The organism is Vibrio sp. (genome assembly GCF_047973365.1).
GTDB lineage: Bacteria > Pseudomonadota > Gammaproteobacteria > Enterobacterales > Vibrionaceae > Vibrio.
The window spans coordinates 1-57,671 of sequence record NZ_JBKEBW010000090.1 but is presented as its reverse complement, the minus strand read 5'-3'; the positions used below and the strand labels follow the sequence as shown (position 1 = coordinate 57,671).

The following is a 57,671-nucleotide window of genomic DNA, read 5'->3' as shown; positions in this document are numbered from 1 at the left end:
CATAAGGCCCCTTTTTAATAACTGAAAGCATGTTACAAATGTGCTGTACGGCTACGTACTATCTTTGGCAATTCTGTAATGCTATCTCTATAACTGAACCACAAATAGGTCACAGTAATAGAGAAGAACAAGTAAGAAAGCGCGAACACAAGTGGTGAGGTGATCAGTTCAGCAGATAACCCCCACATTACGCCAACAACCGTCACCGTCAACTTAGAGAGTAATCCGCACACCAGTAAGAAAACCGCTAATTCAGGTACTCGCGTACTTCTAAAAGCAAACCAATAACAACTGCCAACAGCAAGAGCAGCAACAGACATGCCGAGTAGGAAAGAATGAATATGGGCAGCAGAAGCGACACCAGCAGAAAGCGAAGTCATTAATATCAATAATAGTTTCATAACATGCCTACCTCTTTAGTGACAGCAATGAATCCTTTCAGTTTTTAATTATTCTCGCTCATCATTTGTTTATTTCAAGGTCAGAAAATCAACAAAATTTATACTTATTAAACAAATGGTTGAATTGTTAAATGGACGTTAAATCATCATCTTGTTTAACACAGATAATCGCTAGAAATTGCGAGAAAAATAATTACAAAAAAATTATTTATTAACATTTAATTAACTATAAATATTTTCAAATAAAGTATTTCAAAATGTAACTAAGCTATCTCATCTTATACTTCGCCATTATCTTCCAAAGAAAAAAGACAACATATATAAACCATATCAATCAATGGCTACAATACAGAAGGCTTGGCTATTTTTTGCATTCCAAATGCTCGATCTACTCGCCAATTTCGCTTCGCTCTGATACCTTTACACCACTTTCACCTTAGCTTCCAAAAACCATGTTGTCTCAACACAGAATTAACAAAATTGTAGAAATTGGCGATACATTGCACCGTAGCGGCTGAATTTTTAGCGTCAATGCTAACGGGGATTTTTGTAGCATTTTTAGCCATCGTCGCGGGCAAATTACTGCATACTCCATTTATTCGCCGAAAATAGACAGATGATATACTCAAACTACTTGGAGTTGCAGGTAGGCGACAAGTGAGTGAATCCCCATGAGCATAGATAAACTATGTGATTGGGGGTGAACGAACGCAGTCAACACCGCTGCAGCTTCAAGTAGGAAGAGTATATAAATAATGAATAAAGAAAGAGCCCTATTCGAAATCAGCGATCAAGCAGCTTTTGAATAGGGCTCTTTTCCTTTGTGTTTCATTTTACGGCTGAAACTACCTTTACCTTTTTTTGCTTTCTCAACTCGTTGTCTAAATAATTGGCTTGTTACTACCGCTTTTAACGCATTGTCTTTAATTTCACCTCGACCAAATTCAGTATCGATGACTTCATTTGGAAGAGATTTTGATAATTTCATGTTCATCAAACTCTCCTATATAAGTTGTACGTATTTTGCGCCAAACATTCTGAGTGTCAATAAATCAGTTGATAAAATAAGATTCATTTGTGTATTTCGAGTCACTCAAACTTGCTAGAAATGGTGCTTAGTGCAAAAAAATGATTGAAACTTGTTTCACAACTTCGACTCAGTTCAAGATCCGATTGACAAGTTAATTCAATAGCCTAGACTCATGGCTAGCTAGAAAGAAGTTCTTTGTTTACACATTGTTTCGTTGGATTACTCGTAACTCCCCCGTCGTGTCGTACGCAATAGCAATTTATTTTTCCACGCTATCAGCGCCCTAATCGGCTTTAAACAAATATGTTTTAGGATAATTAATATGTCTACACCTGTTACTGGTACCGTTAAATGGTTCAACGAAACAAAAGGTTTTGGTTTCATTAAACAAGAAAACGGTCCTGACGTTTTTGCACATTTCAGCGCAATTCAAAGTGAAGGTTTCCGCACTCTAGCTGAAGGCCAAAAAGTTGAGTTCGTTGTAACTCAAGGTCAAAAAGGCCCACAAGCTGAAAGCATTAAAGTTATCTAATTTTAATAGCTATATTTGCTAGATAGCCAGCGTAATGCTGGCTATTTCGTTTCCGGTGCAGTCTTTGGAAACTTCTCTTCATAGATCTCCATGAAATCTTTTCTTATCAATTGTTCCAAATAGGTTGCTCGCTCGGTCGGGCAAAATATCTTAATGTGCACGACTTGCTCCCCTGCTGCGGTACTGGTGATTTCAACATGTGGATCTGCACCAGGTAAATCAACGCCTGCGTGCTTCTCGATAACGCTGTTGTAGCGACGCGCCACATCCATAAAATGAGCGAAATGCGCTTCAATTCGTTGGTGAATTTGAGGGACTAACGGAAACAAATTCACAAAGTCAGGAACAACGATAGTAATGTCATGAAACACATAACGTTTCATAAAATTAAGGTTCTTTACTGGATGAATAAAGAACATGCTGTTCGGTAGCGTCGCGGTTTTACCAGTGTAATGATAATGAGCCTTTTGTAGAGCAATCTCTTGAATAACCGTTGCCATCATATTGTGTTCAATCACTTCACCACTGATTGAGCCCACTTCAATCCAGTCACCAATTCGAAACGAACGTGAACTGGCACGCTGAATCGATCCAGTAAAACACAAGATAATTTCTTTTGAAGCCACGACAATAGCAACCGCAATCGCAGTAACAGACAGTGCAAATTGACTGATTTCCGATTGCCAAAGCATAAACAGGACTATCACAGTCACTGTAAACGCCCCGTTCTTAGTGCGCGACATCCATTTTCTTTGTTCCTCAGTAATAAAAGCAACGTCACCACGAATATGTGCAAGAACTAATCGGCGCACCAACCATACAACAAGCAAAATTAGCAAGGTTAACAACATCTTGTGCGTAGATAGAAAATCTATCACCGCATTTAATTTATCCATAATTCTTCCTACTACAATGTACTACCGAATAGCTGACTGAAATGGCTTAATGATTAAGCTAACTCAGTTTTTATATAAAAAAAAGCGTTGGCAACCAACATAGCGCCAACGCTTGAATAATTATAACCGACCGAACTGGTTGATAAAGCAGCTTATTGTTTATAGTGTCGCGCTGTATTTTCCGCAAGAGTAACAATAACACTCACCGCTTGCTCCATACCTTCAATCGTAATGAATTCATGAATACCATGGAAATTGTAACCACCCGTAAAAATATTCGGGCATGGCAATCCCATAAAAGATAAACGAGCACCATCTGTACCGCCACGAATTGGTTTGATTAATGGTGCTATACCACACTGTTCCATAGCGACTTTAGCTAGTTCAATAATATGCGGATGTGGTTCAACCATCTCTTTCATGTTGGCGTAGCTGTCATGAACAACAAGCTCAACACTACCTTTCGATAGCTGCTTATTTAACTGGTCAACCTTCTGTTGCATGAATGCCTTGCGGGCAGCTAAGCCATCTCGCTCGAAATCACGAAGTATGTAATCCAACTGCGATTTCGCGACGCTCATACAAGCGGAAGAAAGATGGTAAAAACCTTCATAACCTTCGGTATTCTGCGGTGTTTCTTCTTCAGGCATCATCAGAACAAAACGCGAAGCAATGTGCATAGCGTTCACCATTTTGCCTTTCGCCGTCCCCGGATGAACACTCACACCATGGCAAATAACTTCAGCCGTAGCTGCATGGAAGTTTTCATATTCAAGTTCCCCGACAGGACCTCCGTCAATGGTATAGGCCCACTCAGCGCCAAATTTTGTAACGTCAAAATGGTTAGCACCTCGACCAATTTCTTCATCGGGCGTAAAACCAATACAAATGTCACCATGTGGAATTGACGGGTCGGCAATCAGCATTTCAATTGCGGTGATAATTTCAGCAATGCCTGCTTTGTTATCCGCTCCAAGAAGCGTATTACCGTCAGTCGTTATAAGGTTCTTGCCATGTAACTGATGCAGCTCAGGGTACTGGATAGGAGAGAGAACTTCATCACCTTTACCAAGAGCAATATCCCCACCTTGATAGTTTTCGACAATTTGAGGCACAACATGCTTACCAGAAGCATCTGGAGAGGTATCCATATGAGCAATAAAACCAATAGGAGGAACATGGTAATCAACATTTGATTTTAGTCTCGCCATCACATAGCTATGACTATCAATAGTGACATCACTGAGCCCTAACTCTAGCAACTCTTCATAAAGAGCTTGAGCAAACACTTTTTGCCCAGCAGAGCTTGGACAATGATGATTCTTAGGTTTTGATTGAGTATCGTAAGTGACATAACGTAAAAAACGTTGAATAAGATTTTCCATGACAATTCCGCTTTAATTTCAGTACGTAGCAACAGAAAGCTATTAGCTACAACACGTACCACAATATTTAGTGATACGCAGCTTATTGCATTCAATAGTACGTCTTATTTAAAAGTAAGAATTGTTATAAATCAGTTTTTAGTAACTTTCCTATTCAGCAATGAAATATTAGCCGGCTCCAGTTAATACCCTTTCCGCAGTTCATTCGTTATTGGTCGGGTCTTGGTGTCGTAAATAGAAATGTCTGTTTCATTCACAACATATAGTTGGAATTAACATCACAAACCACTAAAAAAGCGAAAGAGAAATCATTCACAACTTTGCTGTTTAAGAATTAAGCCACTAACTTTAACCATGTCTCCTTTATTTTCCCCCTAGAAAATAGTTAATGCTGACAACGTCAAACTTCTTTAGAGGTTTTACTACATTCATAATGGCTCAAAATAAAAAATCCCCAGTAGGCTCACAACTGGGGATTTTTATTTCCTGACAAAACGCTGGCAAAAACCAAGCATGCATTTAACGTTGAGAGTGCATATTAATCTCATACTTTTTTCATATTATGTGAGTGGTTAAGTAAGTTACCCCCGAATTGAACTACTGCTAACTCAAATAGTTTGCCGCATCCAACCAGAATGCGGCTTTTTTTTGCGACATACAATGCGCTTCACTTACAAAGCATATAACTGGTTAGCGCCGCAGCCTCAACCAATACTGTCGCTCCATCACTAATAAATACTTGATCACTAAACAGGTCGTGCAACGCATGGTTCCAGTTCAGTTCAACGGTTTGAGGCCTAGAGGATTTATTGATAATCACCACCCCTTTATCACCACGGCTAAACACCAATAAATCGTCACTGGCTTCTATTATTACCATCGGTAATCCGTGCATTCGATTATGAAATTCGATTTGCGCCAGAAGTTTAGGTTCCTTCCAAGCATTAAGCCATCGTGGCTGCCCCAACTTATTCTTAATGTGACTGGTGTCCAAATCGGTATAGATCAATGGCACTCCACCATCTCGCCCCAAAATATAACTGTACGCTAAACTCTCCAACGCCTCATCCATAACCAGATTAGTAAACACATCGTTATTGGGAATATCATGAGTGATCGCAAAAGTAATAGCTCGTTCTTTCGATAACGCTTCACCAAAGCAGTACGGGTCTATCAACCATTTCAAACTGCCCGATTTTTGCAGTGCATTAAATACGGTCTGAAAAAGAGGAAAATCATATGCCCCTAGGCTGGTTTCTGCCAAATAAGGCTCCAAAAATAATTGGTATTCTTCTTTTGTTGCGCCACCATCAGTGATGATCTCGCCAAAAATATGGACATCTTTAGTGATCTCGTCTGTCCAGACTTTCTTTAGATGTTCTATCGTCATATGCTTAGCGGCATCGATTCTGAATCCCTTTACTCCTAATGATTTAAGTGCTTTGAGGTAAGCTTGTTGCATTGCTACCACATGTGGACAGTCTCTTAACGTCGGTAAACCTTGATCATGCGGTCCACCTGTGATTCGCCCATTTTGCACTTGCCACTTATCTTTCCAGTCTTTAATCCCAAACGCTTCAACAAAATCTTCTTCTTGAAATAGCGGTTGTGATAAATCACCAAATAGAATTTGCTTTTGATAATAACGCGAGGATTTTTGATACTGCTTCATATCTTCACGACTTGGAAATTGAAGATCAAGCCGCCTTTTCGATTCGTTTGCCATGTGGTTAAACACCACATCGGCATAGACATGAACACCTAAAGCTGTCAAAGCATCGGTCATTTGAATAAAGGATTGAGTATCGCCAAGTTGGTTGTCGATAACTCTGTAATCTTGCGGCTGGTAGCGTTGCCACCATTTTGTTCCTTGATCGCTCTTCGCAGATTTCATGGGAGGGGAAACAAGTACCGCTTTATACCCTGCTTCGAATATCGCTGAAGCGCGCTCAGCCACGAGGGAATAAGGCCAGTCAAATGCGTGCAATATAACGTCAGTTGGCTGATGGTTCATTGAGATACTCCTTGTTACTCAACAAGCCGAATGGAAACGAAAGTGAATGCGCGGCTTGCCCGGGCTAATAGCCCTTTGAACTAAACCGAGTATAAAATATTCAATCTTTTTGAAATCCACCTCAAAGTTATTTGTAACGGTGGAGAATGAAGGCGTAGATTGACCTATTTCACCTAAAAAACATCGCTCAGAAAGAGTATAACTTCAGCGCCCTCTATATTTCAGTGCAATCTCTATAGAAAAGGTCTTCAAATGAAGACCTTTCAAGTACGGGAACTCGTCGGTTACTTTCTTAACGCATTCAATTTGGCTTGAGCCAAACCGTAGATGCTGTCTACCGGATAGCTACCATCTTCTGTCGCAATACCGACTTTCTTACCAGTGAAAATCTCAATTGCTTCAGATACGTGGCTTATCGCCCAGATATTAAACTCACCCTTTTCTACCGCTTTGACGATATCAGGTCTTAGCATCAAATTGTGTCTATTGGCTTGAGGAATGATCACCCCCTGAGAGCTATGACGTCCTTTAATGCAGCACACATCAAAGAAACCTTCAATTTTCTCGTTCACCCCCCCAATAGGTTGAGATTCACCAAACTGGTTCATAGAACCGGTAATCGCAATATCCTGACGGTTAGGTTGCTTAGAAAATGCCGATACAATTGCACAGAACTCAGCCATACTTGCACTGTCTCCGTCCACACCACCATAGGATTGCTCAAAGGTAATCGTCGTGGTCAGCGGCACACGTGCCGTGCGTCCAAATACCGAGTTGAGATAAGCGGAAAGAATCATCACACCTTTAGAGTGAATGCTTCCGCCTAAATCGACACTGCGTTCAATATCGATGATCTCACCATCGCCGTATGACGTTGTCGCGGTAATACGGTTGGGGGCACCAAACATATGATCTTTCGTTGCCAGCACAGATAACGCATTAACCTGACCAATAGCAGCACCGTCTGTTTGAATAAGCGTCGTACCGTTCGAGAAGGTCTCCATCACACTTTCTTGCAAACGGTTAACACGCATTTGCTGGTTGTTTAAAGCTTCTTCAACATGACTCTGACGAATCATGTTTGAATTTGCCTGCTTAGCGACATAGTTTGATTCACGCAACAGGTTAGCAATATGTGCTGAATGAAGAGAAAGCTTGGACTGGTCACCGGCCATTCTTGAACTGTGCTCGATAATGCGAGCTATCGCTTTGCGGTCGCAATGCAAAAGATTGCTGTCATGAACGATACTGGAAATGAAACGTGCGTAATGAAGCTCTGTATCATCAGTACGCTTCATTTCGTCTTCAAAATCCGCGGTTACACGAAATAGCTCACTGAACTCTGGATCATAGTGCGCAAGCAGTTCGTAAGTACGGTAATCACCAAACAGAATAATTTTCACATCCAGTGGAATAGGTTCAGGATCCAATGACACGGTACCCGTTAGCGTCACTTCCTTCTCTAACGATGTGAAGCTGATCTGACGAGAGCGCAACGCACGTTTCAAACCGTCCCATACATAAGGTTGTTCTAGCACTTTTACCGCATCCATCATTAACACGCCGCCATTAGCTTTATGCAAACTGCCGGCACGGATCAAGGAAAAGTCAGTAAATACAGTACCTTTGTAAGTTGCTGTTTCGATGTAACCAAACAAAGAGTGGTAGTTAGGGTTTTCCTCCACTACAATCGGGAAATCATCAGAGCCGCGGCTGACAAGAACGTTCACTTTGTAACGACGCGGCAATTTTTTATCTAAAGCCGCTGTCGCAATATCACCCTGCTCTCCAGCACCTTCCAAAAAGATATCGACATTTTCCACAATGTCTTTTTGTAGGTCTGTCAGGTAACTTTTGATTTCCACATACTGAGAGTAATCTTGTTTAAGTTGCTTAATGAAGTGAGCAACCACATCAAGTGTCACATCATCATTCAGCTTTTTGATTTTTTCAGTGTACGCCTCTTCCCACTCCGTCAAATGGCGAACCATATTACGTAGCGACACCTCCAATTTATCAATCGTCTGACTGAAGTGTTCTTGCTCTTTTTTCGTCAGAGCATCAAAAGTTTCTTCGGTGTGTAACTCTTCACCATTCAAAGCAACAAACTGATATTCACCTTGGTTGGTAATCGTGAGGCTAATACCCTTTTCTTTGGCATCTTTAGTGATGTTTTCCAATTCACTTTGTTGCTTTTGGTCGAGCTGGTTTTTCATCTTCTCTGCACGACCAATATATAGCTCATTATCGAAAGCTAATGGCATACCGTTCATCAGCTTAGTCATTAGCTTTTCGATATCTTGACGAAATGCGCTACCCACACCGCGTGGCAGTTTTAGCACTCGCGGTGTACGAATATCGTCAAAGTTAGCGACATAACACCAGTCATATAAGTTATCACTCTCATATTTATGGCGAGTAAGATAACGCATGATCATCGTACGCTTACCTAACCCGTTGCGACCAATCGCATAGATGTTATAGCCCTTCTCTTTAATCGACATGGCGAACTCAACCGCTTTTTGCGCGCGCTCTTGACCAACGATTTCATCAATTGGGGGTAATTCTTTGGTGGACTTACAAGGCAATTGTTCTAGCTTTGCTACGTGGTAAAGCTGTTCTGCGTTCAGTAGTTGAATAGCCATAGCTCCACTCCTTTGGGTTTATACTTCTTCTTTTGTATATCAAGTCTAGTCATAAAGCTTTGACTTTTTAGTGATTTAGTCCCAGTTACAATGCAAGCGAACAAATAATAAACAATTTTGATAATATTTATTCTTGATAACCATTATCAATTGATGATCTATTGCATTTAAATAAATGCAAATGAGGTCAAAGGTCAACCTATCCCCAAAAACGTGAAGCCACAGGTTTACAGAGCCATAAAATTTAAATAAATATGGTCTAGACTTATGTTGTTTACGTTTGAATGTGCGTGCTTTCACTTAATTTGAAATATTCGCTAGTTTATTACGGACACTTGCGTTATGATTTGCGCGTCCAATCGATTCACGCTCGATAGGTTGTGCGAAGGAAACCTTCCGGTACTAGCGTTTAGCCAGTTATATGTAGAAGCATTTTGTTCAAACGTCACCTAAGTAATAAGCGCCTTCTTTTGGCTAAATAGATTAATTTTTTAAGATTTGGAGACATCATGTCTAACACTACTGGTACCGTTAAATGGTTTAACGAAACTAAAGGTTTTGGTTTCATCGCTCAAGATAACGGCGGCGCAGACGTATTCGTACACTTCCGTGCAATCACTGCAGAAGGTTTCAAAACTCTGAAAGAAGGTCAAAAAGTTTCTTTCACTGTTGAAAACGGTCAAAAAGGCCCACAAGCTGCTAACGTAACTGTTATCTAAGCTTGATTACAATCTTCGGATTGACGTGAAAAGGTCGCTTTATGCGGCCTTTTGTGTTTTTGTTATCTGCTAAATTCGTTACACATTAGAGGAAACCAATGCGTACTTTCGTTCTCAGAGCACGTTCAGCCCCAACCGATAGTCAAAAACTGCAAGCTGAAGTGGGCGGCAAAGCCCATGCTGAAATTCTTGCGCATGGTATTATGAACGCGATTTTCACTGCTCAATCACACCGTGAAGATACTGTCATTCACTTGGTGTTGGAAAGTACTCAAGATTTCTCTCGTACCATTACGATTGATGCCAACACCATCAGCGATGTGGGTGGTTTCCACGAAGCAGCATTAATCGCTCTGCTAGTCAAAGCATTGGATAAATCTTTGGGTATGACCAAAGAACAAATTCGCGAAGTGCAGCCAGGTTTAACGGTACAGACCATTAGCTTTGAGGCCTTGGTAACCAAGCTTGCTGATTCCCATTCTATCTACATGATGGATAAAAAAGGGGAATCGATTCGTACCATCGAAATGGGTTCAAACCCTTGTTTCTTACTTACCGATCATATTCCTATGCCGAAAAAGACCGGCAATTCGCTAAAAAGATTGGGAGTGGAAAAATTAAGCTTAGGGCCAAAAATGCTGTTTGCTTCCCAGTGTATTACGCTTATTCACAATGAACTGGATATACGTGAATAAAGGGAAATGATACTGCAAAGGCTCTCTACTCGAGAGCCTTTGGCTTTATTTCAAATAAAGCAGCGATAAGTATCGTATAAGGTCATATTCAATAGGTGTCAGACCAGTACTACAAATTTAGTGCGATACTTCTCGTTTTAAATCACAATTTTCTATATCCATTGCATTCACTTTTCTACTTGCGTATAAAACGAGCAGTCACAGACTTACCCATGCAAATTTAAAGGTTACCTACCTTAGTTACCAACCATATGTTCACCAACTATATGATAATCAACCATTTGCATTTACTGCAATATTTACACTTAGGTCAATCTCAATAATGCGTAACAACCAACCAGTAACACAAAAAGAAATTCTATTCCCGTCTCACTATAATTTGTTGTCCATTACTCAGCCAAGTAGCCATATCACTTATGCAAGTGAAGAGTTTTGCAAAGTAGCGGGTTACTCCCTAGAAGAAATGGTTGGTCAACCACATAATTTGGTACGACATCCAGATATGCCTGAAGCAGCCTTCGAAAATATGTGGACTCAGCTAAAAAGTGGTCGTTCATGGATGGGGTTGGTAAAAAACCGGGCTAAATCTGGTGAGCATTACTGGGTTGACGCTTTTGCTTCACCAGTTATTGATAATGGCAAGGTCATCGAATACCAATCGGTTCGATTATGTCCCAACAGAGAACATGTCAAAAATGCCGAGAAAGTTTATGCCCAAATAAAAGCTAATAAGACCCCATGGCAACTTAAAATGCCACGCACGCGACTATGGCAAAGAATGTCATTAGGTTTATTTGCTACGGCGATCATTGCCTCTGTCGCTGAACACTTCATCTCAGGTAGTGGTGTACCTGCCATGTTAGTACTCAGTATCGCTAATGCTTATACGCTAACTCGTCGTCTGGAGAAAATCTCCGCTAAGGCTCGTAAAGTGTATAACAACCCTTTGATGGAATTAGTTTATACCAGACATGTCGATGACCTTGCAGAGATAGAGCTTGCACTGAAAAAACGCCAATCAGAACTCAACGCGGTTGTTGGTCGTATTCAGGATTCAAACCAACAGCTCGTGGACGCCGCCAAAATTTCCTCGAACAACTGTAACCATACAGCAGAGAATCTTGATGGGCAGACCAGAGAAACTGAGCAAGTTGCGACGGCAATCACGCAAATGAACTCAACAGCCAATGAAATTGCGAATAATGCACAAGCCGCATCAGCGGTAGCCAATAGTGCACAAACGTCTGCCAATGAGGGAGTAGATTCCGTTGAATATACCGTTAGCGCTATTATTCAATTAGCGAAGCAACTCGATTCCGCTTCTGACGTCATAGAAAAACTTTCCGCTCAAAGCGCAACTATTGGTCAGGTAATTGAAGTCATTCAGAATGTTTCCGAGCAGACGAACCTTTTGGCGCTAAATGCTGCCATCGAAGCAGCACGAGCCGGTGAACAAGGTCGAGGCTTTGCTGTTGTCGCAGACGAGGTTCGAAAACTCGCACAACGCAGCTCAGAGTCGAGTGAAGAAATTCAAAACATTGTTCAGACTATTCAGAGCAGTACACATGAAGCTGTAGATACTATAAAACAAGGTAATGTTTTATCTCAAAACTGTGTCGATAGCGCTAATCAGTCGGGGGACAAACTCAAAGCCCTCTTGGCTCAAATGGCAGATATTACCCAACGAAACGAGCATATTGCCGCAGCAGTCGATGAGATGGCCGACGTAACAGCAAGTATGAGCTCAAGCGTGAAATCTATTCGCGACGGATCAGGTGCGACATTAGTATTAGCTAACGACACCCATCAACAATGTGAAACTTTGGTAACCAATTTAAATTCACAAGGTGGGTTAGTTAAGCAGTTTCGTCGTTTATAAAAAACAATATCGTAAATACACACAAGGCTCCTTTCGGAGCCTTGTGTGTATTTATATCTAACTATAATGTAACTAGCCTTTACGACGTTTATCTACTGCATCGGCAAGTTGACGTAATACTGTTTCAGTATCGTTCCAGCCAATACATGCATCGGTAATTGACTGGCCGTAAGTTGGTGCTTGACCGTCAACGAGATCTTGGCGGCCTTCAACAAGATGTGATTCAATCATCACACCGAAAATTGCGTGTTCACCACTAGCGATTTGCGCACTCACATCATCACTCACCACCAGTTGACGTTGGTATTGTTTAGAGCTGTTTGCGTGGCTGAAGTCAATCATCACTTTTTGACGTAAACCCGATGCCTCTAGCTTATTTTTTACGTCACTAACATGTTCAACACTGTAGTTTGGCTCTTTACCACCACGAAGAATAATATGGCAGTCAGGGTTACCCGCTGTTTCAACAATCGCTGAATGACCAAACTTAGTCACCGATAGGAAGTTATGTGATGCCTCGGCTGAACGAATAGCATCAGCGGCAATCTTAATGTTGCCATCAGTACCGTTTTTGAAACCTACTGGACATGAGATACCAGAAGCCAATTCACGGTGTACTTGTGATTCGGTAGTACGAGCACCGATTGCTCCCCAACTGATCAAATCCGCTACATATTGCGGCGTGATCATATCTAAAAACTCACTCGCCGTCGGCATACCCATGTCTGTCAAATCAAGCAGTAACTTGCGCCCCATGCGTAAACCGTCATTAATCTTGTACGTATCATTAAGGTATGGGTCGTTGATAAGACCTTTCCAACCCACTGTGGTACGCGGTTTTTCAAAGTAAACACGCATAACAACTTCAAGTTGACCACTGAGTTCATCGCGCAGTTTCTTCAAACGTTTGCCATATTCAATCGCAGCTTCGGTATCATGAATAGAACAAGGCCCAACAATAACCAGTAGCCTGTCATCTTCATCGTTTAAAATGTTATGGATCGCTTGGCGTGCTTGAAACGTTGTTGAAGAAGCAACATCAGTCGCTGGAAATTTTTCTAGTACTGCAACTGGGGGTAATAGTTCTTTAATTCGTTTAATATTTACATCATCGGTTTGATACATCGCTTACTTCTTCCTATTTCCTATTTTGCTTCGCTGCAGGGGCTATTGAACAGATAATAGCGAATCCTTTGGCAGTCTCGTTTCCTTAGTCCGTAACTTAATCCACCCAGACCGAATTGTGCAACCATTATTTTTATAAAAATGCAATATAAGGTAAATATTTACACCTTTGCTTATGTGTAATATTTTTTTTACATTCATAACCCAAATAAACGCCGAACTAGCAGTGAAAAACTGTTCTAGAATAGTTTTGAATCTAATGAAGATGTCTGAATGTAACGGACGACACTTAATACATGTTTTAGCGATTGCGCGCTCGCAAATGAGAATACATATCAATTATACTGCGTACTCTAATCCACACACAAGGTGACAGTCATGATGGAAAAAGTCACACAATGGTTATCGGCAGACCCTGATCCTAAAACTCGGGAAGAACTGCAATATCTCATTGACCATAAACAATATGAAGAATTAGAAGATCGCTTTAAATGCCGGCTCGAGTTTGGTACTGCTGGTCTGCGAGGAAAAGTCGGTTGCGGTCCAAACCGCATGAACCGTTTAGTGATTCAACAAACCGCGTTAGGTCTTGGCGAATACCTAGTGAAACAAGTTGACAATGCTAAACAGCGTGGTGTCGTGATTGGCTATGATGGTCGAACTGATTCAAAATCATTTGCTCATGACACTGCTGCGGTACTAACGGCTTTAGGCATTAAGGTTTATTTAACTCATAAGGTCGCCGCAACCCCAATTACAGCATTTGGCGTCAAACACTTCAATGCGGCTGCGGCTGTGGTTGTGACAGCAAGCCACAACCCTCCCGAGTACAATGGATTCAAAGTTTACTGGGAAAACGGCGCACAAATCATTCCACCACACGATTCTGGCATTGCAAAAGAAATTGATATCGCAGCCACTCATATGATCCCACTGATGCCTCATGCTGATGCAGAACGCCAAGGTCTACTAGTTTGGTTACGTGATGATTACTATCAAGCGTATCGCTACACGATTAACAGCAACCCATTGCTTTCAAACCACACCGACCCAAGTAGCATCTCTATTGCTTACACGGCAATGCATGGCGTTGGCGCGAATATGGCGGAAGACTTACTCCATGATGCGGGCTTTAAGAAAGTAATAAGCGTAACTGAACAGCGTGAACCTGATGGTACCTTCCCAACGATTAACTTCCCTAACCCAGAGGAAGCTGGCGCAATGGATATGGTCATTGAGCTTGCCGATGCTATCGAAGCGGAACTGGCTTGTGCCAATGACCCAGATGCAGACCGCTTTGCTGTTGCTGTACGTAAACCCGATGGAAGTTACCAAATGCTCACGGGTGACCAAGTAGGTACTATTTTCGGCAACTACTTACTGAGTAAAACCGATGCAAAATCTCAGTTAGTAGGTAATACCATTGTCTCTTCCAGTCTACTGAGCAAAGTTGCAAAAGCACACGGCGCGAAGTATTACCAAACACTCACGGGTTTTAAATGGTTAACCAATATTGCCATGCAAGAGCAAAGCGACCAACATAAGTTCCTGTTTGCTTATGAAGAAGCACTTGGTTATACCGTGGGTAACGCGGTTTGGGACAAAGACGGTCTGTCTGCGCTGGTCGCATTCGCTCAACTAGCAGCAGAACTATACAGTCAAGGCAAAACCATTTGGGATCAACTTGAAGAGATCTACCGCAAGCATGGCATGTACATTAATGCTCAACGTAGTATTGCGCTTGACCCAGATTCCCCGCCAGTAGGTGAACGTCTACGTGCTATGCCACCGACTAAAATTGCGGGTAAGAAGATCTTAATTAGTGAAGATTTAAAGCACTCAGTTCGCACTGATAGTCATGGCAACAGAGAAACCATCAAGCTACCAAGCAGTGATGTACTGATTTATCACTTAGAAGGTGGCGCTCGCGTCATTGTGCGACCTTCAGGTACAGAACCGAAGTTAAAATGTTACTACGAAGTGGTGGGCAGTTTTGCTAACAATGAGAGCTTTAAAAGTGCTCAGGAACGAGCAGAAGAGCAGATATCACTGCTGATTAGTGAGCATCAAAACAGTTTGAAATAAAAGCCAACATACTGAGGCAAGGCGAGTTCTCTCTTTGCCTCATAAACCCTTCCATGGGGCTCCGCTGAGCCATCCTTGGCTCAGAGGGTTTGCTTATCGATGCCCATTCACTGATCAGAAATTTTTCTAGAGCGGTATTAAAAGCAGCGGAAGCTGATCAGTGAATAGGTGCGCCGTTTTTCGCATTGAACTGGCCAAAGTGCTGTTCCAGAATTTCGGGGGTTAGTTTGCCTTCCGCTTCTAAACGTTTCAGTTCTGCAACTATCGCTTTTTGTTCTTCAATACTTGGTAATGAAACCTCTGGCTCGTTACCTGTTTCTTGAGTCAAATGCTCTAGCTCTTTTTCAAAATCGCTCATTACTGTTACCTAAACTTCAAAGTTCTACATATCAAATACTGGGGAGAAGTTTACCTAACTCCCCAGCAGGATACTAGAGCTTAAAGCTACCAACCATCTTATCCAAACGACCAGAAAGCTCGCGAAGCTCTTGACTTGCGCCGGCAAGCTCTTCAGCCGTACCTGTGGTGACCTCATTGATAGCGTTTATCTCTTCGATATTCATGTTAATAGTATGGACCACAGTCGACTGCTCTTCTGTTGCGGTAGCTACTTGGGTATTTCTGTCAGAGATATCATGAATACGCTCAGAGATACCAATCAACACTTGAACCGCTTCGTCAGAAGAAGACACACCTTCCAGAGTAACGGACTTACCCGCTTCCATAGCTGATACGGCATCTTTTGCATCACCTTGAAGCTGATTGATCATCTTTTGGATCAGCTCGGTAGAGGCTGCGGTACGGCTGGCGAGATTACGAACTTCATCGGCAACCACTGCAAATCCGCGACCTTGTTCACCCGCACGTGCCGCTTCAATCGCCGCGTTTAGCGCCAACAGGTTAGTTTGATCAGAAATATCGCGGATAACATCCAGTATTGAACCGATATCTTGTGTGGTAGAGGCAAGTTGACTCACCACCTGCCCAATATTTTCAATATCATCAGCCAAACGAGCAATGGCATCTTTCGCCTGATTAACCACTTTACGCCCTACCTCGGTATTCGACGTCGCTTGGTTTGCTGTTTCCGCAGCAGTCGCAGCGTTAGTAGCAATCTCGCTGATGGTCGACCCCATTTGGTTAATGGCAGTCACTACCTGAATAGTCTGGTCACGTTGCTGCTGGCTGTTGTCATGCGTAGTATGCGCTTTGGTTGACACCGTTTGCGCCGCTTCTTGCAGTGCATGGCTAGTTGAAGCCACTTTTTTCATCGACTGATGGATCTTTTCTATAAATCCGTTAAAACCAGATGAAAGTTGAGCAATCTCATCGCTACCTTGAATTTCAATTCGTTGTGACAAATCGCCATCGCCCTTACCTAAGTCCGTAAAACGAATAGCAATTTGACGGATCGGGTTAGCAATGCTGCTTGCCAGAATCAATCCCATCGCAATAAAAATTGCCGCAACAATAATAGTCGTGATCAACATACGTTGCGCCACTTCGTTCAAATCAGCGAACACTTCGTTGACCGGTACGGTACCCACAACAAACCAGTCCATAGACTTGACATAAAAACTGGCTACAAACACATCCACGCCTTCGTGTTGAGCTGTAATAAGGTTGAAGCTTGACTTGTTCAGCAGTTTGTTGGTTTGCGCACCAAACAACTGAGTCAACGTTGATTTCGCGTTTGACCTGTCACGGTGGATTTGCACTTCCCCTTTCGCGTTAGTCAGAAATACGTAGCCAGTCTGCTCAATTTTATAGCTGTTCAGCAGCTTAACCATGTCATCCATCGATTTAGAAAGACCAGACAGGGTATCGCCATTCACATCCTGGAAGTTGGCGAACATCTTCACCTCACCTGTCGCTTCCTGAAACATGCTGACCATGGTTGGATTTCCTGAGCTAACAAAACCATAAAACCAACCATCTTGCTGCTTGTTGAGTTCACGCAGAAAGCCATTCTGGTTCCAATAATAGGCTGTTTTACGGTTCGCTACAGACGCATCGTTCAGCTTGAACTGAGTACGAATGTTGTTGAGTTGTTTAACCAACATAGCTTCATCACCAGAATCGACGTCCTTCGTAGCGATGGCTTTTTTAATAAATTCACTGTTGGTGAGCTGCTCTGCTGCCAATAGCAAGTGCGTCACATCACTATCGATTGAGCCACTGATGTGTTGCAGCATCGATGGGAGTTCGATATCCACTAATCGATGCTCTAATACATCTCTTGCCTGACGTTGTGCCATTACCCCAACAATAATTGTTGAAGCGAGAACTGCAAAGGTAATTCCGGTAACTACCTTGGTTTTAATGCTGACATGGCTAAATTTGAGCATCTATTTTTTACCTACTATAGCAATTGGTTATAACGAACGTTGTATCGACTTTAAAGTACAATTCTTTATGGTTAAACATCAATTAATTCATCAAATTTATTAATTCATCAATCCAAGTTTCATTAGATGTATTTATTTCATTGAAAAGGTTTAGAAAAGCCCAATTCGTCGCCATATGATGACCGACACAAAGTACAGTGAGATGTGCTTATTTGCTCAACAAATCATCAGATGAACAAATATCTCGTGGTAAAAGGAACTTTTTCGATTCAAAGCTCACTAACAACAAGATTATCAAGGAGAGTAGGATTTCATGCAGTCAGAAACCTTTCATTCGCTACAGCAATATTTAAATCAACAAGTTATTGGTCAGTCCGCCTTGGTTGAACAACTTCTAGTCGCTCTACTAGCCGACGGGCACATTCTGGTTGAAGGACCTCCCGGTCTCGCCAAAACTCGTGCGGTTAAATCGCTGGCAGACTGTATTGAAGGAGATTTCCACCGTATTCAGTTCACTCCTGATTTACTGCCAGCAGACCTTACAGGTACAGATATCTTCCGCCCTGAAACCGGTGAGTTTACATTCCAAGCTGGACCTATTTTTAACTCTCTTGTTCTTGCGGATGAAATCAACCGCGCTCCAGCGAAAGTTCAGGCAGCGATGCTTGAAGCTATGGCGGAAAAACAGATTACCGCAGGCAGAAAGACCTATCGGTTACCGGAACTGTTTCTTGTGATGGCGACGCAAAACCCAATTGAGCAAGAAGGGACCTATCCGCTACCAGAAGCTCAGCTTGACCGTTTTTTACTGCATTTAAACGTTGATTACCCAAGTGCCGAACATGAACTGGAAATCCTTCGTCTTAACCGTGGTGAAGCCAAAGGTGAAGCAGCACAGACGTTACCCAAAGTCACTCAACAGCAGATCTTTGCCGCACGCCAAGAAGTACTGAATATTCATATGGCGGAAACCATCGAAAAATACTTAGTGCGTTTGGTGATGGCAACCCGCAAGCCTGAACAATATGATGCTAAACTGGCGCAATGGTTAGAGTTGGGAGTTAGCCCAAGAGCAACCATCGCCCTCGACCGATGCGCACGTGCCCGTGCATGGTTACAAGGGCGCGATTACGTAAGCCCGGAAGACGTACAAGCAATGGCTTTTCCAGTACTTCGCCATCGTTTATTGCTCACCTATCAAGCACAGGCCGAGGGGATACACCCTAACCAAGTGATAACTCACTTGCTTGCTTTGGTCGGCAGTGCGTAAGGCAGCATGATGGCTCAGTCTTTAAAACCGTCGTTACCAGCAAATTCAGATGGCGTTCATCTGTGTTTGGAAGAGTTACTGCCCTATAAACAACATACGGTGAAATGGCTACCACCGGCCAAAAGTTTATGGTCGCAACTGTTAGGTCAGCACCAAAGCAAACAACTAGGGCGCGGTATGGATTTCGCGGAAGTTCGGCAATATCAGCCGGGTGATGATATTCGAACCATAGACTGGCGCGTGACCGCCCGAACCGGAAAACCACACACTAAGTTGTTTTCAGAAGAACGGGAAAAGCCCGTGATTCTGTACGTCGATCTCAGTGCTACCATGCAATTTGGTTCGTCTTTGTTGTTGAAGTCAGTGCAAGCCGCTCACATGGCAAGCTTGCTCAGTTGGCTTTCCGTTGCAGAGAGAGATCGAATAGGTGCGGTTATCGACATGGGTTCTCGCCTGATTGAAATAAAACCGACCAGTAGAAACAAAGGCCCGTTACAAATCATCGCCCAACTTGTTGAATGCCAACAGCAGGCGCTCTCGCAAACATTGACACCCAGTTCTATGCAAACTGCATTAATGACATTAAATCGTCTCTGCCCTAAAGGAAGTGAGGTGATAATGATCAGTGATTTTGTTAATTATGAGGATTCGTTTAAACCATTATTCAACCAGTTACGTAAGCATAATCGCGTGAGATTAGTCCATATTTTTGATCCATTAGAGCAAGGTGAGACTCAATTTAGAGGAATTGAGAGAGTCAGTGACGGCAAAAATGCGCGCTGGCTTAACTTTTCGTCCAAATCTGATCGCCTAAGTATCAAAAATGCGTTTGATTATCAGAAATTAGAATTAGAATCATTGTGCCAATCTATGGAAATGGACTACCAATTTCTTTCTAGCGATATATCTTTGCTACAACAACTTTCTGGATAATTTAAAAGATATGCAAGAACCATCAAATTTACTCAATCTTAGCAATTTGCATTTACCTGAAGTACCTTCATGGCTACCACTTTCTTGGGGATGGTGGGCAAGTCTATTAGCTATTGTTGTGATACTGATCAGTATCACATTAATTGTCCGTGCTAAGAAAAAACGTATGGCGCCGAAAAAGACCGCTTTACGTTTGCTTAACCCAGCACTAGGACATCAGACTCCATCATCAGCGATTGAGTTAGTTCGTCAAGCAGCGTTATGTTATTTCCCACGTGAGCAGGTCGCTCACCTAACCGGCTCAGATTGGTATGCATTTTTGGATTCTCAAGTAGGTTCATCTTTTTTTATGAAGAATGAAGAAACTTGGCAGAAGGCTCTGTATCAAAAGCAGAAAGTCGAAAATGCTCAAGATTTGGTAGCAGATTGCTATCAATGGGTAAACACAGCGTTGCCGCCGCAAAAAAGGAGAAATTTGAGCGTTGGCAAACATTGAATTTGTATGGTGGTGGCTGGTCGTATTATTGCCGCTACCTTTAGTTATTAATCGAGTTCTACCACCAGTAAAAGAAAGGGCAGCCATACCGTTGCCCTATTTACCACAACAACATTCTGTCGCACCACCAAAGCAGTGGTTAGCTAAATGTTTAGCCACTCTCGTCTGGCTTTGCCTGATTGCTGCTATATGCAGACCGGTCTGGTATGGTGACCCTGTCACTACATCACCAAAACATCGTGACATGATGTTGGTCGTTGATCTCTCCTACTCAATGAGTCAGGAAGATATGAAATCCAACGGTGATTACATTGATAGGCTATCAGCGGTTAAAAAAGTCCTCAGTGATTTTATCAACAAACGCGAAGGTGACCGCCTGGGTTTGATCTTCTTCGCTGACCATGCGTATTTGCAAACGCCACTGACCTTAGATCGCCAAACCATCAGCCAACAGCTTAACCAAGCCATACGTCGTCTCATTGGTACCAAAACCGCCATCGGTGAAGGTATTGGTTTAGCAACGAAAACCTTTATTGATAGCGACGCACCACAGCGTGTGATGATTTTGCTCAGTGACGGCAGCAATACTTCTGGCGTGCTAGAGCCGATAGAAGCGGCAAAAATTGCCAAGAAATACAACGCAACCATCTACACCGTGGGTGTAGGTGCTGGCGAGATGATGGTGAAAGAGTTCTTCCTCACCCGTAAAGTCAACACAGCTCAGGACTTAGATGAAAAGAGCCTGATGGAAATCGCTAAGATAACTGGCGGTCAGTATTTCCGTGCTCGTGATGAAAAGGAACTTGCTACGATCTATGACACGATCAATGCGCTGGAGCCGATTAGCCAAGCAACACAAACCTGGCGACCACAAAGCGAATGGTTCACTTATCCGTTAGCGATGGCACTGCTTTTATCGGTTATTTTATTCATCGTAAGGAGAAACCATGTCTGATTTCACCCTCCTTGCTCCTCTATGGCTTGTGGCGCTGATACCTTTAGCTGGCATCGTTTTTTGGCTGTCAAAACACAAACAAAGCCAAGGGTTGATTGCCAGCCACATTGCCAGTGCACTTGGCATTGAAAATCGCCATCGTTCCAAAACCGTGGTTTCACTTATAGCGCTAAGTTGGCTGGTCACTGTGATGGCGTTAGCTGGTCCAAGTTTCGAGAAACAAACTCGCCCAAGCTATACCAACAGCAATGCCCGTATTTTGGTGATGGATATGTCGTTGTCACTTTACGCAACGGACATCAAACCTAATCGTTTAACTCAAGCCCGTTATAAAGCACTCGACTTACTTAAAGGGTGGAGCGAAGGCAGCACAGGCTTAGTCGCTTATGCGGGTGATGCGTACACGGTCAGTCCATTGACCAGTGACAGTGCAACCATCGCCAATTTACTGCCTAACTTGTCTCCCGACATCATGCCCTATCAGGGCTCTAATGCCGCATCAGGCATTAAGATGGCTATCGAGATGCTAAAAAACGCAGGACTTGTGCGTGGTGAACTGGTACTTCTCGCTGACGACCTTGATGAACAAGAGCAATCGGATATCGAAAGCGAACTTTCGGGTACGCACTTTAAGCTGGTGATTCTTGGCATCGGCAGTGCAGCAGGGGCACCAATCACATTAAGCGACGGCTCACTTCTGAAAACAGATAACGGACAAACAGTCGTTGCCAAGACTAACTTTGAATCGATGCAATCTTTGACGAAAAAGGTAAATGGAGTCTTCACGCCTTATCAAGCAAACGGTCAAGACGTAGTACGTATCCTTGCGGAACAGCAAGTGCAGCAAGATGTGAGCAAAAAAAACGATAAAAAAACGCTCACTGAGAACGTCAATAACGGCTATTGGCTACTACCACTGCTCATTGTTCCCGCTTTATTGCTTTTCCGCAGAGGAATGATCTTTGTTTTGCTACTGACCACCGGAATCACTGTGACATCACCAGATGCCAACGCGACTTCTTGGCTCAACATTGGTTCCCCTTGGAAAAACCGCAACCAGCAAGCGATGGAAGCTTATCATGCCAAAGATTATCAAAGCGCCAGCGAGCAGTTTACCGATCCGGAATGGCAAGGTGTGGCTCGCTATCAAAACAAGGATTTCAAAGGCGCTATCGAAAGCTTTTCTAAAGTAGAAAACCCCTCATCGAGAACACAATACAATCTTGCCAACGCTTATGCCCAAAATGGTGACTTGGACAAAGCCAAGGAACTCTACCAACATATTTTGCAACAACAACCAGACAACCAAGACGCAAAACACAACTTAAATGTTGTTGAGCAAGCTCTACGCCAGCAACAGCAACAGCAACAGCAACAGCAGTCTCAATCTGGCTCGGATTCGGGTCAATCGCAAAACAACGCATCACAGCAGCCAGATTCTCATTCGCCACAACAAAACGAGGCGCAACAGTCACGGGATCAAAAACAGGCGAACCCTCAAAACGATAAGGCACAAGGCAAACAGAGTAAGGATTCTGCACAAGACAACCAAGATGCAGACCAAAATGCAAAGCATGGCAAAGAATCCACTCAACAAACCGATGCTCAAGCCAATGCTCAAGATAGCAAGCAAAATGACCAATCAGAACAAGGTTCGCAGCCTAATGAAAAACCGACAACAACAACCTCAACGACAACTGAAAACACAGATCCAGAGCTAAGAAAACTGGAGCAGGTAGAAAGCGCTCGGGATCCGAGTCAGCTATTGCGTGCACAATTGATTCTTCAGGCTCAAGGTAAAGAGCCTCCACAAACTGATGGTAAAAAGTGGTAACGATGAACGTACTATATTCTTATTTCGCTAACTTTCCGCGATTTACATACTTATCTCGTTTTGGACGAGTCGCTCTGTGCTTAGCCATCGCTACTATTAGCCTTCATAGTTTTTCCGCTCAGGCGGCATCTTTTTACGCCAGCGTGAGTAAAAACAAAGTCGCCAAAAATGAAGTTTTTCAATTACGTGTCGTTAGCGACGAAAAAGCATCTTCAGACGATATTGATTTCACTGTGCTCAGTAACGACTTCCTTTTGGGACGCCCTAGTTTCGGTTCGTCGGTCAATATCATCAACGGCACTCGCAGCAACAAAAGTGAGTGGACCATATCTCTTGCCGCAACCCACATAGGTATTGTCACCATCCCGAGTTTTGAGCTTAACGGGCAAAAGACTCAACCGATTGCGATTCAGGTCGCTCCAGACGAGCAAACTCCAGCAGTCAAAGATCTGGTTGAAGTGCAGACTCAGCTTTCAACGTCAGAACTCTACCCAAATGAAAGTGCGTTATTGAAAGCTCGCTTGATTATCAAAGCTGATCCACGTCGCCTGCAAAACCCAACGGTTTCGCCACCAGCAGTTTTACCATCAACGGTTGAAGGGTTAGAACTTAAAGCCGCAAGTGAGGCAAACCAATATCAAACAGTGCTAGACGGAGTGGAAGTGACCGTCGTCGATCAGGATTTTCGAATCACAGCAAAAGAGACTGGCACTTACCAACTTCGTGAACCAGTGTTCAAAGGTACGATTGTTTATGGCAGCAACTATGGTGGCGGTACTCGTCTGGTTCCGATCGAAACCAAAGCAAAAAGCTACACGATAGCCGTCAATGCAAAGCCGGCTGACTATCAGGGCATTTGGCTACCAACCAATAAACTGAGTCTGACACAGCAATGGACAGATGCTCAGGGGAATGCGATTTCTGGAGAGAGTTACAAAACGCAGGTAGGCGAATCGATCACGCGAGAAGTGCAGTTGCAAGTGTCAGGCTTAACTCAAGAGCAGTTGCCGAACATTAAAGTGAACTACCCTCCTTCGTTAAGTATTTACGATGAAAAACCACAGTTCACCACTTTGGAAAATGGTGACGTGGTGATGACAGTGAAACAAGTTCTTATCCCACGTCAAAGTGGTGATATTGCGTTACCTGAAGTCTTCGTCGACTGGTGGAACACGGTCAGCAAACAACAACAAGCGAGCAAAATTCCAGGTTTAACTCTGAATGTGACACCAAATGATACTCCACTTGTCGCAACGCCGACGCCGGTGCAGTCAGCAACAAAAGTCGAAACCATCACAGTCAAAGATGCTGGCTTCTGGCCCTATTTAACTGCGTTGTTCGCCACACTTTGGATGATCACGGGTATGTTCGCATGGCGCCTTAAACACTCTCTAGCTGCAAAGCAAACAACAAACTACGCAACCTCTATTTCGAGCGAATATCAAGCTGTTAAAAACGCCCTTTCTGGCTTCGACGCAGGAAACGTTGATGGTATTACCATTACTGCCACCGTAAAAGCATGGCTTGATAACGTTAAACTCAGCGAGGAAGATCATCTCGCTATCAACGAAGCTCTGAATCAGGTTAATCAAGCGCTCTACTCATCAACGCCTCAAGAGATAAAAACAGATCAACTCAAAAAACTGGTTGAACGTATTCAAAAGCAACAAGCCAAGATGCATAAAGTTGAGCCTAAATCTCTTGCCCAGCTATAAGCAACTCTTAGCTTGTCGCTTTCAATCACAAAGAAATCGGTATTGCGCCATCGAAAAGGTGGCACAATACTCATCAATAATTCAAGCAGATTGGCTCGCCACCCATGTTAGAAAAAGAAAACCTGATCAAACTCGCTCGCATACAAATGCCATTTGGCAAATATGCAGGGCGTGTACTTATCGATTTACCGGAAGAATATTTATTGTGGTTCGATAAAAAAGGTTGGCCCGCTGGCGAGCTCGGTCAGCTACTTCAACTGTGTCTGGCACTTAAAATTGAAGGGCTAGATAGTGTAGTGAAGCCGTTGAAACGGATGTGATTTGGCGGAAGAATGGGTTCCATAAGAATCCACGTTCAACTCTAGCTATACAGTTCTGCGCCTAATAATTGAACGATAGAATCAGTAGCTAATCGTCTCTTTGTCACATCTCCTTTTTACAGAGTCACACTTGTTCTTGTTATTAATATGCAATGGGGTGACTCTTATCACGCTTTTGAGTAAAAAACTAATCCTTTAGCATTATGTTTTTAAAAGAAAAAATATTAATTATGTATTTTAAAAACATTAAAGTACCAATGAATGACAACGAAGTCCTATCTATTAATTTGAATCTGTAACATGTGATTTCTATTCTAATTTCGGGCGAAATAGCTATAGGTTTTTCATTCCAAATGGGACCAGTGTTTGGCCTACTTACCCAGAAAGAAAAGCAAAGGTGAATAGGCTTCTTATCATTTTAGCTTGTTATTCAGAATGAATTAATAACCATCACTAAACCAAATATTGCGCTTGAGGCCGAGCGTGGATTAATTCCGAAGATGCGTAATGCTGCCTCACTTCTTTAACCAACAGGCAGGATTGCCAACTTTGGGGAACGCAACAATGTTAATGGATTCAATTTTTAAGCGTGGTGTAAATATAGTAATAGGAGGTGTAGCTATCTTGCTAGCTACATAAGCATTCGCAAAGGATAGAGCTTATTTTAATGAAGTGACTGCATTACAAATAGATAATGTGGAGCAAACCAACATTTCAGACTGGCTAACCGTTTCAGTCAATATTCACAGCAGAAACGTGGCATTTAAAAATCCATTTGAAGGCGGTTCATCTGTATCACTAACACTAAAATGGTCAATAGATAAAGATAAAAACACAACATACCCTCAATCAATGGAGCTCGAAGCAAATACTGACTCTGGCGTTTCAGTAGAACCGATCTCAATTACCCCTGAACAATGTCTGTTTTCGAGTTCAAACCAATCATGTGAGTTTGAAATATCGTTCAACGTTCCAGAGCAAAATAGTGAGACACAAATAAAAATTAACGCTAAAACGACTGAAAGTGGTCAAGATGGATTGTTGAACAATGATACTACGATCAATTTTACGGTCACAAACCACGTTCAGCCTAGTGAGGCGATAACGACATCTGTCACCGTCGATACACAATGTTTTGCTTATAAAGCAGGCGATGTCAACTTAATGGCCAATCTATCCGAAACAAGAATACCTAACGAGCCAGATAGTAGTACTTCAATATCCAACGCTAATCTAAACTATGCTATTGGCCTGATTAATGAATCAGCCACAGAAATTGGCACAGCAGGAACTGGCGATGACGGTAACGCCTCTTTGCTTTATAACATCGATAACCTTACAGCAGGTGATCACTACTTATTTGTCTCCTATGAAGGTGATAGCATCTATAAATCCAGTGCCAATAGCGGAATATTAGGTATTTACTACAATTTTGTAGGCTTCCAGCCACCAATCAATCCCGCTGGTAATAGTATTTTTGGCAATGGTCGTGTCGTGCCAGTAAAAGTCAAAATTGTTGACGCTGATTTGAACCCAGTGACCGAAGCTAAGCCTACTGTTTGGATTTATAAATGGTCAGAAGGTACTGGTCTTGGTGAAGATTATGAACCAGCCACCTCTGTTTCATCTGCTGATACTGACAATATAATGAGATACGACTTTGATGAGCAGCAATATATTTACAATGCTGATTTGAGTGCTTTAACCAATGGTACCTATGCTATTGTGGTAGATCCAAATGACAGCCACGTATGTAATAGTGGTCCCTATCAAGCCATCATTACTATTGCTAAAAAAGGGAAAAAAGGTTGATGAATGCATAAATGAGGTCTTTAATCCCATTGATATGATTCAATTACTATAACGTAGGTATCGAAGGGTTGACTAACATTGTCAGCCCTTTTCAATTTAGCGGTGTTCCATCATCTTTTATTATAAATACTATAGCAATCTCTTATAATCATTAAGTTACGAGATGAACAAAAACCATGGTGACTTTATGACCATTCATATACCAACTGTCTTTTTAATGATCATTGCTACCAGTGGCGCTCTGGGATTCTCTGTTGGTTGGGTGGCGCGAGCAAAGCAAGATAAAGAACTATTGCTGTGGACAGTTGGGTTATTATTACAAACTCTGGTCTACGTTTTATTTTTCCTTCGAGATCAAACTTCAACGCTAATATCGGTTATTTTTGCCAATATTGCTCTTTCTGCCAGTTACTCATGTTTTTTGGCGGCAATTAATGAGTTTCACCAGCGCACGCTGTCACGGTTGTGGTATTTTGCTCCACCGCTGGTTCTCGGTGTGACATTCAGTTTTATGATGGATAGCATTAGTTCACGCATCATAGTTAGCGGATTGATCTTCGCTTCTCAATGCATGTTTATGCTGTTTGCTTTACTTAAATATAAAGCTATTGGCAGAGGGAAATATCTGATGGTTGGTAGCATACTGATGGTGATAGGAGTTTTAGCCATCCGTGTGACAAACGCAATATTCAAACCGGATGATATAACTAGCATGCTGCATCAAACACCAACTCAGGTACTGACATTTTTTACGGTTTTCATTTCGCTGATTCTGAGTTCAAATGGTTTCGTATTAATGATTAAAGAACGAGCAGACGAATGCATCCTTATGATAGCGATGAAGGATCGGCTAACCGGAATATGGAACCGTGTTCGGCTAGAAGAAGAAGTTCAAAAAGAGATCGACAGATCGGAGCGTTATGGCCACCCGGCTTCATTGATCATGTTAGATCTCGATTTTTTCAAAAAGATTAATGATCAGTTCGGCCATCGTGCTGGTGATTTGATACTGAAAGAGTTTTGTCTGGTGGTGAAAAGTTGTATTCGTACAACAGATGTTCTCGCTCGATGGGGTGGAGAAGAATTTGTCGTGTTGTTACCAAACACCGGATTTTCCCAAGCAACAGGTCTGGCTGAGCGGATCAGAGTCACTATAGAGAAACATGAATTTCATCTGGGATTAAGGATAACAGCAAGTTTGGGATTCTCTACCTGCCAACCAGACGACACTTTAGATTCATGGTTAGAACGTGCAGATAAAGCACTATATCGCGCTAAATCTGCGGGGCGAAATTGCGTGAAAAGTGATGTCCTATCGACAAAAGATATACCAAATAAAGTATCACCTCCGGTTCAGCTTGTATGGCATGCGGCTTATAAGTCAGGTAATGACTTGATTGATACTCAGCATAGAACACTGTTCGAACAAGCCAATACCCTTTTTCTGGCTATTATAGAGAGTAGCCCCAAAGCAAAAATATCTTCGCTAGTTGATTCATTGATTTTGGAAATTGAACAGCATTTCAAAGATGAAGAATCCATCTTCCAACGTGCAAAATATCCCAGATGGCAATATCACCAGACGATTCATAGCCATCTGCTTAAAAAAGCCAAGGACCTTAGTCATCGCTATGATTCAGGTGAGATCCGAGAAAGCGATCTGCTGCATTTTTTCCTTTATGAGATGATTTCACAACATGTTCTTATTGAAGACAGCAAATATTTTTCATCTCTGACAGCAGAGTGATTCTCAAAAATCCATATCATTCAGCCTTAAATATCTATTGAGATAGTATTTTTCTAGAAAACACGCATAATCTCGCTATACCACACTCAGAGAAAAAATTACCTATGACTGATTTTCAATATTACTTTCATCAACTGCCTTGTTTTAACTGTAAAAAAACCTCTGTAAGCACTGATCTTGGCTGGTTAACGGCTGCGATGAAAGAGGATGTCCTAGCGCAAGTTGCTGAAATAATCTCGCAAGGCAACGTTGAGCCGGATCTTTCAGTAAACGTGACTTGTACTAAAGACGAAGCACGTGATTACTTATTACTGAATTTTTACGGTTACAACGAAGAAGAGCTAGCAAATCAAGTTGAAACGCAAGATGAGCAAGAAGTAGCCGATGAAATTGCGGATCTAATTGCAGAAAGCAATGGTTCCGTCGTTTTTGAACACGAAATCGCACTGCAAAGTTGCACCGATTGCGACATTGACCAATAGTCACAACCAGTGCAAGAAAGCCACCTCTCACCAATCAAAGCAGAGGTGGCGTTCACGTTTTAGTTCATTAATATACCTTGAGGCAACACTTTATTTTTCCATTTTTAAGCACTGAATCTCTATTTCAGTGACGGACGAACACGCCTTTTATAATTAAATATAAATTCATAATTTTCATATTTATATTTCATCAACACTAAGATGCACTTCATTCGCCAATGCTGACAAACACAAGCAAAGGTGAAATAGCAGTAATTATTAAATTTCATATAGTTAAACAGGCACAATCGCATATTTTTGTTTCCGATTTGTTTCATTTGTTGACATTTAATTATGTCTTTAATATTTTTTTGCGGTAATATCATCCAATAAACAAATGGATCAATAATATAATTTATTTAAACTAACCATATATATTGAATAAGTTTTCATTATTAACACAACTTTATGATTATTTATTCTTGGTGTGGCAATTTAGCTATTTTGAATATCAACACTTATTAACCTTAAATTCGAATGTAAACTACCTCTGTTGGAGTCAGATTGAGTAGTTACCTCAAGTTAGAGACAACGACATATACCCAAACTACTTGGAGTTGCAGGTAGGCGGCAAGTGAGTGAGTCCCCATGAGCATAGATAACTATGCGATTGGGGTGAGTGAACGCAGTCAACACCGCTGCGGCTTCAAGTAGGAAGGGTATAAGTATGGTTCTTACCGCTTTAGTCCTTCTCTCTTCAGGAAAAAATAACAAGGATTTTAAACTATGATGGTAATTCGCCCAGTCACTAGGGACGACAAACAAGCTCTATTGAAACTAGCGTCTAAAACCGGTGTCGGTTTTACCTCGCTACCAAACAATGAAGCGCGATTGGCCGCACGTATTGAGCGTATGATCGACACATGGCAAGGGAAAGCACCTATTCACGATCAAGGCTATCTATTTGTATTGGAAGATACAGAAAGTAAACAAGTGGTTGGTATCAGTGGCATTGAAGTTGCGATTGGTTTAACAGAACCTTGGTATGATTTCCGGGTTGGTACTTTGGTACATGCGTCAAAGGAGCTTAACGTATATAGCCAAATGCCAACGCTTTTCCTGAGCAATGACCATACAGGTTACAGTGAACTGTGTACGCTGTTCTTAGATCCTAATTTTCGCAAAAACCAAAATGGTCACTTGCTGTCGAAAAGTCGCATGCTATTTATGTCTACCTTTGAAGATAAATTTGCCGACAAATTGATCGCAGAGATGCGTGGTGTCTCTGATGAAAAAGGTAACTCACCATTTTGGGAAAGCTTAGGACGTCATTTCTTCTCCATCGATTTCAGTGAAGCAGATTACTTAACAGGTATGGGCCAAAAAGCTTTTATCGCTGAGCTAATGCCTAAGCACCCGATGTATGTTGATTTCTTAACAGACGAAGCAAAAGCCGTTATTGCAGAAGTTCACGAAAATACACGACCTGCACGTAAAATCTTAGAAAGTGAAGGTATGTGCTACGAAGGCTACATCGACATTTTCGATGCGGGTCCCACTCTGGAAGCGTACACCAAAGATCTACGCATCGTTCGTGAAAGTGAAAATCGTAAGGTGTTGATTTCAGATACTTATCATGAAACAGACTCTACGCTACTGGTCGGCAACCTGGATTACCGCAACTACCGTGCAATCATTAGCTGCCAACCTTGTAATGAAACAGAAATCACGCTCTCTCCAACGCAAGCTGAAATTTTAAATGTAGAGAATGGTGATTTGATCCGAGTTGCACCTCTGTTTGCAAAAGAAGAGCCTCGCGAAGAGCTCTGTCAAAGGGTAGACGGATAGGAGTCTAAAAATATGTCAGCTTATGAAGTTAACTTTGACGGTCTTGTCGGTTTAACACACAACTACGCAGGTCTTTCGTTTGGTAACGTTGCATCGACTTCAAACAAAAATGCGGTAGCAAACCCAAAACTGGCGGCGCTGCAAGGTTTAGCAAAAATGAAAAACCTTGCTGATTCAGGTTTCAAGCAAGGAGTACTTCCGCCACAAGAACGCCCATGTGTTGATACGCTTCGCACTTTAGGTTTCTCTGGCACTGATGCACAAGTCATCACTCAAGTTGAGAAAAAAACACCACACCTGCTTGCTAATGTCAGTTCGGCGTCTTCAATGTGGGTTGCAAATGCGGCAACTGTTTCACCTTCTACTGACACTGCGGATGGTAAAGTTCACTTCACAGTGGCAAACCTCAACAACAAGTTCCACCGTTCAATTGAAGAGCACACCACCAGCAATGCGCTAAAAGCCATTTTTGCAGATAACAAGCACTTTGCTCACCACACAGCACTGCCACAACAAATGTTATTCGGCGACGAAGGTGCAGCCAACCACAACCGTCTGTGCCGTAGCTACGGTGACAAAGGTGTTGAAGTGTTTGTCTATGGTCGGCAGGTGTTTGGAGGTCCTTCTTCTAATGAATCTCTTCAAAGACAAAGAGAACCTAAGATCTTCCCTGCTCGTCAAACCCGTGAAGCGAGCGAAGCAGTAGCTCGTCTGCATCAATTAGACGAGTCACAAACCGTTTTCTTACAACAAAACCCGGATGTGATTGACCAAGGTGTATTCCACAACGACGTTATCGCAGTAAGCAACGGTCCAGTGTTGTTCCATCACCAACAAGCATTCATCAATCAAGTAGCTGTGTTTGATGAAATTCGCCGCAAGTTAACTCAATTTGACTGTGAATTTACGCCAATTGAAGTACCAACGGACAAAGTGTCAGTACAAGATGCTGTAGGTACTTACCTGTTCAACAGCCAGCTTCTAAGCAAAGCTGACGGCAACATGGTCATTGTGGTTCCAGAAGAGTCACGTAGCAACCAACGTGTTTGGACATATCTCACTGAGCTAACCCAAAGTGGCGGCCCGATTAACCAAGTGAAAGTATTCGACCTACGCGAAAGTATGTGTAACGGTGGAGGCCCAGCTTGTCTGCGTCTACGTGTTGTTCTTAACGAACAAGAGCTAAATGCAACGAACCCGCAGGCACTGATCAACGATGCTCTGTATGGTTCTTTAACTCATTGGGTGAACAAACACTACCGTGACCGTCTGACTGAAGCTGATTTGGCAGACCCACAATTACTCATCGAAAACCGCACGGCACTGGATGAGCTGACTCAAATCATGCACCTTGGTTCAATCTACCCATTCCAACGCTAAGCAAGGAACTATTGGCAATGGATTTTTTAAAACAGACACTTTCAGGGGAAGCCTTTTCCCCTGTATCAGGTGAAACAGCCACTTTGCGTTGGAACTGTCCGACGCAAGGTATTATCGCTTTCGAACCTATAGAGTTCTCAGATAACCCACAATCAAAAAGTGTGGTTATCTCCGCAGGCATTCACGGTAACGAAACAGCACCTATCGAGATCGTTGCTGAATTAGTGCAAGACTTCCTAGCAGAACGACGTACGCTCGATGTTCGTCTGTTAGTCATTCTTGGCAACCTCGAAGCGATGCGCAGTGGTGACCGCTACTTAGAAGTAGACATGAACCGCCTATTCAGTGGTAAGCATGCCAATTACCAAGCTTGCGAAGAAACACGACGGGCACAGTTTATTGAGCAGCAACTTATTGAATTTTTTGAGCAGAAACCCCATACACAGCGCTTTCACTTTGATCTGCACACCGCAAGAAAACCATCCTTTCATGTACGATTCGGTCTGCTTCCTTATGTGGAGTCTGGCAAATATCAACCTGAAATGATCGAATGGCTACGCAGTGTTGGCTTAGAAGCATTGGTGATCAACCACGCTCCGGCAGCGACGTTTAGCTACTTCAGTAGCAAAACTTGTGGTACACAGAGCTGCACTCTTGAACTGGGTAAAGCCCTGCCCTTTGGTGAAAATGATCTTTCTCAGTTTGTTGGTATCAAACAAGGCTTAATTGCACTCACTACAGGTATTGCATGTCCTGACAATAGCGCAGCAGAAATGCCAGTATATAAAGTCAGCCAAGAGCTCACCAAACTCACGGAAGCATTTAAACTGAACTTTGCAGAAAGCGTTCAAAACTTTACCGCCTTTGATAAGGGAAGCTTACTCGCAACAGACGGCGAGAAAGAGTACCGAGTCGTGCAAAATCAAGAATGGCTGATTTTCCCCAACAGCGGCGTTCGTCCCGGTCTACGAGCGGGTTTGATGTTAACTCAAACTACACTCAATGACTGGGTAGCCTAATTGTATTCAGCCTGTAACTAAGTATTTATAATTCATGAAAAAGCCATTAGCACAGCCTCTGGCTTAGTCACATTTATACCGTTGATATCGTCAGTTAATGCGCGCTTAACTGACTCAGTTCCGTAATAGAGTGATGGCTTAACCAACCTATATCATAGAAAAACTGCGTCATCGGCTGAGCAAAGAAAATAATGCCGATTAGACCCATGGTTGTTAACACAATTGTATATGGCAGCGCCATAAACACCATTCGACCGTAAGACAAACGAATTAACGGTGCTAAAGCCGAAGTGAGTAGAAACAGAAAAGCGGCTTGACCATTTGGTGTGGCAATTGAAGGTAAGTTGGTACCCGTGTTAATAGCAACAGCTAGTAAGTCAAATTGTTCGCGGGATATGATTCCCTGAAGCAACGCTTCTTTAACTTCATGAATATATACCGTACCCACAAACACGTTATCAGACACCATAGACAATAAACCATTGGCTACGTAGAACAAAGCTAGCTGTGTACCGTTATCTTCAATATGAAGAACCGCATCAATAATGGGTTTAAATAGATGCTGATCAATGATCACTGCGACGATTGAGAAAAATACAGCAAGCAAGGCAGTAAATGGTAATGCTTCTTCAAACGCTTTCCCCATCGAATGCTCATCAATAACGCCCGTAAACGCTGTCGCTAAGATGATTACTGACAGGCCAATTAAACCGACCGCAGCCAAGTGAAGCGCAAGCCCAACAATAAGCCATACGGCAATAATGCCTTGGATCCATAGCTTTGCTCTATCTTGATTGGTGCGTGTTTTGCGCTCTTCCTCTTCAAAATCAATGAGGATCTGATGAACACTAGCAGGCAGTTTTGCGCCGTAACCAAACAATTTGAACTTTTCAACCAACACACAAGTCAAGAGACCTAAAATGAAGACAGGAATCGTAACGGGAGACATACGGATTAAAAACTCACCAAAATGCCAACCAGCTTGGTCAGAAATGATTAGGTTCTGAGGTTCTCCAACCATAGTCATAACGCCACCGAGCGCAGTGCCAATGCCGGCGTGCATCAGTAACGAGCGTAAGAATGCACGATAATTTTCCAAGTCATCACGAGTCAACTCAGGAATAGATTCATCTTTAGTATGATCATGCGCAGACTGGAATTGCTGACCTGATGCGACTTTATGATAAATAGAGTAGAAACCCACAGCGACGCTAATGATGACGGCAATAACAGTCAATGCATCTAAAAAGGCCGAAAGAAATGCGGCAGTGGTACAGAAAGCCAGTGACAGCATTACTTTTGAGCGAATTCCCAATAATATTTTGGTGAAAATAAACAACAGTAGATTTTTCATGAAATAGATGCCAGCTACCATGAATATCAGTAGCAGTAACACTTCAATATTGGCAACGAGTTCATGTTTAACTTGAGCACTGCTGGTCATCCCAATGGCGACAGCTTGAAGTGCTAATAATCCACCAGGTTGAAGGGGATAACATTTTAACGCCATAGCTAACGTGAAGATGAATTCGATAACTAGCAGCCAACCCGCGATGAATGGGTTAATGAGAAAAAAAACAATAGGGTTGATGATCAGGAAGGAAATAATCGCCAATTTATACCAATCTGGAGCCTTCCCTAAAAAATTTTTGATGAATGCGTTGCTCAGTGACGTCGGCATCGTTATTACTCTCAATGTTGTTAATACCAATCATACTAATTACCTGGTCAAGTGGACATTGAGTATCGATAAGCAAACCCTCCGAGCCATGGATGGCTCGGCGGAGCTTCATGGACGAATTGATGCGTGTTTGCGTTCGGTACTCATTGTCTAAGACTGAACAGTTTAATCGTGAAATTGGTATAAGTACCTTAATAAGTGAAGCCCTGATTTACAGGGCTTCACAACACTGCAATCGTCAATTAATTATGCGATTTTCGAGTTTTCCATCTGTTGGTCAACCACTCTCATTCGTTCACCATAAATAGGTCGAAGCGCTTCAAGGACATTAATTCGGCTTATCATTCCCACAAACTTTCCATTATCTAATACTGGTAAATAATGAGGTTGATTGATTTTCATTGATTTAGCACGTTCTTCAAGTGATAGAGTATTGAATCTTGTTGCAATACCGGAACTCGTCGTTGGGAACAACTGCTCTCTATCAATACAAAGGTACTCAGCAACATCAACCAATTTGTCATTAACATCAATAGCGATAACATCTCGAGACATGAGATCAACCACTTTTTGATTTTCTGCGGGAATGTAATTCTGACACCACAATTCGACCAACACATCATGCACTGAAAAGATACCAACTAATCTGTTATCAACATCCACGACAGGTGCTGAACTCGCATTACATTCAATCAGTGCATCAATAGCCGTTGGTACTAATGTATTGGCATTAAGTACAAGCGAGTTAGTCGTCATGATGTCTTTCATAGTGATGGTGTTGTTCATAGTAATTTCCTTTACTGACGTAATTTGTGTCGTTTGTGTAATTGACGCAATAGCTGCCGCCTTGAGTTGAGGACGACGAAAAATAGACCAGTTTGCTAAGCCGACGAGCACAGCACCGCCGATGATATTGCCGAAGGTCACCGGAATTAAGTTCGCAGTGATGAAGTGGGCAATATTTAAATCTGCGTAATGAGCCGATGTCGTTCCGACTTGCTGCCAAAATGACTCTGGTGCAAAGTTTTGAATCACAATACCTAAAGGAACCATAAACATGTTGGCGACACAGTGTTCAAAACCACTAGAGACGAACATAGCGACTGGCATGACTGTCATTGCCGCTTTCGTCATGGCGTTAGCAGAACTGAAAGTCAGCCAGATAGCTAAACAAACCAGTAAGTTACATAACACGCCAAGTGAGAATGCTTGTAAGGTAGTATGATGAAGTTTGTGTTGTGCGATATTGAGTGCATTTAATCCCCATTGGCCATTATCTAACTGGTATAAACCCGCAGCCGTAACGATCAATAGTAAGAACATCGCGCCAATGAAGTTACCAAAGTAAACTTTGCCCCAGATCGACAACATTTTTCCGAAACTAATTTGTTTATTGGCCCAGGAGATGCTTGAAAGCACTGAGCTGGTAAACAATTCGCCGCCACAAATAACAATGAGGATCAACCCCATGCTAAATGCCAGTCCACCAGCAAATCGGCTTATCCCCCACCCGGTATTTGCACTTCCTGTTGTGACGGTGATATAGAACAAGAACGCAAGCCCGATAAATGCCCCTGCCATAACCGAAAGACTCAGTGTCATAGCGCTTGTTTTTTTTGCTTTACTTAATGCGAACTTTTCTGCTTCTGCCATCATTTCTGCTGGCGAGAAATAATGTTGATTGATTGAGTCAGTTGAAGACATAAACGCCCCCTAAACTCTTATCCATGTAAACCTCCTTATGTAAAACAGCACCTTATGTGCGGTTCGCATTTAAATTAACGCCTTACATAAAACCAAGTAAAATTGATAATTTTTAAAAACCCCATCAATTATATTGATGTATATTTTCTCGAGAGTAGAATCTGGTTCTAATGCTTATAGATAGGTTCGTGTAGGAACGTCGTCACAGGAAAGTTCATGAAATATTCGCTAAAACAACTCGCTGTTTTTGATGCTATATCGGATAGTGGCAGCGTGAGTATTGCTGCGGAAAAATTAGCCTTAACGCAGTCGGCAACAAGTATGTCTCTTGCCCAACTAGAAAAAATGTTAGGCCGACCATTGTTTGAGAGGCAAGGGAAACAGATGGCCCTGACCCATTGGGGAATGTGGCTTCGCCCCAAAGCGAAACGCTTGCTGAAAGATGCTCAACAAATTGAAATGGGATTTTATGACCAACAATTGGTGAGTGGGGAAATTAGTATTGGAGCAAGCCAAACTCCGGCGGAACATTTAGTTCCCGACTTAATCAGTATTATTGATAATGACTTTCCAGAGATACGAATAGACTTACAGGTTAAGAGTACCCAAGCAATAATAGAGGGCGTTTTGGATTACAAATATGACTTGGGAATCATAGAAGGACGCAGCGACGATAACCGCATACATCAAGAAGTGTGGTGTCGGGATCATTTGGCGATTATCGCATCTGCTCACCACCCTTTTGCTAACAGAACGAAAGTAAGTATGGCACAGTTAGAGGAGGCAAAGTGGGTACTACGCGAGCAAGGTTCTGGTACCAGAAAAACCTTTGATAACTCTATTTATAAGTTTATTGAAAATATTGATGTCTGGCGCGAGTACGAGCATGTACCGGTACTGAGAGCGTTAGTAGCAAATGGACCCTATTTGACTTGTTTGCCTTTCCTTGATGTAGAACGCTTCATCGACAGTGGTCAGTTAGTCACACTTAATATTCCCGAGCTCAGTATGGAGCGTACACTTTCATTTATTTGGCGTGCTGATATGGCAGAGAACCCGTTGGCTGAGTGTATTATGCGTGAGGGTTTTCGTATGACGAAAAGTCGCCCGTCATTAACATAAAAGAAATTTATTGATGCTATAAGTTTTATATATACATGGCACCAGTAAATATACAGTAAACAAATCAAAGAACCACAAAGCCAGTAGCGGCAAAACTACTGGCTTAATTATACCCAAACTACTTGAAGTTGCAGGTAGGCGGCAAGTGAGTGAATCCCCATGAGCATAGATAAACTATGTGATTGGGGTGAACGAACGTAGCCAACACCGCTGCAGCTTCAAGTAGGAAGGGTATAGCATAGTAAATGTTCAGATAATTAACGATGCTTAGTAGTAAATTGAAGTATAAGCTGGTTAATTTCATCCGGCTTATCAATTTGCACCCAGTGAGTAGCATCATTGACACGAGCAAATTCAAAGCTGGCATTTTCACCAATAAAATGCACTGAGTCTTTCATCTGCTTTTGACCTAAATAGTGGTCATGCTCTGACCAGATACCTAGGCATGGCGCTTGAACTAAGCCAAAATCTTCTGCTGTAACTGGGCTTTCTAAGTTGAACGCATTGCGGTACCAGTTAAGTCCGGGAACAATATCTTTGCTTTCTTTAAAGGCTTGTTTCCAATGTTCCCATTCAGGATGATCGCGAATCCACTCTTTCAGAAGCTTCCAATCTTCGGCAGCGAGGATATCTTGCGCCATAGGTAGCTGGAATAAAAAGATATACCATGACATTTCACGTTGTTTGATATCAAGCATACTCACCAAACCGAGCGGGTGACCAACGGAAATCGCGGTTAGAGATTTAGTCGTTTGAGGATAAATCCCGGCGAATGCCCACGACACAGCCGATCCCCAGTCATGCCCAACGATATGAGCTTTTTCGATACCGAGATGATCCACTACCGCTTTTACGTCAGATGCAAGCATAGTAATGTGGTAGTGCTCTTTTCCCATCGGTTTTGATGTGTTGCCATAGCCGCGCATATCTAAAGTAATGACACGGTAGCCAGCATTGACCAAAGGATCGATTTGCTTGCGCCAGCAATTGGCTGAGTCAGGAAAACCATGCACGAAAACAATTGGCTCACCTTGACCTTTTTCATAAGCCTGAATGGTGATATCACCATTTTGTACCTGAAAAGAATTACCTAGGTGTGATAAATCTGTGTTCATATTTTTATCCTTTTAATAGTCAGTCGTCGCTAATAGTCAGTAGTCGCGGTTCGCGACTACTGAGAAACGACCATGAATTATTTTTCAGTTGCACTAAGCATTTTTAACAGGTCTTGCAGCCCTTTATCATTTTGCCAATCGTAGATAGGGTCAAACAGTCCCATTAGCTGCGATGCTTGAGTACTATCACCTTGTGTGACTTTGACTTTTCCGGCTTTTAGTAAACCATCAAACGACGCGGTGTTATTGTAGAGCTCTGCCCAAACTTCTGGCTTCATTTGCACTGTGACATCGGATTTGACCTTATTCACTTCAGCGTGATCTAAATAGTTCACCACAGCACGACTGATTTCCAGGCCATAAACCTGTTCACCACCAAAATCGAACTTAATGGTTGCTTCAGTGTTTCCTGAGCGCTCAGGATTAATACGAATTCGATAATAGTTAACGAAGTCGTCGATATTTTGAACAATTGCCGTAGGTGTTGATGGAACATTGGTAATGATATTTACCTGTCCGCGAAGTTCAGCGGCTTGTGCTAAGTAAAAAGAGCGCGAGTTGGTTGATGTAGTGCGGTAGCCCATTTGTTCCAACGCATCGGCTTTAAGCGCTTTGTTTTTCTGAGTCGGGTTATTTTGTACTAAATAGTCAGAGACTTGTGCCGACCATAAGTAATCACCGTTATCAAATGCTTGCTTAGCAACGTTATAGGTTTTCTCTTCACCACCCATAGCGGCTACCATACGTCCCGCTTCATCTTTTGGATGCAGTTTGTTTAAGTGTGCCGCATTACGATCGTATTGACCAAATAGCGCGGTATATATGCGTGGCGGCATAATTGAGATTTCACCATAGTTCTGTACCAGAATCGGTGATTCTTTCAGATACTTAGGCAATTTCACGCTATAACGCAGCTCATCTGGACCTTGCCCCAGAGCTATGTTTTTCAATGATTGATCAAGCACAAAGGCTAAACCATCATGGTAGCTTTCCAGACGTGCATTAATTTTATCTTTACCGATTAAAGACGTTGAGTGGGTCGACAGTAAGATCTCCGGATCCAACGCTTTAATTTTATTGAGTGCTCCCATCCAGTCATTTGGATTACGGTAACGTCCGCCTCGGGCACTATAGATGTTCGGGAACCAACCCCAAACAACGTTGTTCAGTACGGTTTTCTTGCTTGGCACATAAACCATCAACTGATTTGGAGTATCGGTTGCAATGCCATCCATGTAGAACACCATATCCAGGCCAGCAATGTTAATTGTTTGACCATCATGAGTTGGTGATAAGTTTACCGGCATAAAACCACTTTGGTCAGGCATGATGGTGTTTTTAAATTTGGCATTATCACCCTGAGTCGGCAAATAGGCGTTAAATTGCTCGATACTACGAGCCACTGTGATCCCGCTAGTCTCTGGATGAATGGAAGAAACACCACCATTTTTTGCCACCGAAGCATTGGTATTCGGATGACCTATAATCTTAATTTGTTTGTTGCCGCGTGCGGCTTCTTGCTCCACGATATAGCGTGCACCAAATGTGTAGTGCTCGTGAGAATAGACGATGGCGGCAATCGGCTTGTCGCTTTCTTTACGCAGCATGGTATAGAACTCTTCTGCATCATGATCGTTATCACCCGTATCATAAATAATGATACCTTTAGGTGCTTCGATTGCGCTCATATTGACAATAGAGCCGGAGCCAAATGTCCAGATACCATCGGCAATTTTTACCGTCGTTGGCGCATCATAAGAAACACGCTTTTCGCTATATTTGCCTAAATTCCAGAATGACGCCGTTTCCTGATTGACTTTTGCGTTGTTACCGCTGTCAGGAAGATGAGTGAGTGGTGTGTCTTTAGCATTCATATAGGGCGAGCTAAAATCCGCATTGCTAGCTGCCACTGCAAAGGTTGCGGTTAAGGTCAGTACAGAGCTTACCGCTATGTTCAGAGCTTTCATTTTCATATCTATTGTCTTCTGTTTGTTGGATTAAATAAATATGATTTTGCTCTTGTACATAACGTAATGATAGTTAAGATTACCTTGCATTTATTGCAAGAAGGTGGGAGATATGGATCTACAGCAGCGTTATCTGGATTTGCCGTTAGAGTTGATGAAAACGATGGTTTTGCTCTATCACAATCCGAACTTAAAGAAGGTGGGAGATATTCTTAACAAGTCTGAAAGTGCCGTCAGCCGAGATATAAGTAAGCTGCGTGAAAGGCTGAATGACCCCATTTTTATCCGTAGCGCTCAAGGGATGGAACTGACTCCGTTAGTGCAGCAACTGGCCCCACAAATTGAGCAGTCTTACAACCAAATCGCGAATGTAATCAAGCAAGCAACAACGTCTCGTACTGACTATTCACAATATACCCAGCCGATTGTGATTGCGCTTAACTCTTATATTTATCAGTATACAGCGGCAAAGTTAACTATTGTATTGTTGCAACATTTTCCCCAAGCGACATTTCATATTCGACGTTGGGGCAAAAATACGCTCGATGGTATTACGGCAGGAGAGGTAGATATCGGCGTTCACTTCAGTGACTTTGAAACCAATAAAAGCATTGCTCAACAATATCTTTACGAGCATCAAGTTTATTTGGCCTGTCACCCTGATGTGACTATTACTAAATTAGATGATGTCCTTGATCATTTGTTGATTGTCTCCAAATTGGCTTCCTGGAATGAGCATCGTTATCGCCTATTAGAAAAACTCGATCTCGAACCAACAAAAGTCGCTTATGTGGATTCATTATCAACGGCCTACGACATTGTACAAAGCGTACCATCGGTCTCATTTTTGCCTGATTTTATCTATGACAGTGCAAAAGTGAAGGCCATAAAGTTAGATAACAATATTGATTACTCACTCTCATCTTTTTTCAAACAAAGTCACAGACAAGAGCCGTTTACCCAGCATCTGCATAGTTTAATACAGTCGGTTATTTCACTTACACCTCAAGAGCTGAGAGTAAAGTAGTGGTAATTAATTAGGGTTATAGAGTTGCATGACAATTGCGTTCGCGTAGCAGCTTGAACGGCACTGACCGCAACCATTACATAGATCTATATTTAGATAAGGAAGCTCGTCAGGTTGAATTAAAATTGCGTTATTCTGGCATACGCCTTTGCATTGCTGGCAGTCAATATTTAAGTAGTTATTACAACTTTGTGTAAAGTGTGGGCGCAAGTTTATAGACACTGGAGCTGAATAATGCAATGCATTAGTAGAACACGCTTTTACACATTCTCCACATAAACTGCACTCATTGTAATCAAGATTAAGTTGAGCTAACTGGGCGTCAATTTCAATGATATTGTTCGGGCAAACTTGTTGGCATTTTGCACAGCCATCACAAAGATGAACGAACAAAGCTTCATCCACCGCATGAGGAGGTCTTGCGACCAACCGAGGTGTCGTTTCTTGTTGATTGATGCATTCAACGGGATTTCTCAGACGAGTGAGGAAACCACGTCTGCTGTGATCTATCAATTCATTCATCTCAAGTATACTTTCTTCTCAACGACTTCAATGCCGAACTCTTCAACCAGTTCTTTCAACCATAGTGATACATCACTAGCCAACTGCTGGTAAAAAACATTTGGTGCTTTTTGTGTCAGTTGATCAAGATAGGTCAATCCCCAAGGCATTAAATGTTGACCAAGTAACTCGTAAGCCGCGTGTGTTTTATCTTGTTCTAAGAGATAAGCACAGGCTAGCAACATTAATCCAAATTGATCTTCCGGCTCACGTTGACCCGAATTCAGAACGATACCGTGCTGTTTTAAGAATAAGCAATATTGAACATTTGACTCACCAAACAGTACTTGCTCTTTATCTAGATATACGGATCCCCACGGCGGAACTGGCATAAAACCAATACCTTCAAATAACGCACTAAAGTCTTGTTCAAGTTGTTCAGAGCTTAATGATTTTAGTTCATCGAGAGTGCTGGCTTGAAGTACGTTCTCAGCAACCAATGCTTCTACAAGTTCTATAGATTCAGCTTGACTGTATTTCTGATAGAACAGACTGCCTAAAATCTTAATCTTATGGATAATCATTTTCATTTCAATTATTTAACCAACCTTTACAGAGTGTCATTTTTGCATATGCGGCTCAAAATGCATCTAATAAAAGGCAATAAAAAGTTAAATTAATATTCACTTTGATTTATATCAACTGGAACTGTTGTCACCATTTGAACAACAACAATTTACCACTAAAGTGTTAAGTGTAAATTATGTTGAGGCATCCAACTATGACGAAACAAAAACAGCAATCTGAATTAATGAGCCTGACTCGTCGTGGGTTTATTAAAGCGACGTCTGCCGTAGGTGGCGCGGCAGCGTTAGCCAGTGGTATTAGCCTACCTTTTAAATCGAGTTCAGTGAATGCAGCTGAGCCTGTTAACGACGAAAAAGTTATTTGGAGTGCATGTACCGTCAACTGCGGTTCTCGTTGTCCACTGCGTATGCATGTGCAAAATGGTGAAATAAAATACGTTGAAACAGATAACACTGGTGATGACAAATTTGGCAATAGCCCGCAAGTTCGCGCCTGTTTGCGTGGTCGTTCTATGCGTCGACGTGTTTACAACCCAGATCGTTTGAAGTATCCAATGAAACGTGTGGGTAAACGTGGTGAAGGCAAATTTAAACGTATTAGCTGGGAAGAAGCATACGATGAAATTGCTGAAACGATGAAACGTTTGATCAAAGATTACGGTAATGACTCTATCTACCTGAATTATGGTACAGGTACGCTAGGTGGTACCGTGACTAAATCATGGCCGCCAGCATCCACTCTTGTCGCGCGTTTAATGAATCTATGTGGTGGTTACTTAAATCATTATGGTGACTACTCCACAGCCCAAATCGCGGAGGGTTTACACCATACCTATGGTGGCTGGGCACTGAACAACTCGTTCTCTGATCTGGCAAATACTAAACTGAATATTCAATTTGGTAATAATCCAGCCGAAACACGTATGTCTGGCGGAGGCTTAATACATCACTATGTAGAGAGCAAAAATAAGTCGAATGCCAGAACTATCATTATCGATCCGCGTTACACCGATACTGCTGGCGGTCGAGAAGATCAGTGGATCCCAATCCGCCCTTCTACCGATGCGGCACTAGTCGCTGCTTTAGCGCACGTATTAATTACTGAAGATTTAGTTGATCAAGCTTTCCTTGATAAATATTGTGTCGGTTATGACGAGAAAACTCTCCCTAAATCAGCACCTAAAAACAGTGACTATAAGTCATACATTTTAGGCAAAGGTGAAGATGGTGTAGAAAAAACACCGCAATGGGCATCGAAAATTACCGGTATCCCTGTTGATACCATTGTTAAACTCGCGCGTGAAATGGGTACAAGTAAGCCTTGTGCTATCCATCAAGGTTGGGGGTTACAACGTACTTCTAATGGTGAGTTAGCTTCGCGTGCGATTGCTATGCTATCGCTGTTAACTGGCTCTGTGGGTGTTACAGGCGGTTCAACTGGTGCGCGTGAAAGTGATATCAGCATCCCGTTTGTACGCTTTCCAAAAGTAGCAAATCCAATCAAAACATCCATTTCAATGTTCTTATGGACAGATGCTATCTATCGTCACCATGAAATGACAGATAAAACCGATGGTGTTCGCGGTGCAGAGCGTTTAGCAAATCCAATCAAAATGATATGGAACTACGCAGGTAACTGTCTGGTTAACCAACATGCAGATATCAACCGCACTCACGACATCCTACAAGACGATAAAGCGTGTGAAATGATTGTGGTGATCGATAACCATATGACCTCTTCTGCAAAATACGCGGATATTATCTTGCCTGATTTAACCACATCCGAACAAGATGACTGGGCGATGGATGGCAAAGCATCAAATGCTCCGTATTTTATCTATGCACAAAAAGCCATAGAGCCTCAGTTTGAAGCGAAAGGCATTTATGAAATGTGTTCTGAAATTGCAAAACGCATGGGCGTCGGTGAAGAGTTTACAGAAGGGCGAACTCAGGAAGAGTGGATCGAACATTTGTATGCTGAAACTCGCAAGTTAGATCCTTCATTGCCAACTTTCGAAGAGATGAAAAAGATTGGTATCTATAAGCGTCAGTATCAGCGTGATTTCATTGCTTATGAAAATTTCCGTAAAGATCCACAAGCGAATCCGCTAACCACACCAAGTGGTAAAATTGAAATCTACTCTGAAACATTGGCGAATATTGCGAAAGAGTGGGAATTGAAAGAGGGCGAAGTGATTCACCCACTACCCATTTATGTTGACTCAATTGAAGGTCATAACGACCCGCTTGCTGAGAAGTACCCACTGCAATTAACGGGCTTCCACTACAAGGCGCGTTGTCACTCAACCTACGGTAACGTAGCAGAAATTAAAGCTGTCGCTCGTCAGGAAGTATGGATTAACCCGATTGATGCACAAGAGCGCGGCATTAAGAACGGCGACATGGTAGCCATTTATAACGATCGTGGTGAAGTTCATATTCCGGCTAAAGTGACACCGCGTATTTTGCCTCGTGTTGTTGCGTTAGGTGAAGGTGCCTGGTATTCACCGGATGGTCAGAAGGTGGATCACGCAGGTTCAATCAACGTGTTAACCACTCAGCGTCCAAGTCCGCTTGCCAAGGGTAATCCTCAGCACTCTAACTTGGTTCAAATCAAAGCAGTTAATAAAGCGTAAGGTAGGTTTGTAATGAAACAATATGGCTTTTACATAGATACAAGTAAATGCACAGGTTGTAAAACTTGCCAGCTTGCTTGTAAAGATTACCGCGATTTAGATATCAAGCGTAACTATCGCCGTGTATATGAATATGCTGGTGGTGGTTTTGTGCAAGATGGTAACACATGGATCCAAAAAGATGTGTTCTCATACTACTTATCTATTGCATGTAATCACTGTTCAAACCCTGCTTGTGTCAAGGTGTGTCCGTCGGGTGCAATGCATAAACGTGCAGAAGATGGTTTAGTGGTTGTTAATGAGGATGTGTGTATTGGCTGTCAGCATTGTAGTAATGCTTGCCCTTACGGCGCACCGCAATTTAACAAAGAAAAAGGTCACATGACTAAGTGTGACGGCTGTTATGAACGAGTAGCAGAAGGTAAACAACCTATTTGTGTTGAATCTTGCCCACTACGAGCGCTTGAGTTTGGTGAAATTCAAGTTCTACGTGAGAAATATGGCTCAACGGCTGATGTTGCTCCACTACCATCATCAAGTTTAACCTTGCCAAACATTGTGATTAAGCTAAACAAAAATGCCAAGCCGACTGGCGACACGAGTGGTTTCCTAGCAAACCCGAAGGAGGTTTAAGATGATTTTCCATGAGTATTCTTTAATCTTTTTCACCGTATTAGCTCAAACTGCTGTTGGTGCTTACCTACTTGTCAGCGCTCGTGCTCTAGTTAAGGGATATGATGTTGACCAAATAAACAGTTATAAAGTGCCGATGTTTGTGCTTTGGGCAATTATGGGTCTAGGCTTTTTGTTCTCTCTGACTCACTTAGGCTCACCGTTACGTGCGTTTAACTCCTTTAATCAACTGGGTTCGGCTTGGTTATCAAATGAGGTGTTTTTTGGTGCTGCGTTCTTTGCTGTTGGTGGTCTGCAATGGCTGCTGTCAGTATTGAATAAAGGTAGTGCTGGTGTACAAAAAGCGTTAATGGTTGCGGCGATGGCGATGGGCTGTGTCTTTATGTACTCAATGATCAATGTTTACATGATTGATACCATTCCAACTTGGTTTAATGCATACACCCCGCTGAGTTTTATCATGACGATGGTTGTTGGAGGTTTACTACTCTCACAACTGGTTATCGTTGTTGCTAATGACACTCACTTCACGATCGACCGTAATATCATCATATTGGCATTTGTTGCCGTCACAATCAGTTTGGCTGTAACCGTTGGTAAAGCGAACCTTGTTGGTGATATTCAAAGCTCGGTAGTAAAAGCATCGGAATTGGTTAATGGTTTAGGCTGTTATCTTGGCGTTCAGGTTGTCCTATTATTAGCGGGCTTACTCATATGGGTATTGCCAATGATAAATGAGTCGCGCGTTAATCAGGTCAACTTAGCTATTGCTCTGGTACTGATTTTAGCTTCTGAGTTAGTAGGCCGAGGTTTGTTCTACAGTTTACACATGACAAGTGGGTTGTAGATAATTCTACGTTAAACGACAAAAGGGGTAAGTGTATTCATTACCCCTTTTTGCTACCCAAATCTACCATTCAATCTCTATCGGCGTACCTATCGGCACGAGTGTGATGAATTCATCCATTTCTTGGTTGGTTAATGCGATGCAACCATTGGTCCAATCAAAGCTTTGGATGAAGTTGGGATCACCGTTGAAACCTTCCTTCAAGCCATGAATTTCAACATCACCGCCAGGGTCAACACCGTCAGCTTCTGCGCGCCTTTTATCCCTTAAATTGGGATAATTTAATTTCATTGCACGGTAGAACTGCGATTCTGGAAGAATCTCATCGAGATAATAACGTCCTTCTGGTGTGCGTTGGTCACCTTCTTGCAACTTATGACCTTTAGGGCTTTTACCTAACGCTATTCGATACTGTTTAAATACTTCACCTTGAAAAAGCAAATACATGCGACGCTTGGATTTATCGACTTTGACTAAATCAGCCCTTATCGAATGCTGATGCTGCACTTCAGTTTGTGCAAATGAAACACAGCTAATGGACAGTGATAGAAGAAAAATAAAGAGCCGAAATGCCATAGTACTCATCAACCTTAAAATGCGCCTGCCAATAATCAGTCGCTGCCTCTTACCAATAACGTTAACACCTCTGCGTGGTTGGTATGCGGAAACATATCAAACCATTGAACTTTAACCACTTTGTAGCTCGGTAAGTGCTTCACATCTTCTTTCATGGTGTGAGGATTACAGCTTGAGTAAACAATATGCTTCGGCGCAAGCGCTTCCAACTGGTCCGTCAAACTGCTACCAAGACCTCTGCGTGGTGGATTGACCAGCACAAGATCCGGCGCTGAATTTTGTGAATGAGAGAACTGAGCGGAATCCAACGCAGCAAAACTTAAGTTATCAATACCCATCTCCTGCGCAGAGCGTTCCGCGCTGGCAATCGCTTCCGGCTCAATCTCAATACCAATCACTTCCGTTTTTGGCGTTGAACAATGCAGCGCAAAGCCACCGACACCGCAGAACAGATCCCACATTTTGTTTGGTGCAATTTCCCTTACCCACTCTCTTGCCGTCGCGTAAAGCGATTGTGCAACCTTCGGGTTGGTTTGGAAAAAGCTCTTAGGACGAATAACCAGTGGTACATCGTTGAAGCGCTCAATCAAATACTCTTGTTCGGTCAAAAAGATCTCTTCATCCCCTTCCAAACGCGCCATGTGTATAGGTTGAATATTGACTGAAACTACTTCAATGTTAGGAAAATCTGCGAGCAAGCGGTGCAAATTGTTGGTGATACGCGGTAATACCTCTTTACTGCGTGCCACAAAACGTAACATAAACTTTCCATCGTGCTCACTGCGAGTCAGTAAGATGAATTTCAACTCACCTTTCTTTTTGTTTTTGTTGTACGGAGGGATGCCTGAAATACGGATCCAGTTTTCCAAATAGCTCAGTAATTGCTGTGTTTCTAGCGGATACAATGGGCAATGCGTTAAAGAAAGCGGCTCACCATTAAGCGTGTTTTCGATACCAAGAATAGGTGCATGCGCTGCACCAAGCACCACCATTTTAGCTTTGTTTCTGAAGCGAGTTTCACTGCTAGTGACGGGCGATAACCACTGCTCTGGATTAAGGTCAGCGAGCAAATTCTTCAGCTCGGCATCTTTAACAGAAACCTGTTGTTGATAAGGCTGAGCGCAATTCGTGCAGGAAGTACATAATTGCTGAGTAAAGAACTCGCATTGCATAACAGTTGTCACCCAATTTGGAAAAGCGCTAGTCTATTCGCCTAGCGACAAATCACCAAATAAATATTAATGTCCTTTTAATTTATGGATGATTTCCATACCCGCCACCACAATTAAACCAGCAACAACGCCGATGATGCCATTCAGTAAAGTGGGAACCAAGGCATTAACCAAGCTTAAGTCAGGCAGTTTCATAATAATAGGTTCGACCCAGTGATGAATGAACGGCACGTTATGAACAACAATGCCGCCACCGACCAAGAACATTGCTGCGGTACCAACAACAGTCAGACCTTTCATTAGCTTAGGCGCAAACGAAACCAGCACGCCACCCAATTTTGCTAACAAACCCTCACCTTTAGATTTCCTTTCCAGATAAAAGCCAAGGTCATCGAGTTTCACAATACCAGCTACTAAACCATAAACGCCTACCGTCATAATAATGGCGATAAGGCTTACCACTACGATTTGCGTCATCATCTCTTTGCCTTGCACTGTACCCAAAGCAATCACGATAATTTCAGCAGAAAGAATAAAGTCGGTACGAATTGCACCACCTATTTTACTTTTTTCGTACTCTTCAACGCTGACTTGTTTTAGTTCAGCCATTGCCTCTTCTGGCTCTTTTTGCGGAGCAGAATGAAACAGCTTCTCTAGCACTTTTTCTGCACCTTCAAAGCAGAGAAATAGACCACCTAGCAGCAATAAAGGCATAATCAGCCAAGGAACAAAAGAGCTGATCACCAATGCCGCAGGTACAAGGATCATTTTATTACGAAACGAGCCTTTCGCCACCGACCACACCACCGGTATTTCTCGTTCTGCAGCCACACCAGAAACCTGCTGGGCATTCAGGGCCAAATCATCACCTAACACGCCCGCCGTTTTCTTTGCTGCCACTTTCGACATCACAGCCACATCATCAAGCACAGTTGCAATATCGTCTAACAAAGTGAGTAAGCTAGCTCCAGCCATATAAGATTCTCTTTTGGGTTTGAACAAAACAACAGGTAACATAGCAGCCTGTCAGAAATGATGAAACATCTTTAACAACGCTCATCCTATGGCATGAGAATAATTATTCCAAGGAAAGTAATGAACAATTCACAAGCTTACCCAATCGGAACCCCTGGTCAAAAATGGGGAGAGGATGAACGCCTACAATGGCGAGCAACCACAACCATTAAACGTGAATATCAACAACAAGTTGTAGCAAAAATCAAAGCGCTGGAAAACGAATTTGTTGTGCAGCAGTATGGTGCCTTGTCATATGACAAAGAGCGTTACCCGTTGTTCGCGATTAAGAGCAAGAATTGGCATGAGAATAAACCCACCGTATTAATTACCGGTGGTGTTCACGGCTACGAAACCAGTGGCGTTCATGGCGCACTGAAATTCATGGCTACCGAAGCCAAGCGCTACCAGCAGCACTTCAATATTATTGCAGCACCTTGTGTCAGCCCTTGGGGATACGAAACCATCAACCGCTGGAATCCAAACGCGATTGACCCTAACCGTTCGTTTTATGCTGATAGCCCTGCGGAAGAGGCAGCCAATCTGATGGCATTAGTCGCCAGCCTGCCGCAAGAAGTATTGGTTCATATCGATTTACATGAAACCACAGACACTGATGAAACAGAATTTCGCCCGGCTTTAGCGGCTCGCGATGGTATCGCCTACCAAGCCGACAGCATTCCAGACGGTTTTTACACCGTTGGCGACACTGAATTGCCACAACTTGAGTTCCAAGCGGCGGTTATTGCATCGGTTGCGAAAGTGACGCACATTGCTCCGGCTGATGCCAATGGACAGATCATCGGCTCAGATGTGGTTCAACAGGGTGTGATTCTTTACCCAATGAAGAAACTTGGGCTATGCGGTGGCGTAACCAATTGCCAATACGGCACAACAACAGAAGTCTACCCTGACAGCCCAAAAGTAACCGACGAGGAGTGTAACGACGCTCAGGTTGCTGCTGTGGTTGGGGCGCTGGATTATGTTATTCGTAAAGTTTCAGGTCAATAACCGGTTCTTATACTGCTCCGGCGTCTGTCCGGAGTATTTTTTAAACATCGCGATAAACGGGCTGGCTTGGTTGTATCCCAATGTCAGTGCAACCTCTTTCACCGACTGCCCGCTACGCAGCAAATCCATGGAATGGAGATAGCGAACACGCAATCGCCACTCGGTAAAACTCATACCGAGCTCCGTTTGACAATAGCGGGCAAGTGTTCGCTCAGTCGCGTGCACTCGCTCTGCCCATTGTTGCAAACTGGTGTTATCGGTCGGATTCTCTTCCACCGCCGCTAAGATCGGTGCCAGATATTTATGATGACTCGACGGTAAAAAGTGCTGCTGCATTTCTCGTGTCGCAAGCTGGTCAATCAATACCTGTAACAGACGTTTATCTTCATCACTTTCTGCCACACTGATTTCACGCATACGAAAATCGTCGATGATTGCGGTGACTATCGGCGTAACGGTAATCAGACTCGTATTGGTCGGGAAAGCGTGTGTCATTTCCAGCGAAATATTGATTGAACAGTAATCCAGAGGCTTTCGATTGAAACTCTTATGGCGCGTTCCCGCTGGCACCCATATCGCAAGATGTGGCGGTGCTAGGAATCGGGTATCTTCCGCTTCCATTTCCAATATACCACCAGCGATAAGCTGAACTTGACCCCAAGAGTGACTGTGAACCCGCGTTTCTGTGTTTGATAGGAAGGCTTCAAAGTTCATAAACACTTCAGAAGGTGCTTTAGCTATGGTTAGCGAGGGATGGAGATTTCGCGCCGGTTTCTTCACTCTGCTTTCCTTGTCGAGTTATTTCTCTTTAACGAGCTACTGTTCTGTAACGAGCCATGTCTTTTTAACGACATTTATCAGACTAAAGACTCTAAACGAGATGAAGAGAGAATTCAAAACAAGAGCGCGAATAATAATATTACACTGCCTCAAATAAGACCTTTTTTATGCTGATACATTTTGACATCAGCCAGGTTCAGTGCTGCATCCAAAGACATGTCTTGATTAATAGCAACCACCCCTGCCGATGTTTTAACCAACATATTGATGCCGCGTTGCTCATTAGCAAAATAAAACTCACAAATATCGGCTAAAGAAGGAGCGGATTTCAATTTTGCGACCAGAATAAATTCGTCACCACCAATACGATAAGCTTGTCCCGGCCAGTGACGCTTGATCTGTTTTGCCAGTTGTTTCAGAACACTATCACCTATCTGGTGCCCATAGGTATCATTGATAGACTTAAATTTATTGATATCTAAGTAGACAAACAGCAAATTGTTACTCACCCCTCGACGGTAACGAAAATTCAAGGCTCGTCGGTTTTTCAAATGGGTTAAATCATCAATCATAGAGCGTCGATAAAAAATCACAACAAACCCCATAACCACAATCAACCCAAGCAGAAAGATCATCTGATTATATTTTTGTGCTTGATTTTGTTTAACTGTGGTGTGATACCAATCTGGCACAGCGTCGTATTTACTAACGATTTTAGGAATATCAATCAGCTGCATAGCCGCAGAGAAGAAGGTGGCTAGTTTTTCACCCTCTTCATTAGCGGGAAAGCCGATCGACAGATTATAAGAATAAACCGGCCCTATTGCTCTGTCTTCTTCAATCGGCAGAATCTGTTTCGATTCGCGTAAAAATTGATTAAATGTCACCCGGGTAACAAAGATATAGTCGACCTTGTTATCCAATAATGCCTGTAACATGGCTGGTTGACTTTTATAGGTATAAAGCGTCTTGCCCGGTAGCATCTTATTCAATAATGTTTCAAAAAACTTCCCTTGTAATACACCAATACGCTCACCAACTAATTCTGAGATTGTGTGGTATGCATTATGGTTGTAACCTTTTCTCTTCACCAAAATTGCGTTCGGGCTGTAATAAGGTTTGCTAAAATTAAATAATTGCTCTCGTTCTTTGGTTATTGCCATAGGCAGTAGTAAGTCAATCTTTTGTTGTTGCAAGTCTTGATACATCTGCTTCCATGGTTCATCCCACTCATTGACCAACAAACAAGAGATGTGTAATAAATCGCACGCTTGAAAAGCAATATCAGAGGCGATCCCTTCAACACCTCCCCCAGCCTGAAAAGCAGAGAATAGAGCATTATCTTCTACTTTCATCCGATAGCTGCGGTTGACATCCAAACCACTATTTTGAAATTGCAAGGCGAGTGTTTGTTTGCGGATATTGAGATGATAGAACTCACCCACTTCACGGATTTTTCTCTGTATCTCTTCACCACGTACCGTTTCAGCTAACTGATTGAGCAATTCAGGATGGCGACCTTTAGGAGCAATGAGTCTTGCCGGAGGCATGGATAACTGATGGTTAACAAGAATCGCAAAGCTCCCTTCCAGCAGCAGATCCAGGCTTGATAGTGTCGTAAGGATACCGTCTACCTGGTGAGAATTCAGTAATTCGTAAGCCTGTTCAAAGCTATTAAACATTTCCAGACGAACGTTCGGATAATCCCGGTGCAGAATATCAGCATAGACGGTGCCATAGGGCACGGCGACACGCTCTATTTCATCGATCTCTTTTGGCTGATTATAAAAATAAAGTGAGTAAATAACATTGGTCGGGTCGGAAAAATCGAGCAGCCCGGCACGCTCTTCAAGATAAACAAAATTGGCGGCAAAATCCGCTTCGCCACGGATCACCGATGAGAGCGTGTCACTCATACTTGTGTGCCAATCGTAGTCAAACTCCAGACCTAATTTCTCTTCCAGAGCTTGAAACAGCGTTAATGCCACCACATCACCTGAAGTAATCGCAATGCGATAGCGTTCAGGAGTCACAGCAGCGAAGCTTGTATTACAAATTATCAGTAGTAAAACAATCCAAACTCGCAAAATCAATTCACCAGTAAAACAGCCTTTATCCGCCCCCATTTTACCTTGCTTAACGAACCGGCTCAGTGCACCCGAAAGTGAACTTAACGTAGGAAATATCTCAATATTGCAAGATTGAATCATACTGACGACTTTTAATACCCAAGGAACCTAGGCGCTATTTTTCTTCTCGGTATGCCGTTGTTGCTTCATTTGATACATTGCGACATCGGCTTGGTGCATAGCATGATCAATATCCACAGCCACCTTGTTTCCTGTTACGATACCAAAGGAAGTCTTAACCTTGATTTGCACACCATTATCTGAATTGACATAGTCGAACTGACCGATATCAATCATCAGTGAGGAGAGTTCATCTTCATCCAGTTTGCCAATCAAAATAAACTCATCACCACCGATACGGTAAGCTCGTCCCGGCCACTGTTTCTTAATCATCTTGCTCAGAAAGATCAATATCTGATCACCGATCTTATGCCCATAATTATCATTGATATGTTTGAAGCGGTTAACGTCCATGTACACTAAAACCTGACCAGCAGTTAACCCCTTACGGTGATAGCGGTATAACGCTGCACGATTATTGAGTTTGGTCAAATCATCAATCATAGCCCGACGATACCAGGTCCAGCCACCAAGCAATAAAACAACCAAGACAACACTAAAAGCGATTTGCATACGCTGAGCGGCCTTTTGTTGCAGAAACAGATTGGTCTGCCAGTCTTTTTGCTGTTTATATTTATTAATGATCGCTTCAACATCTAGGAGTTTAATCGCCAACGTGAAGAGTGATTCCAGCTTTGCTCCCTGCTCCGAGCGCGTGAAACCAATGCTGTGGTTGTAGGAATGGAAAACACCGATAAGTTCATCTTTCACTATGGGTAGCAGGTATTCACTATCACTGAGCAACTTACGGTAAGACATCTGTGTCATGGTAATATAATCAACGTCGCCATTAATTAGCGCTTCAATTTGGTCTCGCTGAGAATGAAAAGTATAAATATTGCTTGTCGGTAACTTTTGGCTGAGTAACTGATCGAAAAACGCGCCTTCAATCACCCCGATACGTTCCGCCAACATCTCATTCACCGAACGATAAACCCGATTTTTATACCCCTGACGCTTTACCATAATGGCTTGTGGCTGATAATAGTAGCGACTGAAGTAAAAATCTTCGCTCCGCGTTTTTGTCTCCACGATGGGCGTAAGCAAATCAATATCACCGCTTTTAAGCTCATTGTACATATGCTGCCAGGCTTCACCAGATTTACTGACAATGTCACAGCGTAATTGCATAAGTTCACAGCTTTGGGCGACCACTTCAGCACTAATGCCATCCACCTTACCATTTGGATGGTAGTTAACATAAAGGGGATAATCCTCCAATTTAACCCGTAAAGGTTTAGAAGGGTCGATACCTTTAGCAACAACCAATTGCTGTAAAACACGTTTTTGCATCGCATGCTGATAACGCGCGACCCGTTCACGCAACAGTTCTTGCACCTCTTTGGACTGGAACAACTGCGCCAGTTGTGCCAATAACTCAGGCTCTTTACCCTTAGTAGCAATGACAGAAACCGGCGGTATCACCATACGGTGGTTAACCATAAAGGGAATATAGTTCTGCTCCACCATAGCACTCATATGATTGATGGAGCCCAACACACCATCAACCTGACCACTTTCCAGCAATGCGATCGCTTCCGACAATTCGCTGAATTCAGTAACGCTCAATTGATCGTTATACTGCTGAACATTACGCAGGTATTCACTTCCTTTTCTGATGGCAACACGACTCACATCATTTTCAGTAAAACGCATATTCTTGTAGTAAAAGAAAGCAGACATGACATTCGTCGGTTCAGAAAATGCCACCCGCTGCTGACGTTGTTCGTTATAGCTGATGTTAGCCGCGAAATCGGCCTCGCCACGTTCCACCGCGTCGATCACCTGCAAATGTGAAGAATAATTGACGTATTCAACACCAATGGCTAATTTTTTAGCCGCATAATCAAACAGGATATGACTGGTAAAATCGTCACCCCAGGTCGCGACTTTATAAACCGGCTGGGCAAACACAGGAAGTAGCCACATGCTCAAAGCAATAATGACCAGTTTGCGCATAATATATAAAAAATTGCTCATCATAAGGATAATTCGCCGATTACGGAACATGGATTAAATGAGTCATTCATAATAATTTATTTGGCAGAACCATTAATTTTTTCTATATTTTCATTGATCGTGTTGAGCAGTTCTTTAAAACCGACCGGTTTAGAAAAGTAATACCCTTGCAGCAAATGGCAGGCTAAATTGGTTAAAATCTGCGACTGTTCTTGCGTCTCAACACCTTCAGCAACAATGGTTAACTCTTTAATATTCGCCACAGCAAAAATACTTTTCACTAATTTGTAAGCATCCTCGTCTTTGGCCAAATCGTTAATAAAGCTCTTATCAATCTTAATTTCGTCAACCGGTAACTTCGACAAATAGCTCAGCGATGAGTAACCCGTACCAAAATCATCAATTGAAAATTTAATACCAAACGCTTTTAGTTGTTCAATAATGACGACGGTGCCCGGCACATCCCCGAGGAACGTCCCTTCGGTGATTTCAAAAACCAGGCGGTGTGGGTCTATACCTGTCTGGTTAATGGTCCGCATCGTGTTCTCAACAAATCCCTTGCTCATCAACTGACTGGGTGAAATATTGACCGAAATCGTCAGAGCATTTTCACCATTCGGGCTAATTTCCTGTATATCAGCACAAGCCCGATTGATCACAAAATCACAAATATCGCCGATGATCCCTTTCTTCTCGGCGATAGGAATAAAGTCTGTCGGTGAAATCTGACCTAACTCTTCATTTTCCCAACGTATCAATGCCTCAACACCAATAATTTTGCCGCTTAGCGAGCTGACCTGAGGTTGGTAGTGAATATAAAATTCATTATTATCTAATGCAGTATTCAGTAGATTAGAAATTTTAAAATGGCGCTCAGAAGTCAGCGACATAAACGATGAATAGGTAACAGTAAACACATTATTGGCTTTGATATACTTCATCGCCAATTCGGCATTACGCACAATAATAGAGCCGAGAATATTTCTATTCTTAAAGTTAACCAGTGAATTTCGCACACGTAAGGTGATCGGCTCCCCGCAAACCAAAATATTGTTCAAAAATTCATGCTGTTTTTCGAACCGTTATTCCGCAGCTAATTTGAGATTTAAAATAGTGTGATCCCGTGATCACTAATGATAAAAAATGTAAGCACGCTCTTGACCCCGATCCTCAGTTTTGATCTATTACTGTTATTTAAGGGTCGCTCACTATGCCTATTTCACAACCTGTCATTAAACGCTTAGATCACCTTGGATTAGTTGCTGCTTTTTGTCATGAAGTTGGCTTACCTCGTATTATTGACCGGATTATTCCTAAAACGTCTGACCACAATGTCTCTCACGGTGATGCCGTACTCGCTATGATCCTGAACGGATTAGGCTTTCACAGTCGAACACTGCATATGTTTTCCGACTTTTTTGAGACAAAACCGATTGCACGATTGCTCGCGAAAGACATTGAAGCCCACCATTTAACGGATGACGTCCTTGGCCGGACACTAGACGCTTTGTTTGAGGCTGATGTTTCACTTTTATATCAAGCTATT

47 protein-coding genes are annotated in these 57,671 nt (G+C 42.6%); 25 read left to right on the top strand and 22 right to left on the bottom strand.

Going from position 1 to position 57,671, the window contains the following annotated elements; translation table 11 throughout:
- Positions 1–32 precede the first annotated feature (32 nt).
- Complete coding sequence (locus tag ACK5MF_RS12125; RefSeq protein ID WP_416922555.1) at positions 33–401, bottom strand: NADH:ubiquinone oxidoreductase; 369 nt, start codon at positions 399–401, stop codon at positions 33–35.
- Between the two features lie 790 nt (positions 402–1,191).
- Positions 1,192–1,395 carry an alternative ribosome-rescue factor A gene (locus ACK5MF_RS12120; RefSeq protein WP_416922553.1) on the bottom strand — a complete coding sequence of 68 codons (204 nt, stop codon included), beginning with the start codon at positions 1,393–1,395 and terminating at the stop codon, positions 1,192–1,194.
- A gap of 358 nt (positions 1,396–1,753) precedes the next feature.
- On the opposite strand from ACK5MF_RS12120, the gene ACK5MF_RS12115 reads away from it, so the two are divergent.
- Positions 1,754–1,963: a cold-shock protein gene (locus ACK5MF_RS12115; RefSeq protein ID WP_042481129.1), complete on the top strand. Its 210-nt coding sequence runs from the start codon at positions 1,754–1,756 to the stop codon at positions 1,961–1,963.
- 41 nt (positions 1,964–2,004) lie between these two features.
- On the opposite strand, the gene ACK5MF_RS12110 is transcribed toward ACK5MF_RS12115, so the two are convergent.
- From ACK5MF_RS12110 to ACK5MF_RS12095, 4 genes are all read right to left on the bottom strand, one after another.
- On the bottom strand, positions 2,005–2,859 hold the full coding sequence (locus ACK5MF_RS12110; protein WP_416922551.1) for a mechanosensitive ion channel family protein: 855 nt from the start codon (positions 2,857–2,859) through the stop codon (positions 2,005–2,007).
- Positions 2,860–3,011: 152 nt separating this feature from the next.
- Positions 3,012–4,244, bottom strand: a complete 1,233-nt coding sequence (gene pepT / locus ACK5MF_RS12105) for a peptidase T (RefSeq protein ID WP_416922549.1) — start codon at positions 4,242–4,244, stop codon at positions 3,012–3,014.
- A gap of 667 nt (positions 4,245–4,911) precedes the next feature.
- Entirely contained in the window at positions 4,912–6,258 is a 1,347-nt protein-coding gene (locus ACK5MF_RS12100; RefSeq protein WP_416922547.1) for an alpha-amylase family protein, read from the bottom strand.
- A 284-nt stretch (positions 6,259–6,542) separates the two neighbouring features.
- The gene (locus tag ACK5MF_RS12095) at positions 6,543–8,903 is read right to left on the bottom strand and encodes a Lon protease family protein (RefSeq protein ID WP_416922545.1); all 2,361 of its coding nucleotides are present in this window, start codon (positions 8,901–8,903) and stop codon (positions 6,543–6,545) included.
- Between the two features lie 509 nt (positions 8,904–9,412).
- On the opposite strand from ACK5MF_RS12095, the gene ACK5MF_RS12090 reads away from it, so the two are divergent.
- From ACK5MF_RS12090 to ACK5MF_RS12080, 3 genes are all read left to right on the top strand, one after another.
- On the top strand, positions 9,413–9,622 hold the full coding sequence (locus tag ACK5MF_RS12090) for a cold-shock protein (protein WP_042481174.1): 210 nt from the start codon (positions 9,413–9,415) through the stop codon (positions 9,620–9,622).
- A gap of 98 nt (positions 9,623–9,720) precedes the next feature.
- On the top strand, positions 9,721–10,317 hold the full coding sequence (gene trmY / locus ACK5MF_RS12085; RefSeq protein WP_416922543.1) for a tRNA (pseudouridine(54)-N(1))-methyltransferase TrmY: 597 nt from the start codon (positions 9,721–9,723) through the stop codon (positions 10,315–10,317).
- A gap of 322 nt (positions 10,318–10,639) precedes the next feature.
- Entirely contained in the window at positions 10,640–12,196 is a 1,557-nt protein-coding gene (locus ACK5MF_RS12080; RefSeq protein WP_416922541.1) for a PAS domain-containing methyl-accepting chemotaxis protein, read from the top strand.
- Between the two features lie 72 nt (positions 12,197–12,268).
- Here the strand turns inward: ACK5MF_RS12080 and aroG are convergent, their stop codons facing one another.
- A complete protein-coding gene (gene aroG, locus ACK5MF_RS12075; protein ID WP_416922540.1) occupies positions 12,269–13,321 on the bottom strand; it encodes a 3-deoxy-7-phosphoheptulonate synthase AroG in 1,053 nt (350 codons plus the stop codon).
- A gap of 378 nt (positions 13,322–13,699) precedes the next feature.
- Here aroG and ACK5MF_RS12070 point away from each other — a divergent pair, with 378 nt between their 5' ends.
- Complete coding sequence (locus tag ACK5MF_RS12070; protein WP_416922538.1) at positions 13,700–15,406, top strand: phospho-sugar mutase; 1,707 nt, start codon at positions 13,700–13,702, stop codon at positions 15,404–15,406.
- Between the two features lie 157 nt (positions 15,407–15,563).
- Here ACK5MF_RS12070 and ACK5MF_RS12065 read toward each other — a convergent pair whose 3' ends face one another.
- Positions 15,564–15,764, bottom strand: a complete 201-nt coding sequence (locus tag ACK5MF_RS12065; protein WP_416922536.1) for a restriction endonuclease subunit S — start codon at positions 15,762–15,764, stop codon at positions 15,564–15,566.
- Positions 15,765–15,837: 73 nt separating this feature from the next.
- The gene (locus ACK5MF_RS12060; RefSeq protein WP_416922534.1) at positions 15,838–17,754 is read right to left on the bottom strand and encodes a methyl-accepting chemotaxis protein; all 1,917 of its coding nucleotides are present in this window, start codon (positions 17,752–17,754) and stop codon (positions 15,838–15,840) included.
- Between the two features lie 313 nt (positions 17,755–18,067).
- Between ACK5MF_RS12060 and ACK5MF_RS12055 the strand changes: the two genes are divergently transcribed.
- The 13 genes from ACK5MF_RS12055 to astE all read left to right on the top strand — a co-directional run bounded on the left by ACK5MF_RS12055 (position 18,068) and on the right by astE (position 33,544).
- Positions 18,068–19,024: an AAA family ATPase gene (locus ACK5MF_RS12055; RefSeq protein WP_416922532.1), complete on the top strand. Its 957-nt coding sequence runs from the start codon at positions 18,068–18,070 to the stop codon at positions 19,022–19,024.
- Between the two features lie 9 nt (positions 19,025–19,033).
- The gene (locus ACK5MF_RS12050; protein WP_416922531.1) at positions 19,034–19,957 is read left to right on the top strand and encodes a DUF58 domain-containing protein; all 924 of its coding nucleotides are present in this window, start codon (positions 19,034–19,036) and stop codon (positions 19,955–19,957) included.
- A 10-nt stretch (positions 19,958–19,967) separates the two neighbouring features.
- A complete protein-coding gene (locus ACK5MF_RS12045) occupies positions 19,968–20,453 on the top strand; it encodes a DUF4381 domain-containing protein (protein WP_416922529.1) in 486 nt (161 codons plus the stop codon).
- Positions 20,440–21,408: a vWA domain-containing protein gene (locus ACK5MF_RS12040; protein ID WP_416922527.1), complete on the top strand. Its 969-nt coding sequence runs from the start codon at positions 20,440–20,442 to the stop codon at positions 21,406–21,408. The genes ACK5MF_RS12045 and ACK5MF_RS12040 overlap by 14 nt, the downstream gene beginning before the upstream one ends.
- Positions 21,401–23,242: a vWA domain-containing protein gene (locus ACK5MF_RS12035; protein ID WP_416922525.1), complete on the top strand. Its 1,842-nt coding sequence runs from the start codon at positions 21,401–21,403 to the stop codon at positions 23,240–23,242. Before ACK5MF_RS12040 ends, ACK5MF_RS12035 begins: the two co-directional genes overlap by 8 nt.
- 2 nt (positions 23,243–23,244) lie before the next feature.
- Positions 23,245–24,957, top strand: coding sequence for a BatD family protein (locus ACK5MF_RS12030; RefSeq protein WP_416922523.1), 1,713 nt, complete (start codon positions 23,245–23,247; stop codon positions 24,955–24,957).
- A gap of 104 nt (positions 24,958–25,061) precedes the next feature.
- Positions 25,062–25,277 (top strand): DUF3820 family protein, encoded by a 216-nt coding sequence (locus tag ACK5MF_RS12025; RefSeq protein WP_042481593.1) that lies wholly within the window; start codon positions 25,062–25,064, stop codon positions 25,275–25,277.
- Between the two features lie 672 nt (positions 25,278–25,949).
- Positions 25,950–27,089 (top strand): hypothetical protein, encoded by a 1,140-nt coding sequence (locus ACK5MF_RS12020; RefSeq protein ID WP_416922520.1) that lies wholly within the window; start codon positions 25,950–25,952, stop codon positions 27,087–27,089.
- A gap of 187 nt (positions 27,090–27,276) precedes the next feature.
- Positions 27,277–28,836, top strand: a complete 1,560-nt coding sequence (locus ACK5MF_RS12015) for a diguanylate cyclase (RefSeq protein ID WP_416922519.1) — start codon at positions 27,277–27,279, stop codon at positions 28,834–28,836.
- Positions 28,837–28,940: 104 nt separating this feature from the next.
- Positions 28,941–29,318 carry a hypothetical protein gene (locus tag ACK5MF_RS12010; protein WP_416922517.1) on the top strand — a complete coding sequence of 126 codons (378 nt, stop codon included), beginning with the start codon at positions 28,941–28,943 and terminating at the stop codon, positions 29,316–29,318.
- A 765-nt stretch (positions 29,319–30,083) separates the two neighbouring features.
- Positions 30,084–31,145, top strand: a complete 1,062-nt coding sequence (astA, locus tag ACK5MF_RS12005) for an arginine N-succinyltransferase (protein WP_416922516.1) — start codon at positions 30,084–30,086, stop codon at positions 31,143–31,145.
- A gap of 12 nt (positions 31,146–31,157) precedes the next feature.
- Positions 31,158–32,525, top strand: coding sequence for an N-succinylarginine dihydrolase (astB, locus tag ACK5MF_RS12000; RefSeq protein ID WP_416922514.1), 1,368 nt, complete (start codon positions 31,158–31,160; stop codon positions 32,523–32,525).
- 17 nt (positions 32,526–32,542) lie between these two features.
- Positions 32,543–33,544: a succinylglutamate desuccinylase gene (gene astE / locus ACK5MF_RS11995; RefSeq protein WP_416922512.1), complete on the top strand. Its 1,002-nt coding sequence runs from the start codon at positions 32,543–32,545 to the stop codon at positions 33,542–33,544.
- 94 nt (positions 33,545–33,638) lie between these two features.
- On the opposite strand, the gene nhaB is transcribed toward astE, so the two are convergent.
- Positions 33,639–35,225: a Na(+)/H(+) antiporter NhaB gene (gene nhaB / locus ACK5MF_RS11990; RefSeq protein ID WP_416922510.1), complete on the bottom strand. Its 1,587-nt coding sequence runs from the start codon at positions 35,223–35,225 to the stop codon at positions 33,639–33,641.
- Between the two features lie 246 nt (positions 35,226–35,471).
- Positions 35,472–36,929: a formate transporter FocA gene (gene focA, locus ACK5MF_RS11985; RefSeq protein ID WP_416922508.1), complete on the bottom strand. Its 1,458-nt coding sequence runs from the start codon at positions 36,927–36,929 to the stop codon at positions 35,472–35,474.
- 216 nt (positions 36,930–37,145) lie between these two features.
- Here focA and ACK5MF_RS11980 point away from each other — a divergent pair, with 216 nt between their 5' ends.
- Positions 37,146–38,051 (top strand): LysR substrate-binding domain-containing protein, encoded by a 906-nt coding sequence (locus ACK5MF_RS11980; protein WP_416922506.1) that lies wholly within the window; start codon positions 37,146–37,148, stop codon positions 38,049–38,051.
- Positions 38,052–38,308: 257 nt separating this feature from the next.
- On the opposite strand, the gene ACK5MF_RS11975 is transcribed toward ACK5MF_RS11980, so the two are convergent.
- Positions 38,309–39,166: an alpha/beta fold hydrolase gene (locus ACK5MF_RS11975; protein WP_416922504.1), complete on the bottom strand. Its 858-nt coding sequence runs from the start codon at positions 39,164–39,166 to the stop codon at positions 38,309–38,311.
- A 77-nt stretch (positions 39,167–39,243) separates the two neighbouring features.
- Positions 39,244–41,139 carry an alkyl sulfatase dimerization domain-containing protein gene (locus ACK5MF_RS11970; RefSeq protein ID WP_416922502.1) on the bottom strand — a complete coding sequence of 632 codons (1,896 nt, stop codon included), beginning with the start codon at positions 41,137–41,139 and terminating at the stop codon, positions 39,244–39,246.
- Between the two features lie 106 nt (positions 41,140–41,245).
- Between ACK5MF_RS11970 and ACK5MF_RS11965 the strand changes: the two genes are divergently transcribed.
- Positions 41,246–42,160: a LysR family transcriptional regulator gene (locus ACK5MF_RS11965; RefSeq protein ID WP_416922500.1), complete on the top strand. Its 915-nt coding sequence runs from the start codon at positions 41,246–41,248 to the stop codon at positions 42,158–42,160.
- 6 nt (positions 42,161–42,166) lie between these two features.
- On the opposite strand, the gene napF is transcribed toward ACK5MF_RS11965, so the two are convergent.
- Both napF and ACK5MF_RS11955 read right to left on the bottom strand, forming a co-directional pair.
- Positions 42,167–42,682 carry a ferredoxin-type protein NapF gene (gene napF, locus ACK5MF_RS11960; RefSeq protein WP_416922497.1) on the bottom strand — a complete coding sequence of 172 codons (516 nt, stop codon included), beginning with the start codon at positions 42,680–42,682 and terminating at the stop codon, positions 42,167–42,169.
- Positions 42,679–43,245, bottom strand: a complete 567-nt coding sequence (locus ACK5MF_RS11955) for a molecular chaperone TorD family protein (RefSeq protein ID WP_416922496.1) — start codon at positions 43,243–43,245, stop codon at positions 42,679–42,681. Before ACK5MF_RS11955 ends, napF begins: the two co-directional genes overlap by 4 nt.
- Positions 43,246–43,442: 197 nt before the next feature.
- Between ACK5MF_RS11955 and ACK5MF_RS11950 the strand changes: the two genes are divergently transcribed.
- The 3 genes from ACK5MF_RS11950 to ACK5MF_RS11940 are packed head-to-tail and all read left to right on the top strand — an operon-like array spanning position 43,443 to position 47,364.
- Positions 43,443–45,884, top strand: a complete 2,442-nt coding sequence (locus tag ACK5MF_RS11950; protein WP_416922494.1) for a DmsA/YnfE/YnfF family dimethyl sulfoxide reductase — start codon at positions 43,443–43,445, stop codon at positions 45,882–45,884.
- Positions 45,885–45,896: 12 nt separating this feature from the next.
- Complete coding sequence (locus ACK5MF_RS11945; RefSeq protein WP_416922492.1) at positions 45,897–46,517, top strand: DMSO/selenate family reductase complex B subunit; 621 nt, start codon at positions 45,897–45,899, stop codon at positions 46,515–46,517.
- Position 46,518: 1 nt separating this feature from the next.
- The gene (locus ACK5MF_RS11940; protein ID WP_416922490.1) at positions 46,519–47,364 is read left to right on the top strand and encodes a dimethyl sulfoxide reductase anchor subunit family protein; all 846 of its coding nucleotides are present in this window, start codon (positions 46,519–46,521) and stop codon (positions 47,362–47,364) included.
- A 63-nt stretch (positions 47,365–47,427) separates the two neighbouring features.
- Here ACK5MF_RS11940 and ACK5MF_RS11935 read toward each other — a convergent pair whose 3' ends face one another.
- The 3 genes from ACK5MF_RS11935 to ACK5MF_RS11925 form a co-directional block, all read right to left on the bottom strand.
- Positions 47,428–47,940, bottom strand: a complete 513-nt coding sequence (locus tag ACK5MF_RS11935) for a L,D-transpeptidase family protein (RefSeq protein ID WP_416922488.1) — start codon at positions 47,938–47,940, stop codon at positions 47,428–47,430.
- Between the two features lie 35 nt (positions 47,941–47,975).
- Complete coding sequence (gene rlmC, locus ACK5MF_RS11930; RefSeq protein WP_416922486.1) at positions 47,976–49,112, bottom strand: 23S rRNA (uracil(747)-C(5))-methyltransferase RlmC; 1,137 nt, start codon at positions 49,110–49,112, stop codon at positions 47,976–47,978.
- 66 nt (positions 49,113–49,178) lie between these two features.
- On the bottom strand, positions 49,179–50,087 hold the full coding sequence (locus ACK5MF_RS11925; RefSeq protein WP_416922485.1) for a DUF808 domain-containing protein: 909 nt from the start codon (positions 50,085–50,087) through the stop codon (positions 49,179–49,181).
- A 120-nt stretch (positions 50,088–50,207) separates the two neighbouring features.
- Here ACK5MF_RS11925 and ACK5MF_RS11920 point away from each other — a divergent pair, with 120 nt between their 5' ends.
- Positions 50,208–51,137, top strand: a complete 930-nt coding sequence (locus ACK5MF_RS11920; RefSeq protein WP_416922483.1) for a M14 family metallocarboxypeptidase — start codon at positions 50,208–50,210, stop codon at positions 51,135–51,137.
- Here the strand turns inward: ACK5MF_RS11920 and ACK5MF_RS11915 are convergent.
- The 4 genes from ACK5MF_RS11915 to ACK5MF_RS11900 form a co-directional block, all read right to left on the bottom strand.
- Complete coding sequence (locus ACK5MF_RS11915) at positions 51,126–51,917, bottom strand: AraC family transcriptional regulator (RefSeq protein ID WP_416922481.1); 792 nt, start codon at positions 51,915–51,917, stop codon at positions 51,126–51,128. The two genes, ACK5MF_RS11920 and ACK5MF_RS11915, sit on opposite strands and share 12 nt — an antisense overlap.
- A 149-nt stretch (positions 51,918–52,066) precedes the next feature.
- Positions 52,067–54,127 carry a diguanylate cyclase domain-containing protein gene (locus ACK5MF_RS11910; protein WP_416922479.1) on the bottom strand — a complete coding sequence of 687 codons (2,061 nt, stop codon included), beginning with the start codon at positions 54,125–54,127 and terminating at the stop codon, positions 52,067–52,069.
- 27 nt (positions 54,128–54,154) lie between these two features.
- Entirely contained in the window at positions 54,155–56,149 is a 1,995-nt protein-coding gene (locus ACK5MF_RS11905; RefSeq protein ID WP_416922476.1) for a GGDEF domain-containing protein, read from the bottom strand.
- Positions 56,150–56,202: 53 nt separating this feature from the next.
- Positions 56,203–57,183, bottom strand: coding sequence for a putative bifunctional diguanylate cyclase/phosphodiesterase (locus ACK5MF_RS11900; protein WP_416922474.1), 981 nt, complete (start codon positions 57,181–57,183; stop codon positions 56,203–56,205).
- Between the two features lie 152 nt (positions 57,184–57,335).
- Between ACK5MF_RS11900 and ACK5MF_RS11895 the strand changes: the two genes are divergently transcribed.
- Positions 57,336–57,671: DUF4277 domain-containing protein (locus ACK5MF_RS11895; protein ID WP_416922472.1), on the top strand; the 336-nt coding region annotated here is incomplete at its 3' end.

Coding starts and splice junctions, on each gene's coding strand:
- ACK5MF_RS12035 (WP_416922525.1), top strand. CDS start 21,401: ATGTCTGATTTCACCCTCCTTGCTCCTCTATGGCTTGTGGCGCTGATA.
- aroG (WP_416922540.1), bottom strand. CDS start 13,321: ATGTATCAAACCGATGATGTAAATATTAAACGAATTAAAGAACTATTA.
- ACK5MF_RS12095 (WP_416922545.1), bottom strand. CDS start 8,903: ATGGCTATTCAACTACTGAACGCAGAACAGCTTTACCACGTAGCAAAG.
- ACK5MF_RS12070 (WP_416922538.1), top strand. CDS start 13,700: ATGATGGAAAAAGTCACACAATGGTTATCGGCAGACCCTGATCCTAAA.
- ACK5MF_RS11975 (WP_416922504.1), bottom strand. CDS start 39,166: ATGAACACAGATTTATCACACCTAGGTAATTCTTTTCAGGTACAAAAT.
- ACK5MF_RS12065 (WP_416922536.1), bottom strand. CDS start 15,764: ATGAGCGATTTTGAAAAAGAGCTAGAGCATTTGACTCAAGAAACAGGT.
- ACK5MF_RS12045 (WP_416922529.1), top strand. CDS start 19,968: ATGCAAGAACCATCAAATTTACTCAATCTTAGCAATTTGCATTTACCT.
- ACK5MF_RS12010 (WP_416922517.1), top strand. CDS start 28,941: ATGACTGATTTTCAATATTACTTTCATCAACTGCCTTGTTTTAACTGT.
- ACK5MF_RS12110 (WP_416922551.1), bottom strand. CDS start 2,859: ATGGATAAATTAAATGCGGTGATAGATTTTCTATCTACGCACAAGATG.
- pepT (WP_416922549.1), bottom strand. CDS start 4,244: ATGGAAAATCTTATTCAACGTTTTTTACGTTATGTCACTTACGATACT.
- ACK5MF_RS11945 (WP_416922492.1), top strand. CDS start 45,897: ATGAAACAATATGGCTTTTACATAGATACAAGTAAATGCACAGGTTGT.
- ACK5MF_RS12050 (WP_416922531.1), top strand. CDS start 19,034: ATGGCTCAGTCTTTAAAACCGTCGTTACCAGCAAATTCAGATGGCGTT.
- ACK5MF_RS12015 (WP_416922519.1), top strand. CDS start 27,277: ATGACCATTCATATACCAACTGTCTTTTTAATGATCATTGCTACCAGT.
- ACK5MF_RS12025 (WP_042481593.1), top strand. CDS start 25,062: ATGTTAGAAAAAGAAAACCTGATCAAACTCGCTCGCATACAAATGCCA.
- ACK5MF_RS11920 (WP_416922483.1), top strand. CDS start 50,208: ATGAACAATTCACAAGCTTACCCAATCGGAACCCCTGGTCAAAAATGG.
- ACK5MF_RS11965 (WP_416922500.1), top strand. CDS start 41,246: ATGGATCTACAGCAGCGTTATCTGGATTTGCCGTTAGAGTTGATGAAA.
- ACK5MF_RS12030 (WP_416922523.1), top strand. CDS start 23,245: ATGAACGTACTATATTCTTATTTCGCTAACTTTCCGCGATTTACATAC.
- ACK5MF_RS11935 (WP_416922488.1), bottom strand. CDS start 47,940: ATGGCATTTCGGCTCTTTATTTTTCTTCTATCACTGTCCATTAGCTGT.
- ACK5MF_RS12060 (WP_416922534.1), bottom strand. CDS start 17,754: ATGCTCAAATTTAGCCATGTCAGCATTAAAACCAAGGTAGTTACCGGA.
- astB (WP_416922514.1), top strand. CDS start 31,158: ATGTCAGCTTATGAAGTTAACTTTGACGGTCTTGTCGGTTTAACACAC.
- ACK5MF_RS11970 (WP_416922502.1), bottom strand. CDS start 41,139: ATGAAAATGAAAGCTCTGAACATAGCGGTAAGCTCTGTACTGACCTTA.
- nhaB (WP_416922510.1), bottom strand. CDS start 35,225: ATGCCGACGTCACTGAGCAACGCATTCATCAAAAATTTTTTAGGGAAG.
- focA (WP_416922508.1), bottom strand. CDS start 36,929: ATGTCTTCAACTGACTCAATCAATCAACATTATTTCTCGCCAGCAGAA.
- ACK5MF_RS11910 (WP_416922479.1), bottom strand. CDS start 54,127: ATGATTCAATCTTGCAATATTGAGATATTTCCTACGTTAAGTTCACTT.
- ACK5MF_RS12080 (WP_416922541.1), top strand. CDS start 10,640: ATGCGTAACAACCAACCAGTAACACAAAAAGAAATTCTATTCCCGTCT.
- ACK5MF_RS11940 (WP_416922490.1), top strand. CDS start 46,519: ATGATTTTCCATGAGTATTCTTTAATCTTTTTCACCGTATTAGCTCAA.
- ACK5MF_RS12100 (WP_416922547.1), bottom strand. CDS start 6,258: ATGAACCATCAGCCAACTGACGTTATATTGCACGCATTTGACTGGCCT.
- ACK5MF_RS11925 (WP_416922485.1), bottom strand. CDS start 50,087: ATGGCTGGAGCTAGCTTACTCACTTTGTTAGACGATATTGCAACTGTG.
- astA (WP_416922516.1), top strand. CDS start 30,084: ATGATGGTAATTCGCCCAGTCACTAGGGACGACAAACAAGCTCTATTG.
- ACK5MF_RS11955 (WP_416922496.1), bottom strand. CDS start 43,245: ATGATTATCCATAAGATTAAGATTTTAGGCAGTCTGTTCTATCAGAAA.
- ACK5MF_RS12120 (WP_416922553.1), bottom strand. CDS start 1,395: ATGAACATGAAATTATCAAAATCTCTTCCAAATGAAGTCATCGATACT.
- trmY (WP_416922543.1), top strand. CDS start 9,721: ATGCGTACTTTCGTTCTCAGAGCACGTTCAGCCCCAACCGATAGTCAA.
- ACK5MF_RS12055 (WP_416922532.1), top strand. CDS start 18,068: ATGCAGTCAGAAACCTTTCATTCGCTACAGCAATATTTAAATCAACAA.
- astE (WP_416922512.1), top strand. CDS start 32,543: ATGGATTTTTTAAAACAGACACTTTCAGGGGAAGCCTTTTCCCCTGTA.
- ACK5MF_RS12125 (WP_416922555.1), bottom strand. CDS start 401: ATGAAACTATTATTGATATTAATGACTTCGCTTTCTGCTGGTGTCGCT.
- ACK5MF_RS11980 (WP_416922506.1), top strand. CDS start 37,146: ATGAAATATTCGCTAAAACAACTCGCTGTTTTTGATGCTATATCGGAT.
- ACK5MF_RS11905 (WP_416922476.1), bottom strand. CDS start 56,149: ATGATGAGCAATTTTTTATATATTATGCGCAAACTGGTCATTATTGCT.
- rlmC (WP_416922486.1), bottom strand. CDS start 49,112: ATGCAATGCGAGTTCTTTACTCAGCAATTATGTACTTCCTGCACGAAT.
- ACK5MF_RS12115 (WP_042481129.1), top strand. CDS start 1,754: ATGTCTACACCTGTTACTGGTACCGTTAAATGGTTCAACGAAACAAAA.
- ACK5MF_RS11950 (WP_416922494.1), top strand. CDS start 43,443: ATGACGAAACAAAAACAGCAATCTGAATTAATGAGCCTGACTCGTCGT.
- napF (WP_416922497.1), bottom strand. CDS start 42,682: ATGAATGAATTGATAGATCACAGCAGACGTGGTTTCCTCACTCGTCTG.
- ACK5MF_RS12090 (WP_042481174.1), top strand. CDS start 9,413: ATGTCTAACACTACTGGTACCGTTAAATGGTTTAACGAAACTAAAGGT.